The 53,425-nt window shown below is 62.0% G+C and carries 61 protein-coding genes, 1 tRNA gene and 1 pseudogene (2 of these 63 only partly in view); 25 read left to right on the top strand and 38 right to left on the bottom strand.

Going from position 1 to position 53,425, the window contains the following annotated elements; translation table 11 throughout:
- From NKI63_RS09200 to NKI63_RS09185, 4 genes are all read right to left on the bottom strand, one after another.
- On the bottom strand, positions 1-840 hold the 5' portion of the coding sequence (locus NKI63_RS09200; protein ID WP_352821158.1) for a dipeptidase. The gene continues 219 nt to the left of window position 1, outside the view; 840 of the gene's 1,059 nt are visible here — the first part of the coding sequence; it begins with the start codon at positions 838-840; its stop codon lies off the left edge, out of view.
- Positions 841-1,026: 186 nt separating this feature from the next.
- Positions 1,027-1,326 (bottom strand): GNAT family N-acetyltransferase, encoded by a 300-nt coding sequence (locus NKI63_RS09195; RefSeq protein WP_352687334.1) that lies wholly within the window; start codon positions 1,324-1,326, stop codon positions 1,027-1,029.
- Entirely contained in the window at positions 1,319-1,954 is a 636-nt protein-coding gene (locus NKI63_RS09190; protein ID WP_352505036.1) for an alpha/beta hydrolase, read from the bottom strand. Before NKI63_RS09190 ends, NKI63_RS09195 begins: the two co-directional genes overlap by 8 nt.
- 10 nt (positions 1,955-1,964) lie before the next feature.
- A complete protein-coding gene (locus NKI63_RS09185) occupies positions 1,965-2,897 on the bottom strand; it encodes a VOC family protein (RefSeq protein WP_352687332.1) in 933 nt (310 codons plus the stop codon).
- A 224-nt stretch (positions 2,898-3,121) separates the two neighbouring features.
- Here NKI63_RS09185 and NKI63_RS09180 point away from each other — a divergent pair, with 224 nt between their 5' ends.
- Positions 3,122-4,699: an alkaline phosphatase family protein gene (locus tag NKI63_RS09180; protein WP_352687330.1), complete on the top strand. Its 1,578-nt coding sequence runs from the start codon at positions 3,122-3,124 to the stop codon at positions 4,697-4,699.
- A gap of 50 nt (positions 4,700-4,749) precedes the next feature.
- Here NKI63_RS09180 and NKI63_RS09175 read toward each other — a convergent pair whose 3' ends face one another.
- Positions 4,750-6,108 carry a PRC-barrel domain-containing protein gene (locus NKI63_RS09175; protein ID WP_352704338.1) on the bottom strand — a complete coding sequence of 453 codons (1,359 nt, stop codon included), beginning with the start codon at positions 6,106-6,108 and terminating at the stop codon, positions 4,750-4,752.
- Between the two features lie 254 nt (positions 6,109-6,362).
- Here NKI63_RS09175 and NKI63_RS09170 point away from each other — a divergent pair, with 254 nt between their 5' ends.
- Positions 6,363-7,283, top strand: a complete 921-nt coding sequence (locus NKI63_RS09170; RefSeq protein WP_352704336.1) for a diacylglycerol/lipid kinase family protein — start codon at positions 6,363-6,365, stop codon at positions 7,281-7,283.
- A gap of 58 nt (positions 7,284-7,341) precedes the next feature.
- Here the strand turns inward: NKI63_RS09170 and NKI63_RS09165 are convergent, their stop codons facing one another.
- Entirely contained in the window at positions 7,342-7,515 is a 174-nt protein-coding gene (locus NKI63_RS09165; protein ID WP_352821152.1) for a hypothetical protein, read from the bottom strand.
- A gap of 143 nt (positions 7,516-7,658) precedes the next feature.
- Here NKI63_RS09165 and NKI63_RS09160 point away from each other — a divergent pair, with 143 nt between their 5' ends.
- Positions 7,659-9,185 (top strand): sensor histidine kinase, encoded by a 1,527-nt coding sequence (locus NKI63_RS09160; protein WP_352476208.1) that lies wholly within the window; start codon positions 7,659-7,661, stop codon positions 9,183-9,185.
- 56 nt (positions 9,186-9,241) lie between these two features.
- Here the strand turns inward: NKI63_RS09160 and NKI63_RS09155 are convergent, their stop codons facing one another.
- Positions 9,242-9,721, bottom strand: coding sequence for a hypothetical protein (locus NKI63_RS09155; RefSeq protein ID WP_352505031.1), 480 nt, complete (start codon positions 9,719-9,721; stop codon positions 9,242-9,244).
- A 10-nt stretch (positions 9,722-9,731) separates the two neighbouring features.
- The gene (locus NKI63_RS09150) at positions 9,732-10,058 is read right to left on the bottom strand and encodes an ElaB/YgaM/YqjD family protein (RefSeq protein WP_352505030.1); all 327 of its coding nucleotides are present in this window, start codon (positions 10,056-10,058) and stop codon (positions 9,732-9,734) included.
- A 283-nt stretch (positions 10,059-10,341) separates the two neighbouring features.
- Between NKI63_RS09150 and NKI63_RS09145 the strand changes: the two genes are divergently transcribed.
- The gene (locus NKI63_RS09145; protein WP_502896068.1) at positions 10,342-10,662 is read left to right on the top strand and encodes a response regulator; all 321 of its coding nucleotides are present in this window, start codon (positions 10,342-10,344) and stop codon (positions 10,660-10,662) included.
- Positions 10,663-10,691: 29 nt separating this feature from the next.
- Here the strand turns inward: NKI63_RS09145 and NKI63_RS09140 are convergent, their stop codons facing one another.
- Together NKI63_RS09140 and NKI63_RS09135 are read right to left on the bottom strand one after the other, a co-directional pair.
- The gene (locus NKI63_RS09140) at positions 10,692-11,243 is read right to left on the bottom strand and encodes a sigma-70 family RNA polymerase sigma factor (protein ID WP_023678544.1); all 552 of its coding nucleotides are present in this window, start codon (positions 11,241-11,243) and stop codon (positions 10,692-10,694) included.
- 3 nt (positions 11,244-11,246) lie between these two features.
- Positions 11,247-11,450 carry a NepR family anti-sigma factor gene (locus NKI63_RS09135; protein WP_023678543.1) on the bottom strand — a complete coding sequence of 68 codons (204 nt, stop codon included), beginning with the start codon at positions 11,448-11,450 and terminating at the stop codon, positions 11,247-11,249.
- 215 nt (positions 11,451-11,665) lie between these two features.
- Here NKI63_RS09135 and NKI63_RS09130 point away from each other — a divergent pair, with 215 nt between their 5' ends.
- From NKI63_RS09130 to NKI63_RS09105, 6 genes and pseudogenes are all read left to right on the top strand, one after another.
- Positions 11,666-12,460 (top strand): response regulator, encoded by a 795-nt coding sequence (locus NKI63_RS09130; RefSeq protein ID WP_352476204.1) that lies wholly within the window; start codon positions 11,666-11,668, stop codon positions 12,458-12,460.
- Positions 12,461-12,698: 238 nt separating this feature from the next.
- Positions 12,699-12,863 carry a DUF1328 domain-containing protein gene (locus NKI63_RS09125; RefSeq protein WP_023678541.1) on the top strand — a complete coding sequence of 55 codons (165 nt, stop codon included), beginning with the start codon at positions 12,699-12,701 and terminating at the stop codon, positions 12,861-12,863.
- A gap of 190 nt (positions 12,864-13,053) precedes the next feature.
- Entirely contained in the window at positions 13,054-14,079 is a 1,026-nt protein-coding gene (locus NKI63_RS09120) for a sensor histidine kinase (protein WP_352505028.1), read from the top strand.
- A gap of 130 nt (positions 14,080-14,209) precedes the next feature.
- Positions 14,210-14,380 carry a hypothetical protein gene (locus NKI63_RS09115; protein WP_352476202.1) on the top strand — a complete coding sequence of 57 codons (171 nt, stop codon included), beginning with the start codon at positions 14,210-14,212 and terminating at the stop codon, positions 14,378-14,380.
- Positions 14,381-14,435: 55 nt separating this feature from the next.
- Positions 14,436-14,642, top strand: a pseudogene (locus tag NKI63_RS09110) (hypothetical protein); the annotation flags it as partial.
- Positions 14,643-14,724: 82 nt separating this feature from the next.
- On the top strand, positions 14,725-14,970 hold the full coding sequence (locus tag NKI63_RS09105; protein ID WP_006328050.1) for a YMGG-like glycine zipper-containing protein: 246 nt from the start codon (positions 14,725-14,727) through the stop codon (positions 14,968-14,970).
- Between the two features lie 97 nt (positions 14,971-15,067).
- Here the strand turns inward: NKI63_RS09105 and NKI63_RS09100 are convergent, their stop codons facing one another.
- The 4 genes from NKI63_RS09100 to xylF all read right to left on the bottom strand — a co-directional run bounded on the left by NKI63_RS09100 (position 15,068) and on the right by xylF (position 20,185).
- A complete protein-coding gene (locus NKI63_RS09100) occupies positions 15,068-16,690 on the bottom strand; it encodes a CHASE domain-containing protein (RefSeq protein WP_352687319.1) in 1,623 nt (540 codons plus the stop codon).
- 129 nt (positions 16,691-16,819) lie between these two features.
- A complete protein-coding gene (locus NKI63_RS09095; protein ID WP_352704331.1) occupies positions 16,820-17,620 on the bottom strand; it encodes an ATP-binding cassette domain-containing protein in 801 nt (266 codons plus the stop codon).
- Between the two features lie 15 nt (positions 17,621-17,635).
- Positions 17,636-19,000 carry a sugar ABC transporter permease gene (locus NKI63_RS09090; RefSeq protein WP_352476199.1) on the bottom strand — a complete coding sequence of 455 codons (1,365 nt, stop codon included), beginning with the start codon at positions 18,998-19,000 and terminating at the stop codon, positions 17,636-17,638.
- Positions 19,001-19,144: 144 nt separating this feature from the next.
- Entirely contained in the window at positions 19,145-20,185 is a 1,041-nt protein-coding gene (gene xylF, locus NKI63_RS09085) for a D-xylose ABC transporter substrate-binding protein (RefSeq protein ID WP_352821146.1), read from the bottom strand.
- A 285-nt stretch (positions 20,186-20,470) separates the two neighbouring features.
- Between xylF and NKI63_RS09080 the strand changes: the two genes are divergently transcribed.
- Positions 20,471-21,715: an ROK family protein gene (locus tag NKI63_RS09080; RefSeq protein ID WP_352739577.1), complete on the top strand. Its 1,245-nt coding sequence runs from the start codon at positions 20,471-20,473 to the stop codon at positions 21,713-21,715.
- Positions 21,716-21,724: 9 nt separating this feature from the next.
- On the opposite strand, the gene phoB is transcribed toward NKI63_RS09080, so the two are convergent.
- From phoB to pstS, 6 genes are read right to left on the bottom strand one after another with little or no spacing between them, the layout of a single operon-like run.
- Positions 21,725-22,414, bottom strand: coding sequence for a phosphate regulon transcriptional regulator PhoB (phoB, locus tag NKI63_RS09075; RefSeq protein WP_031212149.1), 690 nt, complete (start codon positions 22,412-22,414; stop codon positions 21,725-21,727).
- A 16-nt stretch (positions 22,415-22,430) separates the two neighbouring features.
- Positions 22,431-23,138, bottom strand: coding sequence for a phosphate signaling complex protein PhoU (gene phoU, locus NKI63_RS09070; RefSeq protein ID WP_023678534.1), 708 nt, complete (start codon positions 23,136-23,138; stop codon positions 22,431-22,433).
- A gap of 32 nt (positions 23,139-23,170) precedes the next feature.
- Complete coding sequence (gene pstB / locus NKI63_RS09065; RefSeq protein ID WP_254816571.1) at positions 23,171-23,974, bottom strand: phosphate ABC transporter ATP-binding protein PstB; 804 nt, start codon at positions 23,972-23,974, stop codon at positions 23,171-23,173.
- Positions 23,971-24,822: a phosphate ABC transporter permease PstA gene (pstA, locus tag NKI63_RS09060; protein ID WP_023720929.1), complete on the bottom strand. Its 852-nt coding sequence runs from the start codon at positions 24,820-24,822 to the stop codon at positions 23,971-23,973. The genes pstB and pstA overlap by 4 nt, the downstream gene beginning before the upstream one ends.
- Positions 24,823-24,825: 3 nt before the next feature.
- Entirely contained in the window at positions 24,826-25,815 is a 990-nt protein-coding gene (gene pstC, locus NKI63_RS09055; RefSeq protein WP_254816570.1) for a phosphate ABC transporter permease subunit PstC, read from the bottom strand.
- Between the two features lie 59 nt (positions 25,816-25,874).
- The gene (pstS, locus tag NKI63_RS09050; RefSeq protein ID WP_352505022.1) at positions 25,875-26,933 is read right to left on the bottom strand and encodes a phosphate ABC transporter substrate-binding protein PstS; all 1,059 of its coding nucleotides are present in this window, start codon (positions 26,931-26,933) and stop codon (positions 25,875-25,877) included.
- 653 nt (positions 26,934-27,586) lie between these two features.
- Between pstS and NKI63_RS09045 the strand changes: the two genes are divergently transcribed.
- Positions 27,587-27,940, top strand: coding sequence for a hypothetical protein (locus NKI63_RS09045; protein ID WP_254816568.1), 354 nt, complete (start codon positions 27,587-27,589; stop codon positions 27,938-27,940).
- Between the two features lie 84 nt (positions 27,941-28,024).
- Here the strand turns inward: NKI63_RS09045 and NKI63_RS09040 are convergent, their stop codons facing one another.
- The gene (locus NKI63_RS09040; protein WP_352505021.1) at positions 28,025-28,996 is read right to left on the bottom strand and encodes a DUF2865 domain-containing protein; all 972 of its coding nucleotides are present in this window, start codon (positions 28,994-28,996) and stop codon (positions 28,025-28,027) included.
- 326 nt (positions 28,997-29,322) lie between these two features.
- Between NKI63_RS09040 and NKI63_RS09035 the strand changes: the two genes are divergently transcribed.
- The gene (locus tag NKI63_RS09035) at positions 29,323-29,538 is read left to right on the top strand and encodes a hypothetical protein (RefSeq protein ID WP_254816566.1); all 216 of its coding nucleotides are present in this window, start codon (positions 29,323-29,325) and stop codon (positions 29,536-29,538) included.
- Between the two features lie 34 nt (positions 29,539-29,572).
- Here the strand turns inward: NKI63_RS09035 and tolA are convergent, their stop codons facing one another.
- The 4 genes from tolA to NKI63_RS09015 form a co-directional block, all read right to left on the bottom strand.
- A complete protein-coding gene (tolA, locus tag NKI63_RS09030; RefSeq protein ID WP_254816565.1) occupies positions 29,573-29,977 on the bottom strand; it encodes a cell envelope integrity protein TolA in 405 nt (134 codons plus the stop codon).
- Between the two features lie 359 nt (positions 29,978-30,336).
- Complete coding sequence (locus tag NKI63_RS09025) at positions 30,337-31,200, bottom strand: glutathione S-transferase family protein (protein ID WP_352505020.1); 864 nt, start codon at positions 31,198-31,200, stop codon at positions 30,337-30,339.
- Positions 31,201-31,227: 27 nt separating this feature from the next.
- On the bottom strand, positions 31,228-31,809 hold the full coding sequence (locus NKI63_RS09020) for a VOC family protein (protein WP_352505019.1): 582 nt from the start codon (positions 31,807-31,809) through the stop codon (positions 31,228-31,230).
- Between the two features lie 405 nt (positions 31,810-32,214).
- Positions 32,215-32,655 (bottom strand): SRPBCC family protein, encoded by a 441-nt coding sequence (locus NKI63_RS09015; RefSeq protein WP_254816562.1) that lies wholly within the window; start codon positions 32,653-32,655, stop codon positions 32,215-32,217.
- Positions 32,656-32,764: 109 nt separating this feature from the next.
- Here NKI63_RS09015 and NKI63_RS09010 point away from each other — a divergent pair, with 109 nt between their 5' ends.
- Positions 32,765-33,832: an adenylate/guanylate cyclase domain-containing protein gene (locus NKI63_RS09010; RefSeq protein ID WP_352751190.1), complete on the top strand. Its 1,068-nt coding sequence runs from the start codon at positions 32,765-32,767 to the stop codon at positions 33,830-33,832.
- A gap of 512 nt (positions 33,833-34,344) precedes the next feature.
- Here the strand turns inward: NKI63_RS09010 and NKI63_RS09005 are convergent.
- The 3 genes from NKI63_RS09005 to NKI63_RS08995 all read right to left on the bottom strand — a co-directional run bounded on the left by NKI63_RS09005 (position 34,345) and on the right by NKI63_RS08995 (position 35,297).
- A tRNA-Glu gene (locus NKI63_RS09005) sits at positions 34,345-34,419 on the bottom strand.
- Between the two features lie 90 nt (positions 34,420-34,509).
- The gene (locus NKI63_RS09000) at positions 34,510-34,917 is read right to left on the bottom strand and encodes a VOC family protein (protein WP_352505017.1); all 408 of its coding nucleotides are present in this window, start codon (positions 34,915-34,917) and stop codon (positions 34,510-34,512) included.
- Positions 34,914-35,297: a fimbrial protein gene (locus NKI63_RS08995; RefSeq protein ID WP_352505016.1), complete on the bottom strand. Its 384-nt coding sequence runs from the start codon at positions 35,295-35,297 to the stop codon at positions 34,914-34,916. The genes NKI63_RS09000 and NKI63_RS08995 overlap by 4 nt, the downstream gene beginning before the upstream one ends.
- A gap of 26 nt (positions 35,298-35,323) precedes the next feature.
- On the opposite strand from NKI63_RS08995, the gene NKI63_RS08990 reads away from it, so the two are divergent.
- The 3 genes from NKI63_RS08990 to NKI63_RS08980 all read left to right on the top strand — a co-directional run bounded on the left by NKI63_RS08990 (position 35,324) and on the right by NKI63_RS08980 (position 38,333).
- On the top strand, positions 35,324-36,364 hold the full coding sequence (locus NKI63_RS08990) for an RluA family pseudouridine synthase (RefSeq protein ID WP_352505015.1): 1,041 nt from the start codon (positions 35,324-35,326) through the stop codon (positions 36,362-36,364).
- Between the two features lie 187 nt (positions 36,365-36,551).
- A complete protein-coding gene (gene rpoH, locus NKI63_RS08985) occupies positions 36,552-37,463 on the top strand; it encodes an RNA polymerase sigma factor RpoH (protein WP_023678514.1) in 912 nt (303 codons plus the stop codon).
- Positions 37,464-37,817: 354 nt separating this feature from the next.
- Positions 37,818-38,333 carry a hypothetical protein gene (locus NKI63_RS08980; protein WP_352687298.1) on the top strand — a complete coding sequence of 172 codons (516 nt, stop codon included), beginning with the start codon at positions 37,818-37,820 and terminating at the stop codon, positions 38,331-38,333.
- 190 nt (positions 38,334-38,523) lie between these two features.
- Here NKI63_RS08980 and NKI63_RS08975 read toward each other — a convergent pair whose 3' ends face one another.
- The 4 genes from NKI63_RS08975 to NKI63_RS08960 form a co-directional block, all read right to left on the bottom strand.
- Positions 38,524-39,396, bottom strand: a complete 873-nt coding sequence (locus NKI63_RS08975) for an MBL fold metallo-hydrolase (protein WP_352505013.1) — start codon at positions 39,394-39,396, stop codon at positions 38,524-38,526.
- Positions 39,397-39,547: 151 nt separating this feature from the next.
- Positions 39,548-40,207: a peroxiredoxin gene (locus NKI63_RS08970; protein ID WP_352476179.1), complete on the bottom strand. Its 660-nt coding sequence runs from the start codon at positions 40,205-40,207 to the stop codon at positions 39,548-39,550.
- A gap of 287 nt (positions 40,208-40,494) precedes the next feature.
- Entirely contained in the window at positions 40,495-40,860 is a 366-nt protein-coding gene (locus NKI63_RS08965) for a cell division protein ZapA (RefSeq protein WP_254816554.1), read from the bottom strand.
- A 4-nt stretch (positions 40,861-40,864) separates the two neighbouring features.
- The gene (locus NKI63_RS08960; RefSeq protein ID WP_006200774.1) at positions 40,865-41,137 is read right to left on the bottom strand and encodes a DUF4164 domain-containing protein; all 273 of its coding nucleotides are present in this window, start codon (positions 41,135-41,137) and stop codon (positions 40,865-40,867) included.
- A 260-nt stretch (positions 41,138-41,397) separates the two neighbouring features.
- Between NKI63_RS08960 and tkt the strand changes: the two genes are divergently transcribed.
- The 3 genes from tkt to NKI63_RS08945 all read left to right on the top strand — a co-directional run bounded on the left by tkt (position 41,398) and on the right by NKI63_RS08945 (position 46,665).
- On the top strand, positions 41,398-43,389 hold the full coding sequence (gene tkt / locus NKI63_RS08955; RefSeq protein WP_352801769.1) for a transketolase: 1,992 nt from the start codon (positions 41,398-41,400) through the stop codon (positions 43,387-43,389).
- Positions 43,390-43,546: 157 nt separating this feature from the next.
- Positions 43,547-44,557, top strand: a complete 1,011-nt coding sequence (gene gap, locus NKI63_RS08950; RefSeq protein WP_023678507.1) for a type I glyceraldehyde-3-phosphate dehydrogenase — start codon at positions 43,547-43,549, stop codon at positions 44,555-44,557.
- 218 nt (positions 44,558-44,775) lie between these two features.
- The gene (locus NKI63_RS08945) at positions 44,776-46,665 is read left to right on the top strand and encodes a potassium/proton antiporter (RefSeq protein ID WP_352739590.1); all 1,890 of its coding nucleotides are present in this window, start codon (positions 44,776-44,778) and stop codon (positions 46,663-46,665) included.
- 173 nt (positions 46,666-46,838) lie between these two features.
- On the opposite strand, the gene NKI63_RS08940 is transcribed toward NKI63_RS08945, so the two are convergent.
- Entirely contained in the window at positions 46,839-47,756 is a 918-nt protein-coding gene (locus NKI63_RS08940; RefSeq protein ID WP_352821135.1) for a polyprenyl synthetase family protein, read from the bottom strand.
- 79 nt (positions 47,757-47,835) lie between these two features.
- Between NKI63_RS08940 and NKI63_RS08935 the strand changes: the two genes are divergently transcribed.
- The 3 genes from NKI63_RS08935 to NKI63_RS08925 all read left to right on the top strand — a co-directional run bounded on the left by NKI63_RS08935 (position 47,836) and on the right by NKI63_RS08925 (position 49,515).
- Positions 47,836-48,594, top strand: coding sequence for a biosynthetic peptidoglycan transglycosylase (locus tag NKI63_RS08935; RefSeq protein WP_352821269.1), 759 nt, complete (start codon positions 47,836-47,838; stop codon positions 48,592-48,594).
- 137 nt (positions 48,595-48,731) lie between these two features.
- On the top strand, positions 48,732-48,914 hold the full coding sequence (rpmF, locus tag NKI63_RS08930) for a 50S ribosomal protein L32 (RefSeq protein ID WP_006203806.1): 183 nt from the start codon (positions 48,732-48,734) through the stop codon (positions 48,912-48,914).
- Positions 48,915-49,113: 199 nt separating this feature from the next.
- Complete coding sequence (locus NKI63_RS08925; protein WP_023720966.1) at positions 49,114-49,515, top strand: hypothetical protein; 402 nt, start codon at positions 49,114-49,116, stop codon at positions 49,513-49,515.
- A 10-nt stretch (positions 49,516-49,525) separates the two neighbouring features.
- Here NKI63_RS08925 and NKI63_RS08920 read toward each other — a convergent pair whose 3' ends face one another.
- The 3 genes from NKI63_RS08920 to NKI63_RS08910 all read right to left on the bottom strand — a co-directional run bounded on the left by NKI63_RS08920 (position 49,526) and on the right by NKI63_RS08910 (position 50,886).
- Positions 49,526-49,957, bottom strand: coding sequence for a GlcG/HbpS family heme-binding protein (locus tag NKI63_RS08920; RefSeq protein WP_352821132.1), 432 nt, complete (start codon positions 49,955-49,957; stop codon positions 49,526-49,528).
- 97 nt (positions 49,958-50,054) lie between these two features.
- The gene (locus tag NKI63_RS08915; RefSeq protein WP_023678501.1) at positions 50,055-50,285 is read right to left on the bottom strand and encodes a hypothetical protein; all 231 of its coding nucleotides are present in this window, start codon (positions 50,283-50,285) and stop codon (positions 50,055-50,057) included.
- Positions 50,286-50,361: 76 nt separating this feature from the next.
- Complete coding sequence (locus tag NKI63_RS08910) at positions 50,362-50,886, bottom strand: winged helix-turn-helix transcriptional regulator (RefSeq protein ID WP_352821129.1); 525 nt, start codon at positions 50,884-50,886, stop codon at positions 50,362-50,364.
- A 95-nt stretch (positions 50,887-50,981) separates the two neighbouring features.
- On the opposite strand from NKI63_RS08910, the gene NKI63_RS08905 reads away from it, so the two are divergent.
- Entirely contained in the window at positions 50,982-51,833 is an 852-nt protein-coding gene (locus NKI63_RS08905) for an alpha/beta fold hydrolase (RefSeq protein WP_352821126.1), read from the top strand.
- A gap of 49 nt (positions 51,834-51,882) precedes the next feature.
- The gene (locus NKI63_RS08900; protein ID WP_352505005.1) at positions 51,883-52,539 is read left to right on the top strand and encodes a glutathione S-transferase family protein; all 657 of its coding nucleotides are present in this window, start codon (positions 51,883-51,885) and stop codon (positions 52,537-52,539) included.
- A gap of 142 nt (positions 52,540-52,681) precedes the next feature.
- Here NKI63_RS08900 and NKI63_RS08895 read toward each other — a convergent pair whose 3' ends face one another.
- Positions 52,682-52,969 carry an ArsR/SmtB family transcription factor gene (locus NKI63_RS08895; RefSeq protein WP_023678497.1) on the bottom strand — a complete coding sequence of 96 codons (288 nt, stop codon included), beginning with the start codon at positions 52,967-52,969 and terminating at the stop codon, positions 52,682-52,684.
- Positions 52,970-53,000: 31 nt separating this feature from the next.
- Positions 53,001-53,425: the end of an MFS transporter gene (locus tag NKI63_RS08890; protein ID WP_023678496.1), read on the bottom strand. The gene runs 823 nt beyond the window's last position; only the last 425 of its 1,248 coding nucleotides appear in the window; its start codon lies beyond the right edge, outside the window; it ends in the stop codon at positions 53,001-53,003.

Here is a 53,425-nt window from a genome sequence, read left to right as displayed (position 1 = left end):
GATGTCGAGGCTGGTGTCGGCGTTCATCCTGCCGTCCTCACGCAGGAACCCGGTGGCGAAGTTCAGCCCGACCATGCCGCCGGAGTCGCGGATCGCGCCGAGCTGCCATTCGGTGAGGTTGCGCGAATGGCCGCAGATCGCGTGCACGTTTGAATGGGTCGCGACCAGCGGTGCGTCACTGATCTCGACGACGTCGCGGAAACCTTTTTCGTTGAGATGCGAAAGATCGGTCATGATCTTCAGCTGGTTGCACGCTTTCACCAGCGCCTTACCGGCATCGGTCAGCCCCGGCCCTGTATCGGGCGACGAGGGGAAGCGGAACGGCACGCCGTGGCCGAAGGCATTGGGACGGCTCCAGACGATGCCGAGCGAGCGCAGGCCGGCTGCGTGGAGAACGTCGAGCAGGGTGAGCTCAGGGTCGATCGCCTCGACCCCTTCGATATGAAACACCGCCGCAATCGAGCCTTGCGCCATCGCCTTTCTCACATCGCCGGCGCTGCGGCAGACGGTAAGCGCCGAAGCCCGCTCCAGCCTGAACAGGATCGAGGCCATCGCTACGGTGGAGTTGAGCGCATCGGCGCGCGGAACCTCGGGCGGCAAGGGCTCGCTGTCGCTCGGCGCCAGCGGCACCGCACCGCGTTTGGATTTCTCGGCAGGCGGCGGGAAGATCGCGAACATGCCGCCGGCAAATCCGCCTTTCTTCGCGCGCGGCAGGTCGATATGGCCACCCGGCGTCCCCTCGACGAACAGCTTTTCGACGTCCGCATCCTTCGACTGGTAGAGCCTGAGCAGCGTGTCGTTGTGGCCGTCGAAGACGGGAACGAGATCGGATTCGGTCATGGGGGGCCATTCGGTTGAAGTGGTCGGGCCGCAGAAGGCGAGCCGGTTGTTGCCAATACTTAGGTAAGACGGGCGCTCTGCGCAAATCCCGCATGTTTGCCTTGTGTTTGTACGCCGCCAATGGTCGAAGGGGCACGCGGTAAAGCCGCGCACCCTTTCTCCTGTCATTCATCGAGGGGCTGTCTCTTACCGCTTCAGCACGTCCGCCCATTCCGGATGGCGGCGGAACTGAGCATTGGCGAACGGGCAAAGCGGGATGATCGTCTTGCCCGCCGCACGCGCATCCTCGACGGCACGGGTGACCAGGCGAAGTCCCGCGCCCTGCCCGCGAAATGCATCCGGCACTTCTGTATGGTCGATGATGATCTGGTGCTCGCCGATCTTGGTGAAGGTCATCTCCGCCTCGGCGCCGTCCGGCCCACGCAGGAAGTAGCGGCCCTTCGAGCCGCGGTCCTCCAGTTCAATTTCCGGCAATAGGTCAGACATGGCTTGCGGTCCTTTCATCCGACGCCACGGCGAACAGCTGCCGCGCCGCCTCGATCTCGCCCGGCCGCACCTCATGGCCGCCGTCATGCCACTCGACTGTGACATCGGCGCCATCGGCGCGCAAATAGGCTTCGAGCCGCGCCGTCAAATTAGGCGGACAGATCGGGTCTCGCCTGCCGGCGGTGACCAGGATGCGGCTGCCGCCAAGGCTGCCCTTGACCTCCGGCTCGAACGGGATCAGCGGATGCATCAGCACCGTTGCGTCGAACAGCGACGGCTCGGCAAACAGCACCGAGGCCAGGATGTTGGCGCCGTTGGAATAACCCAGGCCTAGCACCGACGATGGCTTTGCCGCCTCGACATGCGCCTTGACGAAGCCGGCCATCTTGTCCGTCGCTCGCGTGAGGTCGCCCATGTCGTAAACGCCCTCGCCGGTACGACGAAAAAAGCGTGCGGCGCCTTGTTCCGAGACATCGCCCCGCGGGGCAACGATCGTTGCTTGCGGCGCAAGATCGCGCCCAAGCGACAGAAGCTGATCCTCGTCGCCGCCAGTGCCATGGAAGACGAAGAGCAACGGTCCGCCCGGCGAACCGGGCAGCACCTTGTGAATATACGAATCCTTGCTCATAACCTTGCCCTCAGTCTTCCAGTTTCTGCAGATGCTGCTCGAGATAGGGCCGCAAATGCTGGTGTTGCGACGGCAGTTTCAGCGCCTCGCCGAGATGGGCGGTATCCTCGTCGCGGTCGAAGCCCGGCTCGTTGGTGGCGACTTCGAACAGCACGCCGCCCGGTGTGCGGAAGTAGATCGCCCAGAAATAATCGCGGTCGATCACTGGCGTCACCTGATAACCTGTATCGAGCAGCGCCTTGCGCACTTCGAGCTGCTTGGCGCGGTTCTCGACGGCGAAAGCGACATGGTGGACCGAGCCGGCGCCGAGATTGGCGAAGCCGGCCCCTGGCAGCGATTCGATATCGACCACATCGGCGCCGTTGCCGTTCTTCACCGCCAGCCGCCTGACGTTGCCGGATTTGTCGACCTCCTCATAACCCATGAATTTCAGCAGCTCTTCGGTGGCGCCGCCATCTTTCAGCCTGAGCGACACCGAGTGGAAGCCGCGGATCGCCTCGTCGGTGGGGATGCCACCCTTGGCCCATGGCGCACGGCTGTCCGCTCTGTCCTCGACCAGCGCAAACCCGTCGCCGTCGGGACCGGCAAACGCAAGACGCTTCTCGCCGAACGTCTCCTCGCGTGACAGCCCGGTGACACCTTGCTCGGCAAACCGTTTCTCCCAATAGCCGAGCGTGCCCTCGGGCACCGAATAAGCGGTGGTGCCGACTCCGCCGACTCCATGGCGCCCTTTGCCGATGTTCGGGAACGGAAAGTAGGTCATCACCGAGCCGGGCGTGCCGACCTCGTCGCCGTAATAGAGGTGGTAGACGTCGGGTGCGTCGAAATTGACGGTTTTCTTGACCCGCCGCAGGCCGAGCGTCCCTGTGAAGAATTCATTGTTCTGACGCGCATCGCTGGCCATCGAGGTGACGTGATGCAGGCCTTTGACCTGGTCGAGCATATCTGTGGCTCCCTTCCTTGTGCCGGTGCGGCCCTTGCCGCTGTCCACGCAAATATGAGCATCCGCCTCCTGGCCGCAAAGGCGGCAAACACAGAATGGACTGTGCTGTTAAAGTGAACGACGAAGCAGGTCTTGTTCACCATTCGGCAAACTGGACCGGCTTGCATACTCGCCGAAATTGCGCTCCATGAGCGACGCATGTAGCCAGCATGAGGATACAGCGGTTGAGTGGAAAACGCCCCAACATTCTCCTGATCACCTGCGACCAGTGGCGCGGCGACTGCCTGTCAGCTGCTGGCCACAAGGTGGTAAGGACGCCCAATGCCGACGCGCTGGCTGCCGAGGGCGTTTTGTTCCGGAAGCACTATGGCGGCGCCGCACCTTGCTCGCCGGCGCGCGCCTGCCTCTACACCGGCCTCTATCAGATGAACAATCGTGTCTGCCGCAACGGCACACCGCTCGACGCCCGCCACGGCAACATAGCGCTCTGGGCGCGCGCCCTCGGCTATGATCCGACGCTGTTCGGTTATACCGACACGGCGCGCGACCCGCGCACGCTGGCGCCTGGCGATCCGCAGCTGAAGAGTTATGAAGGCGTGCTGCCGGGCTTTACCGTGCGCCAGCTTCTGCCCGAGCATCAGAGGCCCTGGCTGTCATGGCTCAAGGCGCGCGGCGTCGATGCCGGCGCCGGCTCCCCCGACATCCACCGCCCGGCGGGCGAAATCCTGGAAAACGACGGCGAGATCAGCAACGCCCCGCCAATCTATTCGAAGGACGAGACGCCGTCGGCCTTCCTGGCTGGCGAATTCATCCGCTGGCTCGGCGAGCAGGAGCACGATGCGCCGTGGTTCGCGCACCTTTCCTTCATCAGCCCCCATCCGCCCTTCATCGTGCCGGCGCCTTACAACACCATGTACGATCCGGCCGTCGGCCCAGCTTTTGACCGCGCTGAAAGCTGGCAGGCCGAAGCAGCAAGCCACCCCTATCTCGCCTATGAATTAGACCGGCAGGAACGGTCGAAATTCCGCCCCGGCTCGGAAGGTAAGGTGCGCGACTGGAGCGACGATAGTTTTCGCCGCATCCGGGCGCTCTATTACGGCATGATCTCGGAGGTCGACGCGCAGCTTGGCCGTGTCTGGCAAGCGGTCAAGGCGGCCGATGCATGGGACGACACCGTCATCGTGCTGACCTCAGACCACGCCGAGATGATGGGCGATCATTTCATGCTGGGCAAGGGCGGCTTCTTCGACGGCAGCTTCCATATTCCGCTGATCATTCGCGATCCGCGCCGCCGCAAGGCTGCCGGCAGCAGTGTCGACCGCTTCACCGAGGCGGTCGATTTGGCACCGACCTTGCTCGAGCTCACTGGGCTCGAGCTCACCGGCGGCGAAGTGCTGCCGCGGCTCGACGGCCGCTCGCTGGCGCCTTTCCTGGACGCAACGGAGCCGGACGATTGGCGCGATGCGGCGCATTGGGAGTTCGATTTCCGCTCGATCGCCGATGGTGATGCAGAACGCTATTTCGGTATCGGTCCGCGTCAGTGCAATCTCGCTGTCATCCGCACCCAAAAGTTCAAATATGTGAATTTCGGGGGCGGCCTGCCGCCCTTGCTCTTCGACCTGGAAAAAGATGCCGGCGAGCTGGCCAACGTCGCTGACGACCCAGCCTATCTGCCGGTGCGGTTGGAACTTGCCGAAAGGCTGCTTGCCTGGCGGGCCGAGCATCTCGACCAATCTCTGGCGCTCGCCGAATTGACGGACAATGGCGTTGCCGGCCATGTCGCCGGCTTTCCCTCGCCATAAACAAAGCCCGCGCCGTTGCCGGCGCGGGCTTCTATCGACCTGTGTGCTGCTTAGCGCATGATCATGCGCTGTTTGTCGCGGTTTTGCGCATAGCTGGCCTTGTCATAGGGGGCCTGCGCTTCGAGCTGCTCCTTGGTGAAGTTCGTGTAGAGATAGCGCTTGCCGTTCTTGTCGGTCATGAATTTCAGGTTGTCCATGCCGACCGCCACCTCCTTCTCGCCGACACCGAGGAACCCGCCGACATCGATAATGACTGCATCGACCTTTTTATCGGCGCCCAGCACGATATCGCCGATCTCGCCGACGTTGACATCGTTGGCGCCGTAAACGGTCGTTCCAACCAGATCCTCGGCCCGGATCTGGCCGATCGGCATTTCAGTCAACGTCGACTTGTCGATCGACCCGGTTTTGGTCTGGTCGGCCGTTGCGGGCGCTGGGGCGTTTTGAGCCGTCTTGCCGGCCTGGTCAGCGTTATTGGTCGTCGCAGTGTTGTTGGTCGACGCGGTGTTGCTGGCCATCACGGTAGGCGTGACGGTGGCAGGCGCATTGGCATCGTTCGAAGCAGTGGATGCCGGCGCCGGATCATAGGCCTTGCGGTTGAAGTCCGGCTGCGCCTGCAGCTCTTCCTTGGTGGTTTGCGCGACCAGCCAGCGATCGCCGTTCCTCTCGGCCCACTGCGCCTTGTCGAAATCATAGGCGACGTTCTTTTCGCCGATGCCGAGGAAGCCGCCGACGCCGATGATCAGCGATTGCGCTTTGGCTTCCTTGTTGATGACGATGTCGTTTACGTCACCGATGTTTTGGGCGTCGTCGCCGGTGCCGTTATAGACGGTCTCGCCGATGATATTGGTGGCGAGATTGCCTTCGGCGCGCTTCACTGGCTCAGCCGGCGCGGCAGGCGCTGGCGTTGTATTTTGCGCGCTGGTGGAAGCCGAAGGGGCGGCGGGTGCCGCATTATCGGCCGAAGCTGGCGGCGGAGGCGGATCGTAAGGCTTCCGGTCGAAATCCGGCTGAGCCGTCAACTCATCCTTCGTCGTCTGAGCTATCAGCCAGCGGTCGCCGTTCTTTTCTGCCCATTGCATCTTGCCGTAGTCGAAGGCGACATTCTTGGTTCCGATGCCCAGGAATCCGCCGACGCCGATGACGACGGATTTTACCTTGCCGCGCTCGTCGAAGACGATGTCGCTGACGTTGCCGATATTCTGGGCATCGGCGCCGGTGCCGTTATAGACGGATTCGCCGATGATGTTGGTAGCAAGGCTGCCCTCGGCCCGTTGCACCGGAGCGGCTGGAGCGGGGTTCTCTACTGCGGGTGGCTGCGCCGGCGCCGGGGTCGTCGCCGACTGCGCAAAGGCACCCGTCGCAATCAATGTTGCGACTGCTGTCGTGGTTAAAAGGGTGCGGATCATCTTAGTGTCTCCTCGTCGGTGATTTCGTGCACGCCCTGCCCGCCTGGCGTCACTGCGGGCGCAGCGTCTTCTGCATGTTCACAACGTTGTGACCACACTGTTGTTCCGAAAAAAGCCGTGGTGCACCCGGTACGATGTCAATGGTTCTCGGATTCACTGCGCTGGTCGAAAGGAACATTTTCTCGGCCGCGCCGTTCCACTCCCGGCTGGGACCCCGTCCCGGCCGGATAGGTGCTGGAAAAAATGGAACGGCCATGCGGTTTGCAGCGGTGCTGAACAAGGACGGCGGCACCCTGCGCACCATCGATCTTGAGGCCTTCGCCAGTCGGATGCGCAGCACGCTTGAGACTGCCGGCCACTCGATCGATATCGAAATCGTTGCCGGCAAGGATATCGTCGCCACACTGGACGGCGTAGCTTCCAGGCGCGGCATCGACGCCGTGCTGGCCGGCGGCGGCGACGGCACCATTTCGGCCGCGGCAGCCCGTTTGATGAATGGGGAGAAGGCACTGGCAATTCTGCCGGCTGGCACAATGAACCTTTTTGCGCGCGGCCTCGGCATTCCGCAGACCCTCGATGCGGCGCTGAAATCGTTTGCCGACGGCGAGGTGATGGCGATTGACATTGCAACAGCCAACGGCCGGCCTTTCGTGCATCAATTCTCGATCGGCATGCATGCCAGGATGGTGCAACTGCGCCAGAAGATGGAATTCGGCTCGCGGCTGGGGAAGATGCGTGCCTCGGTGCGAGCCGCTTGGGCAACGATCAACAACCCGCCGGCGATGAACGTAACGCTGACGATCGGCGAGGCCGAGATCAAAACCCGGATCACCGGTATCGGCATCACCAACAATCTGTTTGGCGAGGGCCACCTGCCCTATGCCGATGATCCGGCAGGCGGCGTGCTGGGCATCTATGTCACCGTAGCACGGCGGCGCGGCGAATTGATCAGGTTCCTCTTTGACGTCGCCCGTGGGAAATGGCGCGGCAACGAACATGTCGAAATCCATCAGGCAAACCGCGCCGTTTTGAAAATCCATTCGACGAACAGGAAAGTTCAGGCCGTCATGGACGGTGAACTGGTAAAGCTCGATCGCGAGACGACCGTCGAAATCCATCCGCGCGCGTTGAATGTTCTCGTCCCGGCGCGCGCCGCCGAGGCAAAGGTTGCCTGACGTGGGATGCCTGATGTGGGGTTGCGTGATGCGAGCTGGCACGAGCGATGGGGAGAACCTAGCCGCTGGGCGTGTTGCTCTGTTCGGTCTTCGGCGTCTCGATCATCCAGCCGTAGATTTCGGCGACGCCCCAGGCGATAAAAGCCATCAACAGCGCGGCGATCAGGATACGAAGGACATGCCGACCCTGCCGTCCTTGACGGGCTTTGTTTTCAGGAATGGTTTTTGGCATTGTCTGGCTCCATATTTGGCGCCGGCAGGCGTAACTGGCGGGGCGTTGGCTGGTAACGGTCCCCCGCAGCGAAAGTTCCGGCTCTGCAAGGCGGCAAACGGGCCGGTTGGCCTGATCAATCAGAGCCGGCCACTGGGGGCATAGTGGACGACAATAGCCAGAACACGCCGGGCCTGCCGGCCGATATTCGCCGTGTGGTGGGCGCCGCGGACCGTCTTGCCGTGCTGCACGGCCTCGACGCGCTGGACAGGGCTGCCGACCCTGATTTCGATCGTATCGGTGGTCTTGCCGCTTCGGCGATGCAAACGCCTGTCGCACTGATCACGCTGGTCGACGCCGAGCGGCAGTGGTTCAAGTCCTGTATCGGCCTCGACCAGACCGAAACCGCAACCGAGACATCGTTCTGTGCCTATGCCATCGCAGCCGGCAACGTGCCGATGGTGGTGGCCGACGCGGCGGCCGATCCGCGGTTCAAAGCCAATCCGCTGGTCACCGGCGAGCATCATATCCGCTTTTACGCAGGCGTGCCGATCATGATCGACGGCGCGCTGATCGGCACGCTGTGCGTGCTCGACCGGAAGCCGCACGCACATCCCTCCTCTGTCCAGCTCGACCAGTTGTCGGCGCTCGCTGGGCTCGCCGCCAGCCTGTTCACGCTGAAGGATGCAACCCGCAGCGCGGCGATCGCCAAGGCCGCATTGGTTCGAGAGGAAAAGCGGCGCGCTATCGCGCTCGATGCGGCTTCGCTTGCCAGCTGGGCATGGGATATCCGCAGCGACATGATCGACTGCGACGTCCTGCTGCCCGAATTGTTCAACCTGCCGAAGTCGAACAGACTGAGGGCGCGCGACATCCTGACCGCCATCGACCCGCGCGACGTTCACCAGACCGAAACACGCTTTCGCGACGCGCTGACCGGCAGCGATGACTATTTTGGCGAATACCGTGTCAGAGGCCTCGATCCGCCACGATGGATCGCAACGCGCGGCCGCGTCATAGAGCGCGACGGCGAGGGCAAGCCGACGCTGATCTTCGGCGTCAATTACGACATCACTGAACGCAAGCTAGGCGACGAACGCCAACGGCTGTTGCTGCGCGAGCTCAATCATCGCGTCAAGAACACGTTGGCAACTGTACAGGCGCTGGCCACGCAGACCGTTCGCCATGCCCGCCAGCCAAGCGAATTCCTCGGCGCCTTCAGTGCCAGGCTGCAGGCACTGGGCGTTGCGCACAGCCTGCTGTCGGACCGCGAGTGGCGGGGCATCGGCATCCGCGAGCTGGTGCAGATCGAGGTAAAGCCGTTCCAAGCCGCCGGACAATCGCGGATGGCGATCTCCGGCGCCGATGTCTTGCTCTCACCCGACCAGGCAGTCGGGCTCGGGCTGATCCTGCATGAACTGGCAAGCAACGCACTGCAATACGGGTCGCTCTCGGTTTCTTCCGGAAAGGTCGATCTCGATTGGAAGGTACAAGGCAGGAAGGGTGCACGGCGTCTGTTGCTGGCCTGGCGCGAAAGCGGCGGCCCGCGGGTTGCGCCGCCCGAACGCCATGGCTTCGGCTCGATCCTGATCCGCCGCAGCCTGGCCAAGGTCATTTCCAGCGAGGTGACCCATGAATTCCGGCCGGATGGCGTGGTCGCGGAAATATCGATTCCGCTCGAAGATTTGTAACGCCGGCATTTTGCGACCGGCGCCAGAACCGTTTGCCCTGAACTATCCCCTCCGAACTATTCGGGTTTGCCGGTATCCGGATTATCCGAGCCGCGCTTCACATTCTCGCGGTAGATGGCGTAGGCAGCGAGTGCTATCGCCGGGCCGAGAATGGCGCCCAACCCGCCCTTCGCCAGGCCACCTTTGCCCTTGAGCAGCGCCGGCAGCACGGCGAGTGCCGCAGTGATGCCGATAGCCTTCATGTCGGCGTTGCGTCGCTTCGCCCGGCGCCTGGCGCGCGAGCCGGCCGACATCCGGTAGACGAGCAGGATGAGACCGGCGATTGCCAGAAAGCCGATCCCGAAGCTCAGGCAAGCTGCCATCGGCCCATAGCGGGCCGCCGCCCAGATATAGGCCGCCCCGACGAGGAACCCGAGGCCGCACAGCGCCGCGAGCGCTGCGACCGAATAGACAATCGCAGCGACGCGCACGCGTTGCACCGCCGCAATGGTTTCGCCCGAGGCAAGGCCCGAGATCAGCGATGCAAGCATTCCCATGCGTGCAGAACTAGCGGCGCGCGAGAAGCGCGAAGAGGAATCCGACGCCTGCGGCGATCGCCAGCGAAGTCACCGGTTTTTCGCGCATATGCGCTATCATCTGCGCCTCGATGTCCCTGGCGTTGGCGCGCAAGCTATCGAAAGCTGCCTCGCCCTGGGTTCGCAACTGCTCGACGCCTTCGGCGGCGGCTCGCCGCGCTGCCCCGTAGCCATGTTCGCCAGTTTTGGCCAACAGCTTGGTAAGTTGATCGATGTCGGCCTTCAATTGTGCGATGTCGGCCTCAATATCGGAATTCGTGCGGGCTTCGTTCCCGGCCTTACCTGCGGCAGTCGCCATTGCTTCACTCTCCATGATTTTGCTCGGTCGAAACGCCCGACAGACCCCAAGGTTCCGGCGCGAACCTCTTCTAACCCTATCTCCGGCAGCGCGCGTTGCAAATGCCTTGCATGGGCCGAGGCCGACGCATCCGCGCCGGCACGTCTTTTTTAAATGACAGCATGCCAAATAACGATCATGACTTCCCTCGTTTCACGATACGCATTTAAGGAGATATTGCTGCGTGCGCGCATCACTTGACGGTTTGCGGATTCTTATCCTGGAAGATGAGTTCCTGATTGCCATGGATATCGAGCAGCTTTGCCGCGACTACGGCGCGCTCAATGTGGTCATCGCCCGTGATCTGACTGAGATCGAACAGCAAGACGTTGCCGCGCAGTTCGATGTCGCCATCGTCGACCTCATGCTGAGCGGCGTTTCGACGCTCCAATTTGCTTCGCGGCTGCGTGAAGCGGGCATCCCGTTCGTCTTCGCCTCGGGCTATTCGGATACCGATGAGATCAAGAAATCCTTTCCCGGCGTCAGGCTGGTCACCAAGCCCTATTCGGGAGACGATCTCCTCGAGGCAGTGGCGGCGGCCTGCAGGCGAACGCCTCTCCGCTGAGGCGCGGAGCGGTTCGAACACGCCGCGCCTCACGCAGCCGTCGACCCGGTTACCTGAGCCGAAATTGCGTCCGGGCCATACTCGTCTTCACCGGAGATCTTCAGGATTTCCTGCAGCCGTGTGCGGGCGCGGCTGACGCGGCTCTTGATCGTTCCGACGGCGCAGCCGCAGATCTCGGCCGCTTCCTCGTAGGAGAAGCCGGACGCGCCGATGAGGATAATGGCTTCGCGCTGGTCTTCTGGCAGCAATTCGAGCGCGCCGCGAAAGTCCTCGAGGTCAAGCTGGCCGTGCTGGGCCGGGTGAACGGCAAGCCTGGCCGTCATGACGCCATCGCTGTCCTGCACCTCGCGGCCGCGCTTGCGCATCTGCGAATAGAATTCGTTGCGCAAGATCGTGAACAGCCATGCCTTCAGATTGGTGCCGGGCTGGAAGCTTTCATGCTTGTCCCAGGCCTTGACCAATGTTTCCTGCACCAGGTCGTCGGCCTTGTCGGCGTTTTGCGTCAGCGACACGGCAAAAGCCCGCAGGCTCGGGATCGAGCCGAGCAAGTCGGTCTTGAAGCCCTGGGAGACGGCCGCCATGCCTCAGTCCTTCTTTTGTACAGGTTCGGCCTTTTCCAACTGGCTGAGCAGTTGGGCGAAGCGATCCGGCACATTGTCGGAGACCAGCTCGTCGTAGTATTGTTTGAGTTTGCGGCCGATTTCCGAGTTCGGCCCAAGCGGGTCGCGGGAAGCAGCCCGGCGCCCGTTGCCAACGCCACCCATGGTAGCTTTCGTCATGTTCTTCATTCGCCCTTTTGTCCCAGCCTTAAGCCGCCCTTCAACACATAACGCAAGGCAAGCGGCAGCCTCGTCTGGTTGCCCAACCCGCCCTTAAACGCCAGCCCATATACTTAGTTCCGCATGATCGGAACTTTTTCGCAGAACCTGCGTTTTCACCCTTGGGCCCTGCGAACCGTTTTTAGCTGTAACATGCATCACGTCATATGAGGGAGACGTCCAATATGAGCCTATCAGCAACCATCGCTCCGCACCTGCCGTTCCTGCGTCGCTTCTCGCGCGCTGTATCCGGATCGCAGGAGAGCGGCGACGCGCTGGTCGCCGCAATGCTCGAGGCCATCATTGCCGATGTCGACATCTTTCCGAACGCATCGAACGACCGCATCGCGCTCTACAAGGTCTTTGCCAAGCTCTTCACCTCAGTGGCCATTCGCGTTCCGCAGGAGCATGCCCAGTCGGCATGGGAACAGCGTGCCGCGGCCAATCTGAATGCAATTGCGCCTCGTCCCCGCCAAGCCTTTCTGCTGGTCGCGGTTGAAGGCTTCAGCGAAGACGAGGCGGCGGAGATTCTCGACGTCGACGAACAGGAATTCTCCGAACTTCTCGCGCAGGCGAGCAACGAGATCTCCCGCCAGGTGGCAACCGATGTGCTGATCATCGAGGATGAGCCGCTGATCGCCATGGATATCGAGGAAATGGTCGAAAGCCTCGGCCACCGCGTCGTCGGAACGGCGCGCACCCACGCCGAGGCGGTGGCGATGTTCGGCAAGACGCGGCCAAAGATGGTGCTTGCCGATATTCAGCTTGCCGACGGCAGTTCGGGCATCGCGGCCGTCAATGAGATCCTGTCGTCCACCTCGGTGCCGGTGATCTTCATCACCGCCTTTCCCGAGCGCCTGCTCACCGGCGAGCGGCCGGAACCGGCTTTCCTCGTCACCAAGCCGTTCAACCCGGATATGGTCAAGGCTCTTATCAGCCAGGCCCTGTTCTTTGACCGGCACGCGAAAGCCGCGGCATGAACAGCGGGCGGCCGAGTTGCCGCCGCCAGGGTGTGGGATAGCCACTCTTCTTGGACCCGAGGGGGCGTGACGCCGGCTTAACATACGCAGCCAACTGCTGCCGAACCTGACGAGGACCTTTTCGCACACATCGCAGCAATTCGGGCCGTAACGATTTTCAGCATCGTCTTTTTCGGGAAATGGTGGAACAAACGGAGGCGAATCACGTTTTCACCGCAGCATTGGAAGGAGATGGATCATGCTTTACTGGGCGCTCGTATTTCTAGTCGTGGCGATCATCGCCGGTGCGCTTGGTTTCGGCGGCATCGCTGGCACTTCGGCCGGCATAGCGCAGATATTGTTCTTCATCTTTCTCGCCTTCCTGATCATATCGCTAATTGCCGGCCTGATCAGACGGGCGTGAATGCCAGCGGCCATTCAAGCGAACACTGGAAGCCGCACCCCTCAAACGGTTTCCAGCCACCGCCGGGCAGTGTCCTCCAACGGGATGCCGCTCGGCGGACCGCTTTTAGGGCTTGATCCGCAGCTCCTCCTTTTGGAACCCATTTTTCCGTGAGCCGTTCAGCCTGACGTGGGTTGAGCAAAATTGACCGATGCGTTCCAGAGTCGGAAAAATGAAAGACCGCGGCCGGAGTGATGAGATCATCGCTTTGCATCCCGGAATGCAGCTTGGCCGGGTCCTTCTCCATGCACTGCACAATACCGGGATTTCCGTTCTATACCAGGATCGCGAGATGAAAACTGTGTGGGCGCGCAACATGCGCGCACCATGGAATTCCGATGCCTCCGACAACAACGGCATCTTGCCACCGGCGCAGGCAGAGCGTATCGGCGCCGCCAAGCACGACGTCATCGTCTCCGGCAATCCTCAACATCTCGAACTCAGCGTGCCGGCCGATGATGGCGCCCGCTGGTTTCAGGTGTGGATCGACGCCGACCGCAGCGACACCGGCGCGGTGCAGGGCGTCGTGACCACCATGGTCGAAACAACCGAGCAGAAACGCCGGGAGCAGACGCTGAAGGCGCTGCTGCGTGAAGTCAGTCATCGCTCCAAGAACCTTTTGGCCATCATCCAGAGCATCGCCACCCAGACAGGCCGTTATTCCGGCAGCATTGATGATTTCCTGACGCGTTTCCGTGGCCGATTGCAGTCGCTGGCCTCCTCGCAGGACCTAGTCACGTCATCCAACTGGCGGGGCGCAGCGCTGCGCGAGCTGGTTTCCGGTCAGGTCGGCAGGTACGGCGCGGACCCTTTACACAGCCTGCGTTTCCGCGGCGCAAATCCATATCTCAACCCCAATGCCGCCTTGCACATCGGCTTGGCCATGCATGAGCTCGCCGTCAATTCGGTCAGCTATGGCGCGCTGTCGCGCAGCGACGGTTTCGTCGAGGTGACGGCCGATCTGACGGCAGCTTCCGCTGGCGAGCCTGCGCTGTCGCTGACATGGGCAGAAGCGATCGGAGCCAACGACAATCAGCGCAGCGAGAAGCGTTTTGGCAGCGTCGCGCTTGAACGCGTCGTACCCACATCGTTGAATGGAACGGCGACACTTGAGATCACCGGGAACCGCCTCGAATACCGCCTTCTTGTTCCTCACGGCAATTTCGAGACGGATTGAACGAACGGCGGCCGCCGCGAGAAGGGTTCTGCGCATCGCCAACTTTAACCGACTGTTCACCATAAAGTCCGATCCTGTCCGACGTGTCGATCCATCGATTGAGTTTGGCACAAAATGAAAGGAATGGGCCTTGACGGCTGCCGACTTGAACAGACTGGAACAGGCCGCTCGTGTCTCGATGGGCGGTTTTCAGGATCCCGAAGCGTCCGCAGCGCCCGCGCCTCGTGCTTCGCCCCTCCGCTTCGCCGCCGTCGCGCTTATGGCCGCGATCGTCCTGACCGCAGCGTCCCAGTTGATCTGATCGAGTTCGCCTCTGCTTGATCGCTTTGAAACCACTGCCCGAGTACTGGCCGTGCCCATTCGCGGTCACCGACCTGCAAGGCCAGGCCCAACATCTCGTCGCCAAATGCCTTGCCGTCGATCCGGCGCTCGAGGACGACTATGACAGGATCGTCTGGAACGTGCGTCCCGACGGCACGCTCGATGCGTCCTTGGAGATTTCCGGGTTCGTGGTAGCATCGAACGGCGCACGCCCCGAAAAAGACTATCTTAATCAACAATGAAATCGTGCGGGCAAAGGCCGTACTTTCATGCTAAATGGCGGCTGGAGCTTATTAAAGTGAGGACAAAAGTGAGGATGACTTCATGCGGAAGATGATTATTGCCATGGTCGCCGTGGTTGCGGTCAGCGGCTGCACCACCACGGAAGAGAACGTGGGTATCGGCACTGTGGGCGGCGCGCTCATTGGTGGCGCTGTCGGCGGCGGCAAGGGCGCTTTGATCGGCGCTGGCGCTGGTGCGATTGGCGGTCTGCTGGTTCGCCGTCTGCAAAATGGCTACTGCCAATACAGAGATCGTCACGGCCGGATTTACACAGCTCGCTGCAACTAGTTTCGAGCTCCAGGCGAATAGCAAACGCGGAGGCAGGCCACCTGTCTTCGCGTTTGCCCTTTGAAGCGCTGTTGCGACGCGGCCCGCGAGAGGCGTTTCAGGCCGGCAGCGGAACCCTGATTTCCACGTTCAAACCATCTTCGCGAAAATCGCGCCTGATTGTGCCACGCAATTCGCGTGTGATGTTGAGATCGATCAGTCTGGTGCCAAAACCGCTCTTTGCCGGTGTCGCGAGCTTCTTCTGACCGGCCTCGCGCCAGTTGAGGGCCAATGTCCGGGCGCCGCTACGGCCTTCGAGCGACCAGTCGACCTTCAGCGCACCGACTGAATTGCCGGCTTCGCCATGCTTCAGCGCGTTAGTCGCCAGTTCGTGAAAGACGAGGCCGAGTGCCTGCGTCGTCTTTTCATCGAGAAGAACCTGCGGTCCCGACAGCAGCCCTTCAGGAAGCTCACTGCCGAACACCTGGCCTAGCTCGATGCGCAGCAGGTCGCCGAGATCGGCTTTCTGCCAGCGTGAGCGCGTCAGCATGTCCTGGGAAGCCGCCATCGCCTGCAGCCGAGCCGAGAAAGAAGCCGAGAATTCCTGGACGTCGGTAGTGTGCGATGCTGTCTGGCGCGCGATTGCCAGCACCCGCGTGATCGAGTTCTTGATGCGATGCTTCATCTCCTGCAGCATCAGGTCTTTTTCCAGCAGGCTCTTTTCGGTCGTTTCGTGAAGCAGCGAGATCGCCTCATAGGCCCGCTCCTGATAGCGGGCCACCAGCGCGATGGCGCCCGCAAGCAGCAGTCCGAACAATCCGAGCATCACCGGGATGGCGCGCGAGGAAGGTTGCGAGAAAGCACTTGTCGGCCTGAACAGGACGACCCACGGCCGGCCGGCGACGGTGATCTTGCGGGTGACCAGCAGCCTGTCGCCGAGGCTCGAAACAGGCGGCGTTTCCGATTGGAACAGCAGGTTGTCGCTGTCCACCGTGCCGTCATAGATCTCGGTGTTAACCGGCAGCAATGGTGCCCGACTGAGCGCAGCCTGGAACAGGTCACGGGCGCGGAAGGCCGCATAAAGGAGGCCGGCAGTCGAGGATCTCGTCGCGTTCACGGCGTCCGGCGCGGTTTCGACATTGAGCCGGACGAAGACGAGGAACCCGGTAAAGGTCTGCGCGGCACCCGTATCCTTGCCGAGCTGCACGAGCCCGCTGGCGTGCTGCTGGTCGTCGGCCATCGCCTTTTCGATCGCCTCGCGCCGCGCCGGCCCGGTGAACATGTCGTAGCCGATGCTGGATTTGTTGGACGGATCCAGCGGTTCGAACAGCACGATGGGCGTACGCCACGGTAAGTTCGTGTCGGGGTAGATCGGGTGGCTTGCGCCGTGATCGTGCAGGATGTCGCGCTCGACCGCCGCCTCGTTGCCAGTTTTCGCCAGGCGGAGGAAACCGATGCCGCGCAGACCGGCGAAATTATTGTCGATGTCGAGCGCGTTGAAGAAAGCCTTGAACTCGCCTTGCGAGATACCGCCATTGCGCGCGTCGAACAGCGCTCGCGTTGCGCGCAGCAGCGACAGGTCCAGGTCGATGCGGCTTTCGATCCGGTTAAGCGCGTCGTCCGCCGTCGCCTCGAATTTAATGCGGGCCGCCTCCTGGGTGGCAAAATAGGCAAAGCCCGCCATCGTCAGGCTGATCAGCGCGACGGCGATAAAAGCGACGGTCGGAAACAGCTTCTTCAATTGCAGATACGTCCCGTGGACGGTTCGGCATCTTTATGGGCAAGTCCCGACGCCAACACAATGCCCAGGCCAAAGCATGGTGACGACTGGCACATTTTGGCGGCTTGTGATTAGCCGGCTAATTCTCGTTCATGCGGCGATCTTCAGCGCGCCCGGCCCCGGAATGGCGCCGGGTGGGCACTTGCCGAGGATGATCATGCCGAGCACTTCGTCCTGGGTGACATCGGTTGTGCGCGCCGTGCCGACAACCCGACCGTTCTTCATGACGCAGACACGGTCGGCAAGCTCGAACACGTCGTGAATATCATGGCTGATCAGGAAGATGCCGATGCCGTCGGCCTTGAGCTGCTTGACCAGTTCGCCGACCTGCGCCGTCTCTTGCGGCCCGAGTGCCGCCGTCGGCTCGTCCATGATCAGGATGCGAGCATTGAACAGGATGGCGCGGGCGATCGCCACCGACTGCCGCTGGCCGCCCGAAAGCTTTACCACCGGCTCCTTGAAGCGTTGGAAACGCGGATTGAGCCTGCCCATCACCTTGCGCGCCTCGGCCTCCATGGCGACGTCGTCGAGCGTACCCCAGCCGGTCATCAGCTCGCGGCCGAGAAACAGGTTGGCGGCCGCATCGACATTGTCGGCCAGCGCAAGCGTCTGATAGATCGTCTCGATGCCGTACTTCTTGGCGTCGCGGGGGTTGGAGATCGAAGCCTCCTCGCCGTTGACGAAAATCTGGCCCGCATCGCGCTTATAGGCGCCGGACAGGATTTTTATCAACGTCGATTTGCCGGCACCGTTGTGGCCGAGCAAAGCCATCACCTCGCCCGGGAAAAGATCGACCGAGGCATCGTCGACGGCGCGAATGCCGCCGAAGGCGATCGAGATGCTGCGCATGTCGATCAGCGGCGTGCCCGTGGGAGCGGTCTTGTCGGCCATGATCGTTCCTCCTCCCTAAACGCGTTTGCGATAGACGGTATCGAGCCAGACCGCGAGCACCAGCACGGCGCCGACGACGATGCTCTGCAGCGGTGAATCGATGCCGAGCAGCACCATGCCGGATTGCAGCGACTGCATCAAAAGTGCGCCGAGCATGGCGCCGAGCACCGTGCCGGAGCCGCCTGCAAGTGACGTGCCGCCGATGACCGCGGCGGCGATGACCAGCAGTTCGTCTAGCGTGCCCAGCGCATTGGTCGACGAGTTCTGCCTGGCTGACGAGATCGCCGCGGCGATCGTCGCCAGCACGCCCATGATCATGAACACCTTCATGGTCACCCACCGCGTGTTGATACCGGCAAGGTTGGCGGCTTCCGGATTGCCGCCGATAGCGAAGACATAGCGGCCAAAACGGGTACGCTTGGTGATGAAGGTCATGATCAGCCCGACCGCCACAGCCATCAGCACGGGTATGGCGATGCCATGGGCGATGAACAGCCCGCCTTCGGGAACCGTTATATTGTTGGCCGCCGCGTATCTGTTCACGATGCCGACCGGCCAAGGATAGGAATTGGCGAGCCATATGGCCCCCATGATCACAGCGCAGGTGAGGACACCGAGGAACGTCTCGGCCCAGATCGGGCGCAACGGAAAGCGGAACCGCTTGCGCTGCACCCGCCCGTTGAGCAGCATGAACACAACCGCCAGGCACGCGATAATTCCGACGATCCAGCTCCATCGCGCGCCGATCGAACCCGCCGGCCCACCGCCCATCAGCTGGAACGTGGCATCAAGCGGCGCAATCGTCTGACCGCTGGCGACCCACCATGCGGCACCCCGCCAGACCAGAAGGCCGCCCAGCGTCACGATGAAGGCCGGCACCTCGAGATAAGCGATGATATATCCCTGGAACGCTCCGATAAGAAGACCGAGCGCCAGGCCAATGGCCAGCGCCAGGATCCAGATCCAGGGGTTGCCGAGTTGCAGACCGATCATTCGCACCAAGAAATGCACCTGCGCAAAGCCCATGACCACGCCGATCAGGCCTTCGGCGGAACCGACCGACAGGTCGATATTGCGCATGACGATAACCAGCACCATTCCGGCGGCCATTATGGCCACGGCGGAAGTCTGCACCGAGAGGTTCCAGAGATTGCGTGGCGTCAGGAAGGTCCGGCTGTCGAAGTCGAACGGATTGACGCCGAGCCGTACGCTGGAAACGACATGCAGCCCGATCCAGATGACCAACAGCGCGCCGACCATGCCGAGCATGCGGGTGTCGATCTCGGTTGCCTTGAGAAACCGGGCAACGATGCCGAGCTCGGATTCCCGCGCCCGGTCCGCCGTGCTGTCGACCGGCGTGTTGGAAGTCGTGTCGGTCATCATGTTTCTCCCGCCGGGTTGCCGTCTGCCGCGGATGCCGGAAGCAGCCTAGAAATTATCCGCCGGAAGCGGAAAAACAATTCTTTTTGAAAAAAACGCCGCGGCATTACAGCCGCGGCGTTCTCTACGCTTGGAAACGACGGATCAGTTGCAGACCGCAACAGTGCCAGCCGCCACGCCGGCGCAGACCTCTTCTTTCTTGATCCAGCCGGCGTCGATGACGACGTTGAGGTTATCCTTGGTGATGGCGACCGGAGTCAGGAACAGCGACTTGACCGTGTTGCCGCCGGGCGTGGTGAAATCCTTCACGCCGGCAATGTCGGTCATCTGCTTGCCGTCGGCAAGCTGCGAGGCGATCTCGGCGGCGTTCTTGCCGAGCTCGCGCGCGTCCTTCCACACCGACACGGTCTGTGTGCCAAGCGCGATGCGGTTCAGCGCGGCGTGGTCGCCGTCCTGGCCCGAGACCGGAACCGATCCGGCCAACCCTTGTGCTGTCAGCGCGGCGACGACGCCACCGGCGGTGCCGTCATTGGCCGCGACCACGGCATCGACCTTGTTGTCGTTGGCGGTCAGGAACTGTTCCATATTCTTCTGAGCGTTGGCCGGCAGCCAGCCGTCCGTATAGGCCTCGCCGACATTCTTGATCTTGCCGCTGTCGATGGCCTCCTTCAGCACCTCCATCGAACCGGCAAACAGGAAATCGGCATTCGGATCGGAACCCGAACCCTTGATGAAGACGTAGTTGCCTTCCGGCTTCACCTTGAAGACTTCGCGGGCCTGCATGCGGCCGACTTCCTTGTTGTCGAAGGTCAGATAGAACACGTCCTTGTTCTCGATCAGCCGGTCATAGCCGACGACGGGGATGCCTTCGTCCAGTGCCTTCTGCACGGCCGGCCCGATGGCCGAGGCATCCTGTGCCAGGATGATCAGCGCATTGGCACCCTGCGAGATCAGGCTCTCGACGTCGGTGAGCTGCTTGCCGGGGTTGGACTGTGCGTCGGCGGAAATATACTTGTCGCCGGCGGCCTCGATGGCCGCCTTCATTGCGGCCTCGTCGGTCTTCCAGCGCTCTTCCTGGAAGTTCGACCAGGAAACGCCGATGACCTTGTCTTTCGCCTGCGCCACCGACGCCAGCGCCAGCGTGATGGCGACACCCGCCAGAATGGCGGTCGTGAATTTCTTCATCATATCCTCCCTGCGCCGCGTACGGCGTGACCAATTGGCTCAAAGACCAGCTTAGAAGCTCTAATTTTTTCGAGCCTCGAAAAAATACTGGCCCGATCTCCGGCTGCTGTCAACATCGATTGTGATGGATTTTGATGACTCTGCGAGTTTTTTCGAGCGTCGGAATAAACGATGACAGCGCCACCTGCATCTGACACTATTTGCCGCATCTGACACTATTTGTCGGACATTACCGACGGCTTCCGGTTCATGAGCGGCCGCGGCAACCGGGAGGAAAGCAAAACGATGTCGGTCGGAATCCGCCACGACGATTTGCGCCGGCGCAACCGGGCGATGGTGATCTCGGCGGTGCGCCGGGCTGGCCAGCCATCGCGTACGGAGATCGCAGCCACCACCGGCCTCAGTCATTCGACCATATCGGCGATCTCCTCCGACCTGATACGGGAAGGCATCCTCGCCGAGAGCAAGGCAAGTGAGCCCGTTTCGTTGAAACGGGGTCGTCCGCAGGTCGGCCTCGCCCTCAACCCGGAAGCGGCGGCGGTGCTGACCGTGGTGTTGTCACTGAATTTCCTGTCGGCCGCCATTATCGACTATGCGGGACAGGTGGTCGCCGAGGAACAGCGCCGGCTGGACACGCTGACCATGCCGCGCGACGAGCTGATCCGCGAATGCATGGCCATCGTCCGGCGCCGGCTTGAGGACCCAGACCTTGACGTCCGCAGTGTCGCCCGCATCGCCCTGGCGATTCAGGGCATTACCGACTCCCCTGCACGCGCCATGCTGTGGTCGCCGATCACGCCGCAGACCGACATCGCCTTTGCCGACATGCTGGAGGACGAATTCGGCATCCCGGCCACGGTGGAGAACGACTGCAATATGATGGCGGTGGCTTTGCGCTGGCGCAATCCGGATCGCTATCGCGACGACTTCATCGCCATCCTGCTTTCGCATGGCATCGGTATGGGGCTTGTGCTGAAGGGCGAACTGTTCACCGGGACGCATTCCTCGGGCGGCGAATTTGGCCACATGATCCATCGTCCGGGCGGCGCGCTCTGCCGTTGCGGGCGGCGCGGCTGCATCGAAGCCTATGCCGGCAACTATGCCATCTGGCGCAACGCCAGGCAGATGAGCGAAGACAGCGAACCTATCGCCGACGTCAGCGACGCCGACATGCGCGCGCTGGCCGCCCGCGCGCGCGAGAAGGATGGGCCGGAACGCGAGGCCTACCGCAAGGCCGGCGAAGCGCTGGGTTTCGGTCTCGGCTCGCTGTTCGCGCTGATCGATCCGGCACCGGTCGCGATGGTCGGCGCCAGTGCCGCTGCCTTCGATCTGATCGAGCCGGCCTTGCGCAAGGCAATCGCCCAGACCGCCGGCGGCCAGCACTCGGGCTCGATCTCCTTCGATACCGAGCCGAACGAATTGCCGCTGATCCGCGAAGGCTGCGCGATGCGGGCGTTAAGCTTCGTCGACCAGGAGATTTTCGCGCCGGGCGCGCAAATGAGGCCCGGCGTCAGAAAGAACGTCGCCTGACCAGGCGGGTCAATCTTCCCTGATCGCATAGCCGGCACCGCGGATGGTGCGGATGACATCCGGCATGCGGCCGTTATTGACGGCTTTGCGCAGCCGCCCGACATGGACGTCGACGGTGCGTTCGTCGATATAGATCGTCTCGCCCCAGACATTATCGAGCAACTGGCTACGCGAGAAGACGCGGCCCGGATGCCGCATCATGAACTCGAGCAGCCGGAATTCGGTCGGCCCGAGCCGGATCTCGCTCTTCTTGCGATAGACCCTGTGCGATTCGCGATCGAGCACTATGTCGCCGACCTTCAGCACGCTGGACAGCACTTCCGGCTTGGCGCGCCGCAGCAGCGCCTTGACCCTGGCCATGAATTCCGGCGTCGAAAACGGTTTGACGAGATAGTCGTCGGCGCCGGTCGAAAGACCGCGCACCCGATCGCTCTCCTCGCCGCGCGCGGTCAGCATGATGATCGGCAGCCGCTCGGTTTCGGGGCGCACGCGCAACCGGCGGCAGAGCTCGATGCCGGAAACCGCCGGTATCATCCAGTCGAGCACCAGAAGGTCGGGCACATTCTCCTGCAAACGGATCTCGGCTTCGTCGCCGCGTGTCACCACCTCGACCTGGTAGCCTTCGGATTCGAGATTGTAGCGGAGCAGCACGCCCAACGGCTCCTCGTCCTCCACCACCATTATGCGTGGTGCGATCATCGGCTGGGCACCCCCATCATGTCACCGGCGCGGACATTGTCGTTTCGTCCTGCTTCGGACGATTGACCGGCAATTGTTCGCCGGTCAGCACATAATACGCATTTTCGGCGATGTTGGTGACATGGTCGCCGATCCGCTCGAGATTCTTGGCGCAGAACAGCAGATGCGTGCAAGCAGTGATGTTGCGCGGATCTTCCATCATGTAGGTTAACAGCTCGCGGAACACGGACGTGTATTTGACGTCGATACGCTCGTCGGCGGCGCGCAGCTTGGCCAAGGCGGCCGCATCGCCTGCAGCATACTCCTCGATGACGCCCTGCACCTGGATGAGCACTAGCTGCGCCATCGCATCGATGGAATGCGATAGGTCGCGCGGCGTGGCGCTGAGGCCGACCGCGCTCACACGCTTGGCGATATTCTTGGCAAGGTCGCCGATGCGTTCGAGGTCGCCGGCCATGCGGATCGCTCCGACGACATGGCGCAGATCGTGAGCCATTGGCTGGCGCTTGGCGATCAGGGTGATGGCGCGATCGTCCAGTTCGCGTTGACGCGCATCCATGATGGCGTCGTCGGAGACGACGCGTTGCGCCAGCACGTTATCGGAATTCAACAGGGCCTTGGTCGCCCCGCCGACCATCGAACCGGCGAGGTCGGCCATGTCGCGGATCAGCTTGCTGATCTGCTCGAGATCCTCGTCGAAAGAAGCGACTGTGTGTTCGCCCATGGTCCTGTCCTCATATGCATGATCGGAACGGCTCAGCCGAAGCGGCCAGTGATGTAGTCCTGCGTGCGCTTCTCGCGGGGCGACGTGAATATCTTCTCGGTCCGGTCGAACTCGACCAGTTCACCCAGATACATGAAGGCGGTCTGGCGCGACACGCGCGCCGCTTGCTGCATGTTGTGGGTGACGATGACGATCGTGTAGTCGGCTTGCAGCTCGTCGATCAGTTCCTCGATCTTGGCCGTCGACAGCGGGTCGAGGGCCGAAGCCGGTTCGTCGAGCAGAATGACTTCCGGCTTCACTGCCACGGTGCGGGCAATGCAGAGCCGCTGCTGCTGGCCGCCGGACAGGCTCAAGCCGCTGGCGTTTAGCTTGTCCTTGACCTCGCTCCACAGCGCGGCCCGCTTCAACGCTTGCTCGACGCGGCCGTCCATCTCGGACTTGCCGAGATTCTCGTAGAGCCTGACGCCGAAGGCTATGTTCTCGTAGATCGACATCGGGAACGGCGTCGGCTTCTGGAATACCATGCCGATCTTTGTCCTGAGGAGGTTGAGATCCTGCGACCGGTCGAGAATGTTCTTGCCGTCGAGCAGCACCTGGCCCTCGGCGGTCTGTTTCGGGTAGAGCTCGTAGATGCGGTTGAAGACGCGCAGCAGCGTCGATTTCCCGCAACCCGAAGGGCCGATGAAGGCCGTGACGCTGCGCTCGGGCAGCGACAGGCTGATGTCCTTCAGCGCCTTGCTCTGGCCGTAGTAGAAGTTGAGGTTCTTGACCTCGATCTTCGTCTTCTCGGTGACCGTTTCGGTCATCGTCATGTCCGGGGACAACATCTGTGTCATCTGTCCTCTCTGCGTCCGGTAAGGCTGCGGGCGAGGATGCTCAAGCCCAGAACCGTCAGGGTGATTATGAGTGCGCCGGTCCACGCCAGTTGCTGCCATTCCTCGTAAGGGCTGAGAGCGAACTGGAAGATGGTCACCGGCAGGCTGGCCATCGGCGCGTTGATATTGCTGCTCCAGAACTGGTTGTTGAGCGCGGTGAAGAGCAGCGGCGCCGTCTCGCCGGAAATGCGTGCTATCGCCAGCAATATGCCGGTGACGATGCCGGACAATGCGGCGCGGTAGGCGACCGAACGGATCACCACCCAGCGCGGCGCGCCGATCGCGGCACCGGCTTCACGCAACGCGTTCGGCACCAGGTTGAGCATGTCTTCAGTGGTGCGCACGACCACCGGAATGACCAGGATGGCAAGCGCCACGGCGCCGGCAATGGCCGAGAAATGTCCCATTGGCCGCACCATCAATTCATAGACGAACAAGCCGATGATGATCGACGGCGCCGACAACAGGATGTCGTTGATGAAGCGGACGACGGTGGTGATGCGCGAAAAGCGTCCATACTCGGCCATGTAGGTTCCCGCCAGCACGCCGATCGGCGTGCCGACGACAACGGCGATGATCGTCATCAGCAGGCTGCCCGCGATGGCATTGAGCAGGCCGCCGGCCTCGCCCGGTGGTGGCGTCATCTCGGTGAAGACCGCGAACGAAAGCCCGGCTGTGCCCTTATAGACCAACGCACCGAGGATGAGCGCCAGCCAGGCAAGCCCGATGCCGGCGGCGACGACGCAAAGCGCCATCATCACCGAATTCCTGGCTTTGCGGCGGCTGTGGAGCGATGAGGATGTCGACATCGGTCAGGCTCCCGTACGGGCGTCGATCCGCATCAGCATATAGCGGGCGGCGGCAAGGATCAGGAAGGTGATGACGAACAGGATCAGGCCGAGCGCGACCAGCGAGGAGGTGTAGAGGTCGCCGTCGGCCTCGGTAAATTCATTGGCGATGGTCGCCGAAATCGTCGTGCCCGGTGCGAACAGGGAGGCACTGATGCGATGCGCGTTGCCGATGACGAAAGTCACCGCCATGGTTTCGCCGAGTGCCCGGCCGAGGCCAAGCATGACGCCGCCCATGATGCCGATGCGGGTATAGGGAATGACCACGCGCCGGGTCACTTCCCAGGTCGTGCAACCGATGCCGTAGGCCGATTCCTTCAGCACCGCCGGCACCGTATCGAAGACATCCTTGGTGATCGAGGTGATGAAGGGCAACACCATTATGGCGAGGATCAGCGCCGAGGTCAGAAGGCCGATGCCGTAAGGAGGGCCGGCGAAAAGGCTGGATAGTCCCGGCACGCCGTGGAAGATGTTGATGATGAAGGGCTGTATCGTCGTCTGCAGGAATGGCGCGAACACGAACAGGCCCCAGATACCATAGATGATCGAGGGAATGCCGGCCAATAGCTCGACCGCTATGCCGATCGGGCGCCTGAGCGGGCGCGGGCAGAGCTCGGTGAGAAAGATCGCAATGCCGATGCCGATCGGAACCGCGATCAGGATGGCGATGGCCGCCGTTACCAGGGTGCCGTAGATCGGCGCCAGTGCGCCAAATTTTTCCGTGACCGGATTCCAGCTCTCAGTCGTCAGGAAAGAAAAGCCGAAGGACGACAGCGCCTGCCATGAGCCGGCAAACAGCGAGATCGCGACACCGCCGAGGATGACCAGCACAAGGATTGCGGAAGCGCGGGTGAGTCCGCGAAATATGGCATCTGTGAGCGCGAAGCGCCGCACCGTAGCGTCCCTGGCCCGGGCTGCTGCAGATGATGGCATGGCATCGGAAGCGATGGTCATTGGGTCCTCGCGATTAAAGGCAACAGGGAGGGCGCCGTCGACGCCCTCCCTGGAGGAGATTACATAGCCGAGTAGAGCGGCTTGCCATCGTCGCCGACGACTTCCTTGGCCCACATGGCCTTGACGCTCTCAACCACCTTGTCGGGCATCGGAACGTAGTCCAGCTCGCCGGCCATCTCGTCGCCCTTGTCATACGCCCAGGCGAAGAATTTGAGCGCTTCGCCGGTGGTCGCGGCGTCGTCCGGCTTCTTATACAGGAGGATCCACGTCGCCGCCGTCATCGGCCAGGACTCGGCGCCCGGCTCATTGGCGAGGATCACCCCATAGCCCGGCTGCGAGCTCCAGTCGGCATTGGCCGCTGCCGCCGAGAACGCGGCTGCGGTGGGCTCGACCTTCTTGCCGTCCTTGTTGATCATGTCGGTGTGGGTGAGCTTGTTCTGCTTGGCGTAGGCGTATTCGACATAACCGATCGCGCCGCCGGTCTGGGAGACGTTGTTGGCAACGCCCTCATTGCCTTTGGCGCCGATGCCGACCGGCCATTCCACGGCCTTGTCGACGCCAACCTTTTCTTTCCAGTCCGCGCTGACGTCGCCGAGGTAATAGGTGAAGTTGAACGTCGTGCCCGAACCATCGGAACGGTGAACGACCGCGATCGCTTGCGAAGGCAGCTTGACGTCGGGATTGAGCTTCTTGATCGCCTCGTCATCCCAGCTCGTGATCTTGCCGAGGAAGATGTCGGCCAGCGTCGGGCCGTCGAGAACCAACTCGCCCGGCTTGATGCCTTCGAGATTGACGACCGGAACGATGCCGCCCATCACCATCGGGAACTGAGCCAGTCCGGACGCTTCAAGCTCGTCGCCCTTGAGCGGCGCATCCGAAGCGCCGAAGGTAACGGTCTTGGCCTTGATCTGCTTGATACCGCCGCCGGAACCGATCGACTGGTAGTTGAGGCCAACGCCGGTGTCTTTCTTGTAGGTGTCGGCCCACTTCGCATAGATCGGGTAGGGGAAGGTGGCGCCGGCGCCGGAGATGTCCGCGGCGAGCGCGGCGGACAGAGTGAGGGTGGTCGTCGCCGCCATTGCAATCGCAACGGCCGCCGAGCGGATGAAATGTCTCATGTGGCCTGCTCCTGTTCGGAATATGGTCTCTCGGCGCCATTCCTCCGGCGCCCGCTGAGGCCAATAGCCCCCGATTATTACAGTCGCATGACAGTTTCATGTCGCTCCGGTAACGTCGTCCAGCCGGGTTAAGAAGGAGCGGCCGCGGGCTTTGTCGGCATGGGCCGCGGTTTGCCGCTGGAATCAGCAGCTTGCGTGATTTCCGGCCGGCATCGTCGGCTCGGCGATCGCAGCCACCGGCTTTAAAAGAAAAAAACCGGACGGGAGCGCGTTGCATGCAGCCAGAACGTGTCATGGCCGCGCCATCGCCGAAACAGGTCCGTTGGGGTAAATCTGACCCTGTTTCTTGCCGGCGGTCGCTGCTCCCGCCCGTAACTGGAGGAGCGGAACTTCGAACATCCCATTGTCGCCACTGAGCGCGGCTTTGGTATGGTGCGATCGCACCATGGCCTTACGCTGGAAGCGTTGACGAATCGCAAGTTTCTAACTCGCGCTGGATCCCCATTCGCGCCCGACTCGGCGCTCGATCTTCGAGCAAGGCCTTCGACGGGAAGCGCGACGACTTCTACTTCACGGTATCTACTCCCTTCGCCCTATTCCGCCGGTTGTCGGTTAGGCCGAAGCGGCGTTATAAGCTTGCAGGGGTATTGCTGATGTCTCGACGGATTCTGCCTGTCTTCCTGTGCCTGGCGCTGCCTCTGGGAAGCGGCTGCGCTCGCAGCTATGACGGCACCGTGATCATTCCCAAGCCGCTCGATGTTCGCCGGTTCTGGGACCGGCCTTCGCCGCAGGCGCAAGCCGAACAGTCGCAACTGGAGACCGACGTCTTTCCAGTGGCGCCGCAAACGACGAAAAGGCCGGCGATGCGCAGGAATGCAGCTTCCGTTGCAGCGCCACGGAGGAGGGCCACCAACAACCCACCCGTGCTGTCGCCGGAGCCGACGAAGGCGCTAACTTGCAGGAACGTCAGCGAGCCCGGCAAACGTGCCCGCATGGTCTGCGAATAACCAGCCGACGTCGGTCGACGGCCCTACGCCTCGAAGCGGCTATCCGGTCAAAAGTTCGCCGTCTCGGAACATCGCCCGCCTAGGTCAGTTCGCCGGGAAAAAGGCCGGCCCGACCACTCTCACCGGCCGCGCGCCGATCGCCCTTTCGATCGACTGATGCTGGGCAGCGCCTTGCACCTCGGCAACCGGCGTTTTTGCCTCTGCAGGAACGGCACCGGCGGTTTCGATCCCGGATTCAGGAATTTCCGCGACGATGCCAAAATCCGGCTTTGCCGTCGGCAAAGGAATGATGGCGTTGGTCATGTTGGCCGGTGTCACGGTTCGTGCCCTGAGTTCGGCGACGCGCCGATAATAGCGCTTGACGTCGCAGGCCTTGAAGTTCGCGTCGTCGCGGTACCGGAACGCGGCAGGTAGCTCCACATAGGGTTTTCCCGACTGGAGCGCGACCATCTCTTCAGTCTCGCGAGTGGCGTCGCTCAGCGTGTAGAGGTCGACGCCGGCATCGTCGCAGATATAGCGGCACTGATCGACCGTTTCCTTCAGATCGTCGCTCTTGGCGAACTGCGATCTTGGCGCGGGGAAGAAATATCCGTCCGACAAGCGAACGCAAAACAGCATCCGATTGCCGCCCATTGTTGCGCCTGCGAATTGGGGTTTGGCTGCTGTGCGCTGCTGCGCCGGCTGTTTCTTGGCAGCGGGGGCGGCGCAGCCCAGCGCGACAAACCTGGCCTTCAATCCGGACGTGTCCCTGCCCGAATTCGACAGTCTGACGATCTGGCGTTGCACCTCCGCCTTGCCGGCGACCAGGTCGGCGCAGGGGTTGAAGAAGAAGCCGGCCGTTTTCGCCGTGCATCGGCGTTGTCTCTCCAGCTTTTGAAGCGCGGCGAGTTGCCGGCGCAGTCGGGCAAGCTCGGGGCTGGTCCCGCCGCTGCGCCCCGCCGAAAGCAATTGGCTCCTGATAGCACGGCAGCTATCCGCGTAGGAGAAGGATGTGCCGAGCGCAATGGCTATTGCCGACACCAGCATCAGAATCGTGAGGAGCCAGAAGCGTGTCATTGGAACGACCATTGTCCTTGTTGCACCGAGAACAGGATTTCTTTGTCGACTATGGATAAGTGCTGGCTAAATCATTTATACCTAATTGAAGTAGACCACAACACCATCGGAGACTTCAGTTCTAGTGTAGTAAATCCACTCGCGTGAATTCAATATTACATTTTTATTTCAAGATTGAGACGAACCGGCAGCAACGACGCCCGCCACGGCGAAATTTGAAGCGCGCGGCTGGTTCCGCACCGCGATCAATCCGGCGTTGCCGGCCGGCCGTTGCTGAAACCTTAGCCCCAGGTTCGGCGTTGAGCGGCCAAAGGAGGAGACCGAAGATGTCGATCCACTTCACTGTCGCGGGGCTGACCAGGAATCTGTTCCATTCACTTGGGCTGGACCATGAACGCGCACCAAGGCCACTCGATCACGAGCAGAGGCTTTTGCTGGAGTGCTATCTCGCCGGCCAGATTCCGGAATCGGCCTGGAGCGACTATGTCTTCGAGATGCCGGAACTGGCGCGACATGTCGAGGCCAGACGAAGCCGCCACTAGATCCCGAAAAGTGGAATCCGGTTTTTGGAAAAGATCAAGGCGAAGCCTTCACTCGCGGTGCAGCCTGTTCTTGTTTGGGCGAGTTGAATTGCAGAGTGAACACCTTGCCCGGGATGCCTTGAGCCAGCGCCGGTGAAAAGCTCAACGGCAGGCAATGGTCCACGGCCGCGACCGCCGCGTCGACAAAAGCTTGGCGCGCCTTCTCCTCGCCGGCGACGCGGATGGCGGTCGGCTTGGGCCGGCCGATCAGCGTGCCATCGCGCCTGAAGCTGAAGCTCAGGGTGACGGTGGAATTCCCGGCATTCGCCGGAGGGGTCCAGCACGCCTGGATGGCAGCCCCGACCTCGGGCATGGTGTTGAGCGTCGCTGCATTCGATTGACCGGTTGCGCCCACCAGCATGGCGCCTGCAATCACGATCATTCCAGCAATGCTTTTCATGGCAGGGCCTCTGTCCTTGAACCGCCCTCGAGGACGGGACGAACTTCGATGGTAGGGCCGACAGCGGCGATGACAAGATGGCGGCGACGCGTTTCATCAGCCATGCAGGCGTCGTGAAACGCCGTCTGGCGCAACTTCGGCAGGGGCTGAAATAAGCAAAAGGCCGGCGCGCAGCCGACCTTTGCTTCCCATCCGCGCCAGTACATCCGTGGTCGCGGGCTGGAAGTGGATTCAGTAGAAAGGGTTTAGGTTAACGAAACCTTAAGCTCCCCACATCGTGCAAACAGGGGAGATTAAAAAAATCCCCAATTCATTACCGGCTCCTGCAGACGTGCGGACGACCGCTATTGGCATGTGCCTCAGGCGTTGGCCTGCGATCTCACATAGGCGATATAGCCGCGCACGTCGCCGGCCGGCTCGGCATAGGCCTTGCCGAGCTTCTTCTCGATTGCCGCCATATAGTCTTTTGCCCATTGGGGCAACGCGTAGTCGATGACGGCGAGGAACTCGAGCGTCGCCGCCAGACGGATGTCGGCGATCGACGGGTCCTTGCCGCCAATGAACGGCTTGCCGTTCCTGAAGAAGGAGTGAAACACCTCCAGCGGCTCGGCTATCGCTTTTATAGCGGCCTTCTGGGCTTCCGACTTCTTGTCGGGATGAGCGTCGCTGTGGCCGACCTCGCCGGCATATTGCGGGAAATTCAGTGCAGGATAGGTGGCGCGCGCCACATAGGGGTAGAGCGTGCCGATCAGGTAGAACATGGCGCTGTCGATCATTGCCCGCTTGGCCGGCGCCTTGGGATATAGTTTCTCCAGGCCGTGCTTGTTGGCGAGGTACTGCATAATGGCGCAGCTTTCCCACAAGACACCTCTCGGCAGGCCCTTGTCCTCGATCATCGGCGTCAAATGGGCCGGGTTTCGCGCCATGTATTCGGGCGAGCGCGTGAGGCCCCATACGTCGGTCTCGGAATGGTCGAGCCCGGCGGCGCGTGCAAACACCCGAACGCTCATATTGTTGACGCTCGGCTTCAGCATGCTGAGCGTGAGCGCCGGCTTTTTCGCCGGTTTCGCCTTGGTCTTCGCGGCCTTTTTGGCGGAGACCTTCGTCGCCGGCTTTGCCACTTTCGCCGCTGACTTGGCGGCGGCTTCGGCCGCCGGCTTCGCTCCTGGCCTGGCTGCCTTGGCCGCGGGCTTCTTTGCACTCTTGGTTGCTGTCTTTGCCATTAAATCCTCCCTTTGTTCGGCGTGCCGTCAGTACGGATTTTTCGGTGCGCGATCCTCCGACAAGGTCGTGCGCGAACGCTCGACAAGCGCCTGGATCGCATCGGCAAGGTGCACCTCGGCGATGTTGTAGTCGCCACGCGCGACACGCAGCTTGTGCGCCTCCATCAGCACGTCGGCATGGCTGAAGCCGGCCGGCGGCTCGAAGCGGTAGGAGGCGAGCTCGATCAGCAGACCGAGCGGATCCTCGAAATAGATCGAGTCCATGAAGCCGCGATCCTTGACGCCGCTGTGCTTGATGCCGCGCTCGTCGAGCCGGGCGACCGCCTGCAGGAAGGTGACGCGCGACACCGCAAACGCGATGTGATGCACGCAGCCCGTATCGGTCGGCGTGCGCCGTTTCTCCGGCGTGCGGCTGTCATCGGTGAAGACGGTGATCAGCCGGCCATCGCCCGGATCGAAATAGAGATGGCTTTCGGTGGCTTTGTCGAGGTTGGGCTGCTCGAAGATGAAAGGCATGCCGAGCACGCCCTCCCAGAAATCGATCGAGGTCTGACGCCCGGCGCCGACCAGCGTGATGTGATGAACGCCTTGTGACTGCAGCTTCTGCATCTGACTCCTCCCGGCCACGCCGTCTTGCCGCCGAACGGAAGTTCGGATGCCCAGTCGCGCTTGGATCAGCGCCCGGCATGTGACCGCGCCCGGCCTCGCTCGCCTGCGCTCCGCATTCCGCATCCTGCAGGAGTGCGGCCGGAGCTTTGATGAACGGATGCTAGTTCAATCCGAGGCGTTGCGCCAGAAGCGCTGAGTTTCAAGAACTCCACGCAGGCGCAAGAGCGCGGACGCCTTCGCCGAGCTCGCCGAAACGATCCGTCGCCGGCAGCTGTAATGGTGCGGCAGCCCGCAGGTCGCTGGGTTCCCGAGCAGCCGGTTTGGCGACGGCCGGTCAAAGGGGCCTCGTTGACGCATGCCGCGCCTGGTTCGGATTACCGGCATCCGTGGCCCCTTAGACGAAAATCACATATTCTCCATCGGCACATCGGGATCGACATGTCCCCCATCGGCAGTGATCTTCAGCCTTGAGAGGTAGTGCTCCCATCCCCTTCGGTGGCTGTCACGCTCCTTTGCGTTCGGCAGTCCGCTATGCGTGAAGCGGATCAGTGTCCCCGCATCCCTCGCGATCAGGTCGATCTCGACATGGCTGGAGCCGGGCGGCACGGTCTCGTTGTCTTCCCAGCCAAAACTGTAGGCAAGACGGTGGACCGGGATCACCTCGGTGAACTCACCGCGCGCCATATGGCGACCACCGACATTGACGAGGAACAGACCGCCCGGCGATGCATCCAAATTCGCTTCGGTCCCGATCCATCGCACGATCTGGTCCGGATCCGTCAAAAGCGCGAACACGGTCGCTTGTGGCGCCGCGACCTCAATCTCTGTGTAAACCGATTCCGCCATCGCTCACTCCAGGTCACATCCGCATCGAATGCCGTGCAAGCGAATATGGGGAGTTGCAAGAAGATGTTCGAGGCGTAAGCATAAGCCGGTGCCGAGTGACCTTCTACCGATGCTTCTCGCAAACTCGCTTTCATTCCTTCTGGACGACGCCGCGCATATTGACGACGGTGGGCGACTTCTATTGCAGCTCTCAACGCATTTGATGGAAGACGGCCTGCCGATCGTCGCCGGCGCGCTGGCGCAGGATGCTCCCGACCCGATCATTTCACGCCGCATCTGGCTCTGGCGAGCGCCTGGGGGTGAAGTGGTCGAGGCTTTGGGGATAGGCGCCGACCGCCAGAATGCCGATCCCCGGCTCGTGCTGCGGGAGTGGCTTGGCACGACGCGGGCGATCGTGTTCGACGAGCGAGCGGGCGGTGTCGCACCGACTTTGGTGTGGGCGTTCGATCATACTCCGGATGATGCGCAGTCAGAGCTGCTGCGGCAAATCTCCCGGTTTGCCGCGGCTCCGATGACCGCACTCGCAGAACGGTCCGCGAAACGCGCATTGCTCGAAGCATATTTGGGAAAGCGCAGTGCAGCACATGTACTCAACGGTCATTCTCGTCGAGTAAAGGGAGAGACGATACGGGCTGCGCTTCTGTGCGCGGACCTTCGAGGTTTCACTGATCTATCCGAGGTTTATGATGCAGACGAGATCGTATTGGTACTTGATGCCTGGTTCGATTGCGTCGCCGGCGCGGTGCACGCATTTGGTGGTGAGGTTCTCAAGTTTATAGGTGATGGCGTCCTCGCGATTTTCCCGATTGGCGAGCGCGATGCAAATGCCGCATGTGACGCTGCGGTCCGAGCCGTGAAGGCTACGCGCGCCGGGATAGATCATCTCAACCAAACTCGGCGCCGCAATGGCGGCCCTGAGCTCGGATATGGCATTGGCCTGCATGTCGGCGAGATACTCTGGGGGAATATCGGCACTGCCGGCAGGTTGGACTTCACCGCGATCGGCAAGGCTGTAAATCTTGTCAGCCGCATCGAAGGGTTGTGCAAGCCGTTGGGACGGACGGTGCTCGCGTCGACAGTGTTCGAAGCAGAAACTACCGAGCCGATGATCGCCATGGGCAGTCATCCGCTCGGAGGAATAGCAGGCGCGCAAACACTTTTCGGCTTGCCGGAATAGATCGAATGGTTGAGCGCGCCGTGGATGTGTCGTTCGCAGCACATCTTGGTATCGTGCGAAACCATGAGAGAAGTTCGAACGGCAAAGAAACTACGATACTGCAACTGGAGTATGGCGCGTTTAGAGCCCAGCCATGCGCGTCGCGCGCAGCTTCGCTGGCCGGTGCTAAGGGCCGAGTATTCCCGGCATCCACCCTTCAAGGGAGAGGCGCCTTCGCCGAGCTCGCCAAAACGATCCGCCGCCGGCCGCTGTAGCTCAGGTCGGCTCCAGGCAGTGCCGACCAGCGTGATGGACGCCTGGCGATTGTAGTTTCTATATCTGGCTCCTCCCCGCGTGGCATCGACTGCCCTGTTCAGCGCGACGTTCTGCGCGCCGCTAATTCTGTGCCGCAAGACCCATGATGCAATACTAATGCAATCGGCTCCGCTGCGTCAGAAGCGGCAATGAGCCAAATCCGCCGCGACCTAAGGCGATGGATCGGATTGATGGTTTGCCGAGAGCTTGGAGAGACTTGGTACGCCCAAGGGGAATCGAACCCCTGTTCCCGCCGTGAGAGGGCGGTGTCCTGACCGCTAGACGATGGGCGCGTTCAAGAACCGGCGATATAGGCTGACGGCTGGGAAAAAGCAACTAGGCTCAGGGCCACTGCTCGCACAGACGAAAAATCCGCTGCAAGCCTATCGTTTTGGCTCGATCAGGTCCCAGAGATTTCCATAAAGGTCGGCGAAGACCGCGACCGTGCCATAAGCCTCATGGCGTGGCGCTTCGCGGAACTCGACGCCTTTTTCGAGCATCAGCGTATGGTCGCGGGCAAAATCGTCGGTTTCGAGGAACAAAAAGACCCGCCCGCCGGTCTGGTTACCGACGGCGTGCCTTTGCGCATCGCCGGATGCTTCGGCGAGAAGCAGCCGCGCGCCCTGCCCTTTGCCCGGCGTGATCGTGACCCAGCGTTTGCCGCCGCCGAGATCGATATCTTCGGTGAGCACAAAACCCAGCCGGTCGACATACCAGGAAATCGCCTCGTCATAATTTGCGACGACAAGCGCGACCGTGGCAATGCTGCGGTGTTCGGCAAAACCGGTCATTTGTTCCTGATCGAAAAACGGCCGACGATGCGGCGCTCGGTAATGTCATAGACGAAGATGGCGCGGCTGCCGTCGGGCAGCTCGGCGTCGATCGAAAGGTGATTGCCGGAGAGCGATTGGCTGACCACCCTGGCGCCGACCGGCAGCACGATGTCGCCGTTGACCGGCTCGCCTGCCGGCACCTGGAAGTCACTGGTCAACGGCGGGGCGGCAGGCGGCGCGTTGCGCGCTTTGTAGACAAGTGCTGCTATCACCACCATAAGGGCGAGGAACAGCAGGCCGAGATTGATGGCGACGAAGCGAACGAGCTTCGTCCGCACCTTTTCGACCTCGGGGTCGAGTGGCTTTTCCTCGTCTTCGTCGGCAAGCGGCCGGGCCATGGCAGCAGATTCCGGAACTGTTTTCGATGAGCGCTCATAACGAAGAGGTCAGACAATTAATAGGGGCCGGACCGATCGTGCTGGAGGCGGGCGCCGATGCCGCCGGCCAGCGGCTCGACCAATGGCTGGCGGCCAGGCTCGGCCCCGACATGTCGCGCAGCCGGGTGCAGATGCTGATAAAGCAAGGCGCGGTCAGGATCGGCGGAAGGCAGGTCGAAGAGACGAAGCGCAAGATGGCACAAGGTGACAGCGTGTCGGTCGACATGCCGGAGCCTGAACCGGCGGCGCCGCAAGGCGAAGATATTGCGCTGGACGTCCTCTACGAGGACAACGCGCTAATCGTCATCAACAAGCCGGCCGGGCTGGTCGTACATCCCGGCGCCGGCAACTGGACCGGTACGCTGGTCAACGCGCTGATCCATCATTGCGGCGACAGCCTGTCCGGCATCGGCGGCGTGAGACGGCCGGGCATCGTCCACCGCCTCGACAAGGAGACCAGCGGCGTCATGGTCGTCGCCAAGACCGACCGCGCCCACAAGGCGTTGTCGGAGGCCTTTGCCGACCACGGCCTGACCGGCGATCTCGAGCGCGCCTATCTGGCGTTGGTCTGGGGCATACCGGCAAGGCCGACCGGGACGGTCGACGCGCCGCTCGGCCGCGCCGCCGACCGGGTACGCCGTGCCGTGGTGCCGCAAGGCCGCGACGATGCGCGCCATGCCATAACGCATTTCACCGTCGTCGAGCGCTTTGGCGAGCAGCAGCAGGAATTCGCCACGGCGAGCCTAGTCGAATGCCGGCTGGAAACCGGTCGCACTCACCAGATACGCGTCCACATGGCCCATATCGGCCATCCGGTGATTGGCGACCCCGAATACGGCCAGGCTTTCCGCACCAAGGCCAATCGGTTGCCCGAGCCGCTAAAGAGCAAGGTAAAGGCGTTTCCGCGACAAGCTTTGCACGCCCGCCTCCTTGCATTTCGCCATCCCGATACCCATCTAACGATGAGGTTCGAAGCACCGATACCGTGGGACATGGAGGAACTCGTCGACGGCTTCCGCAAGCTCTGAACCAACCACCTGAAAACCTGACCGGCGTTGTTCACTTCAGCGTGACACACTGTTTCGTGTTGAACAAATGCCTGTCTTTCTGGTTTTGTTCCTATATATGTCGGTTGGCGCGAATGTGCCTTTGGCATTCGTGCCACATGCCCGCCGCGTTTCGGGGGCATCACTCCAATAGAGAGGGGGCGCTATCATGGCCCAGTCATTACCCAGTATCGTTTCCGGCGAAGGCGGTCTCAGCCGCTACCTGGAAGAAATCCGCCGCTTTCCGATGCTTCAGCCGCAGGAAGAGTACATGCTCGCCAAGCGCTACGCCGAGCATGAGGACACCACGGCTGCGCACAAGCTCGTCACCAGCCACCTTCGGCTCGTCGCCAAGATCGCCATGGGCTATCGCGGCTACGGCCTGCCGATCGGCGAAGTGATCTCGGAAGGCAATGTCGGCCTGATGCAGGCCGTCAAGAAATTCGAACCGGAGCGCGGCTTCCGTCTCGCCACCTATGCGATGTGGTGGATCAAGGCCTCGATCCAGGAATACATCCTGCGCTCGTGGAGCCTGGTCAAGATGGGCACCACCGCCAACCAGAAGCGCCTGTTCTTCAACCTGCGCAAGGTGAAGGGCAAGATCCAGGCGCTCGATGAAGGCGATTTGAAGCCCGACCAGATCACCGAGATTGCCACCCGGCTGAACGTCTCGGAAGCGGAAGTCGTGTCGATGAACCGCCGTCTGTCGGGCGACGCCTCGCTCAATGCGCCCATCCGGGCCAGTGAAGGCGAGTCCGGCGAATGGCAGGACTGGCTGGTCGACGACCACGAAAGCCAGGAAGAGATGCTGATCGAGCAGGACGAGCTGGAAAACCGGCGCGGCATGCTGTCCGGCGCTCTTGCCGTGCTCAACGACCGCGAACGTCGCATCTTCGAGGCGCGCCGCCTCGCCGATGAGCCGTTGACGCTGGAAGAGCTGTCGGCCGAGTTCGATATCAGCCGCGAGCGGGTGCGGCAGATCGAGGTGCGTGCCTTCGAGAAGGTGCAGGACGCGGTCAAGGCCGCGGCCAAGCGCCAGACGCAGGCGTTGCGCACGATTGAGGCGCAGCCGGCGGCATAAGGCCTCCAAGAGAACCAAAAAAACGGCGGCGTCAGGTAACTGGCGCCGCCGTTTTTTCCAAAGCGGCGTCGCGTTCGACCGGCGGCGCCTTCGCGGATGTCCGATCCGCCGCCGTAACTGCCGTAGCCTCGCCATGGCGTCCGCAGACGATCGCATTGATAACGGCATTACCGCAATTTTCCCCAAGCCCTGAAAACCGTAACGCTGCAAGCTGTGGCGTCGATATTCCGGCGCCGACCGGCGCATTCCACAACCCGGCGCTCGCAGCAAGTGGCGCGATAACGGGCCGCTGATAACGGGCCGCTCGGGCTGCCTCAGCCAGTTGGAGCTCGTCTGTTGGAAACGAAAGGCAGTATGACGATGACGATTTCCCCGTTTCTGACCGCTCTTGGATCCGAAGGCCCCCCAGCCGATCGGGCGAAAGACATGGCCCTCTATGGGTGGCTAATTGGAAGCTGGGAAATGGACTCGGTCCACTACCTCGACGACGGCACAATCCAGAAATGGGATGGCGAATGCCATTTTGGCTGGGTGCTCGAAGGCCGCGCGATTCAGGACGTTTGGATCAGGCCCAGGCGCCCTGCGCCGTCCACGATGTACGGCACGACCCTGCGCATCTTCGACCCTGGGATCGATGGCTGGCACATCATATGGAACGACCCGCTCAACCGGGATCACTCGCGCCAGATCGGCCGAGCCGAGGGTAAGGACATTGTCCAGCTCGGCGATGACTCGCGCGGTCTGAAAACTCGTTGGCGTTTCACAGAGATCACTGCCAACAACTTCCATTGGATCGGCGAGGAAAGATCTTCCGAGGGCGACCCTTGGCAAAGCACGTATGAACATTTAGCCCGCCGAACAAAACCCTGACGCTGAGTAAACACCTAGCTGGCGTTCTGCGCCGCTCCTCATCCGGCTGCCGCCACCGTCTTCCCGCATGGACCTATCGGATTCAAACATCGCAAAAATCGAATCAGGATCAATAACTTGGATGACCGTCGCAGAACGATGAGGGCGGCGCCAAGTTTGGATGGCACTGTAGTGCCAGCGACCCATCTCCTCACAGGCAATCGAGCGGAAACTTCAGATAGCGCCGCCCGTTGGATTCCGGTTCCGGCAGGCGTCCACCGTTCATGTTCACCTGCAGCGCGTGCAGGATCAGCCGCGGCATCGGCAACGTCCTGTCGCGGGCTTGGCGGAGCGCGACGAAGTCGGCTTCCGTCTTGCCGCCGGCAACATGGATGTTGCCGGCTTTCTGCTCCGCGACCGTGCTTTCCCAGCGCGCTTCACGACCGCCCGGCTGGTAGTCGTGACCGACGAACAGACGTGTCTCGTCCGGCAGCGCCAGGATGTCCTCGATCGAACGCCAGAGCCGCTCGGCACTGCCGCCCGGAAAGTCTGTCCTGGCGGTGCCGCTGTCCGGCATGAACAACGTGTCGTGGATGAAGGCGGCGTCGCCAATGACGTAAGTGATCGAGGCCAGTGTGTGGCCCGGCGAGAACAGCACTCTCGCCGGAAGGCCGCCGACCGAAAAAGTTGCGCCATCGGCGAATAGCCTATCCCATTGCGAACCGTCGGCGGAGAATTCCGGCCAGTTGTAGATCACCTTCCACAATTTCTGGACGTCGATGATCCTTTCGCCGATTGCCGTCGGCGCTCCGGTTCTCCCCCTCAAATAATGGGCGGCGGAGAAATGATCGGCATGCGGATGCGTGTCGAGGATCCACTCGACCTCCAGCCCGCTTTCCCTGACGAAGTCGAGCAGGGCGTCGGCGTTCTTCGTTGCCGTTGCACCGGCCCTTTCGTCGAAGTCGAGCACCGGATCGATGATGGCGCATTTGCGGGTCGCCATGTCGGCGACCACATACTGGACGGACCCGCTCGGCTCGTCATAGAAGCCGGTGACCTGCGACCTGGCCGATAATGCGTCCAATCCCAGCCTCCTTCGCCCCTCACCACGGCAGGAAGGATTTTCTCTGCCACGGCAAATGAAAGGCATGGTTGTCCGTCAACCAAGCGCCGTCAAGCACCTCATGCTCATAGGGTCAGGAAAACCGAAAATTCTCCGTGCCGCCCCTGCCTGCTCAGGCGGAAGGCTGCTTGGTCTTCCTGAGATATGGCAGGATCGTCTCGTAGGCACCGAAGCGCTTGATGGCATCCTCATTGGAGACGGCAGCGGTGATGATGACGTCCTCGCCCTGCTTCCAGTTCGCCGGCGTCGCCACCTGGTGTTTGGCGGTCAGCTGCATGGAATCGATGGCGCGCAGGATTTCGTCGAAGTTGCGGCCCGTCGTCATCGGATAGGTGAGAACCAGCTTGATCTTCTTGTCGGGCCCGATGACGTAGACCGAACGCACCGTGGCATTGTCCGCCGGCGTGCGGCCTTCCGAGCTCTCGCCGGCACCCGCCGGCAGCATCTCATAAAGCTTGGCGACCTTGAGATCCTTGTCGCCGATCAGCGGGTAGTTCAGCGAATGGCCGGTCGCGGTCTTGATATCGTTCTGCCACTTTTCGTGGCTTTCGACGGGATCGACCGAGATGCCGATGATCTTGACGTTGCGCTTCCTGAACTCGCCTTCGAGCCCGGCCATCGTGCCGAGTTCGGTCGTGCAAACCGGCGTAAAGTTCTTCGGATGGCTGAACAATACCGCCCAGCCGTCGCCGATCCATTCATGGAAGCTGATCGGTCCTTGCGTGGTCTCTGCGGTGAAGTCCGGTGCGATGTCGTTGATGCGAAGGCTCATGGCGTGTCCCTACCTGTTTGGCTTGCCGCTGGCATTGAACGCCCCACCGGCGTTGCTTGCATTTCTAACACTGCGGCGTCATCCTTCAAGTGGCTGTTGACGCTAGGATAGTGGCCGGCCTCAAAAAAATTTTTGTCACTTAGGCGGGAAATACAGCAGTGATTTCCGCGCTGGCGAAAAAGCACCGGAGGTTGGTTGAACGCGCAGGCATTTCCGCCGATTGTTCGGCTCAGATGCTGCCCATTCCGCCGTTAAGTGGCGTCGGGTCGATGAGGCGACGCGACGCGCTACGCCTTGTTCACTGCCAGCGTCGTCGCCAGGTCTTCCATGCGCTGGGCCAGCGCGCCGAGCGCCCCGGTCAGCACGGAATCGTTCTTATCGGCCTTGGTCAGTGCATCGTCGCGCGTCTTGCGCAGCGTCAGCACTTCGCTTTCCATGCCCTTGACGCGCTTTTGCAGTTCCGAAAGCTCGTCCATGACCATGATGCCGGCCATCACAGTCAGCCGCTGGTCGCCGATCTCGCCAAAAGAATCCTTCAGATGCGAGACATAGCGGTCGAAGCGCTCGGCAAGATCTATCAGATGCTCTTCCTGGCCCTCGTCGCAGGCCATCCGATATTGCTTGCCGTCGATGGAAACCGTGACTTGTGCCATTAGCCTACCTGTCCAGTACCGCGCGGATGGTCTCCATGGCTGTCACCAGCCTTCGCGACACTTCTTTGTTGGCATCTTCCAGCCGTTCGGCGCGAGCTTCGGAATTGTCGAGCTCCTGCGCCAGCCGCGAGCGGTCGGCGTTCATCCGCTGCACTTCGGCCTCGGCTTCCGAATAGTCCCGCTCGTGCTCGAGCTTGGCCGCGACGGCGTTTTCCAGCCCTTCGATGGCCTTACCCAGCCTGGCAATGACTTCCTTGAGGGTCGTTTCCCCGGTCATGGCTTTCGTCCTGCGCCCTGCCCATCACCGAATCATCCACGTTCAGAACGCGTTATCCTTGAAACATTACGCGTCGTGTAAACCGCACGTCAATAAAGCTGTCGCGACTGTCCCCTGCTAACGCTAATGTAAGTCGCGCATGGCCATCACAAGACCGGCAAAAGCACACCGATTTGTTGACTAAAAGGCCGCGCCTGTTATGTGTCGCGCACCCTTTTCAAGGGCTTTCCCAAGGCCCAAACCCCCATTTTGGAGGAAGCATGACCTCGCGCGAACAACATGACCGGATGGCCAATGCGATCCGTTTTCTCGCCATGGACGCCGTCGAGAAGGCAAATTCCGGCCACCCCGGACTGCCCATGGGCTGCGCCGACATCGCCACGGTGCTGTTCACCCGCTTTCTCAAATACGATCCGAAAAACCCGCATTGGCCGGACCGCGACCGCTTTATCCTGTCGGCCGGCCACGGCTCGATGCTGCTTTACTCGCTGCTCTATCTGACCGGCTACGAAGACATCACCATCGACCAGATCAAGCAGTTCCGCCAATTGGGGTCGAGGACGGCGGGCCACCCGGAATACGGCCATGCCGCCGGCATCGAGACGACGACCGGCCCACTCGGCCAGGGCCTTGCCAATTCGGTCGGCTTCGCGCTCGGCGAGCGCATCATGAATGCCGCTTTCGGCAAAGATCTCGTCGACCACTACACCTATGTGCTGGCCGGCGACGGCTGCCTGATGGAAGGCGTATCCCAGGAAGCCATCGCGCTTGCCGGGCATCTGAAGCTGAACAAGCTGATCGTCTTCTGGGACAACAACAACATCTCGATCGATGGCCCGGTGTCGCTCGCCGATAACACCGATCAGGTCGCCCGCTTCCAGGCGTCCGGCTGGAATGCCAGCCATATCGACGGCCAGGACCCGGAAGCGATCGCCTATGCCATCGAAGCGGCCCGCCACTCCGACAAGCCGACGATGATCGCCTGCAAGACGACGATCGGCTTCGGCGCGCCGACCAAGGCCGGCACCAACAAGGCGCATGGCTCGCCGCTCGGCGCCGAGGAAATCGCTGGCGCCAGAAAATTCTTCGGCTGGGATTATCCGCCCTTCGAGGTTCCGGCCGATATCCTCGACGCATGGCGTACCGCCGGGCGGACCGGCGTCAAGGCGCGCACCGACTGGGAAAGCCGGCTTGCCAAGGCCGACGCCAAATTGCGCGCAGAGTTCGAACGCCGCATCAGTGGCACGCTGCCGGCCAACTTCGACGCCGTCATTGGCGACTACAAGAAGAAGCTCGCCGCCGACAAGCCGAAGGTCGCCACCCGTAAGTCATCGGAAATGGCGCTGGAGGTCATCAACGGCGCAGTGCCCGAAACCATCGGCGGCTCGGCCGATTTGACCGGCTCCAACAACACCAAGACCAGCCAGACCAAGAACATCACCGCCGACGATTATGGCCAGCGCTATGTCCACTACGGCATTCGTGAGCACGGCATGGCGGCAGCGCTCAACGGCCTGACATTGCATGGCGGCATTATCGCCTATGGCGGCACTTTCATGTGCTTTTCCGATTATGCCCGTCCGGCGATGCGGCTTGCTTCGCTGATGGGCATCCGCTCGATCTTCGTCATGACCCATGATTCGATCGGCCTTGGCGAAGACGGCCCGACCCATCAGCCGGTCGAGCATCTGGCAGCACTTCGCGCCATCCCGAACCACAATGTCTTCCGCCCGGCCGACGCGGTCGAAACCGCCGAATGCTGGCAGTTGGCCATTGAGTCGGAAAAGACGCCTTCGACATTGGCGCTGACCCGGCAGAACCTGCCGACGGTACGCAACGACTTCGTTGCGGAAAACCTCAGCAGCCGCGGCGCCTATGAACTTGCCGCCGCGAGCGGTGAAGCCGCGGTGACGATCTTCGCTTCGGGCTCCGAGGTCGAGATCGCGCTGGCCGCCCGCCAGGCGTTGGAAAAGCACGGCCATGCGACCCGCGTCGTCTCGGTGCCGTGCTTCGAATTGTTCGACAAGCAGAGCGCCGACTATCGCAGCAGGACGATCGGCAATGCGCCGCTCAAGATTGCCATCGAAGCCGGCATCCGTCAGGGCTGGGATCACTTCATCGGCACCGACGGCATCTTCATCGGCATGACCGGCTTCGGCGCTTCCGGCACTATCGAACAGCTCTACCCGCATTTCGGCATTACCGCCGAAGCAACGGTAAAGGCGGCGGAAGCCCGTCTGCACGGCAAATGAAGGTGAGCCCGCCCGGCAAGGGCTGGCATAGCGGTTTTGCCGGGCGGTGGAGCATTAATCGATTTAAATCCAATCCTCGGCGGCTGGATTCTTTGCCCGTCCGCCGTTATGAAGCTGCGGACTTGATCTTCGGCCTCCAACTCCCAGGGAGAGAACAATGACCGTCAGAGTTGCTATCAACGGATTCGGCCGCATCGGCCGAAACATTCTGCGCGCCATCCATGAATCCGGCCGCAAGGATATCGATGTCGTCGCGGTCAACGATCTCGGCCCGGTCGAGACCAACGCGCATCTGCTGCGCTTCGACAGCGTGCATGGCCGCTTTCCGCATGAGGTGACGGTTGACGGCGACCAGATCATCGTCGGCAAGGAAAAATTCAAGGTCACCGCGATCAAGGATCCGACGCAACTGCCCTGGAAGGAGCTCGGCATCGACATCGCGCTCGAATGCACCGGCATCTTCACCGCCCGCGACAAGGCCGTCGCCCATCTGACCGCCGGCGCCAAGCGCGTTCTCGTCTCCGCTCCGGCAGAGGGCGCCGACCTCACCGTCGTCTATGGCATCAACCACGACAAGCTGACCAAGGACCACATCGTCATCTCGAACGCCTCCTGCACCACCAACTGCCTGGCGCCGCTGGCGGCCGTGCTGAATGAGGCGGTCGGCATCGAAAAGGGCATGATGACGACGATCCATTCCTATACCGGCGACCAGCCGACGCTGGACACTATGCACAAGGACCTCTACCGCGCCCGTGCCGCCGCGCTGTCGCAGATTCCGACATCGACCGGTGCCGCCAAGGCCATCGGCTTGGTACTGCCCGAGCTCAAGGGCAAGCTCGACGGCATCTCCATCCGCGTGCCGACGCCGAACGTTTCGCTCGTCGATTTCAAGTTTATCGCCAAGCGGCCGACCACCGTCCAGGAGATCAATGACGCGGTGATCGCCGCTTCAAACGGCAAGCTGAAGGGCATCCTCGCCGTTACCCGTCACCCCAATGTTTCGATCGACTTCAACCACGATCCGCATTCTTCGATCGTGGCGCTCGACCAGACCAAGGTCATGGACGGCAACTTCGTTTCGGTGCTGTCGTGGTACGACAATGAGTGGGGCTTCTCGAACCGCATGGGCGATACCGCGGTCGCCTTCGGCAAGACCATCGCCTGATCGCAGAACCATCTTCTCGACCTGGAAGACGCCCGGCTCAGTCCGGGCGTTTTTCGTTGCAGCACGAACCGCCAACGCACGCTCTGCTGCTTGGGAATGCCAAAACGTTCGACGATCGGCAGCGTGGGGCAAAAAGCCACGCTGCTGCCTTGCAGCGGCCATGTCTTCGCCCCACTCTCCCGTGATGCCGGAGCATATCGACTAGGGGCGACCAACGAATGGAGCATGGTATCTATCTGGTGACGCTTGTTGGAGCAGCACTTGTCGTTGCCGCCGCGTTTTCGAGCTTGATCGCCTTCCGTTTCGGCGCCCCTCTCCTGCTGCTATTTCTCTGCATCGGCCTCGCTACCGGAACCGATGGTCTCGGCATCCACTTCGACAACGCCCGAGTTGCTTATTTTGCCGGCTCATTGGCGCTGGCGGTCATCCTTTTCGATTCCGGCTTCGGTACGCCGCTCAACGCCTTACGGCAGGCGGCCGGGCCGGCGCTGTCGCTGGCGACATTCGGCGTCCTTTTGACCACCGGCCTGTTCGGCGCCGCCGCCTATTATCTGCTCGACCTGACCTGGCTGGAATCCTTCCTGCTCGGTGCCGCCGTCGCCTCGACCGACGCTGCGGCGGTGTTCTTCCTGCTACGCGCCGGCGAGATCAATTTGCGCGAGCGCGTGCGGTCCACGCTCGAGGTGGAATCCGGCACCAATGACCCGATCGCCATCTTCCTGACCATCACGCTGGTCGAGGTCATCGCCGCCAACATCCACCCCGAGGCAAAGGTGCTGGTTACCGATCTTGCCGTCGGTTTCCTGGTCAACATGGGCCTCGGTGCGGTCATCGGCATTCTCGGCGGCATGGCCATTGTGCGTCTTGTCGATCGCCTCAATCTCGATCACGGCCTGTTGCCGATCTTCGTGCTGACGCTGTCGCTGATGGTGTTTGCTGCCGCCGGCGCCGTCGGCGGGTCCGGCTTCCTGGCGGTCTATCTCGCAGGCCTGATTGCCGGCAATTCCGATATTCGGGCCGTCACCATCCTCAAGCGCTTCCAGGACGGCATGTCGTGGCTGGCGCAGATCATCATGTTCCTGATCCTCGGCCTGTTCGCGACGCCTTCGCAATTTCCGGCGATCCTGATGCCGGCAGTGCTGCTCGGCCTGTTCCTGATATTTGTGGCACGGCCAATCGCGGTCTGGCTGTGCCTGGTGCCGTTCCGCCTGCCACGCCCGGAAGTCGCCTTTGTCTCATGGGTTGGCTTGCGTGGCGCCGTGTCGATACTGCTTGCCATCACGCCGCTGCTCGGCGGCCTGGACAACGGCCGCCTCATCTTCAACACCGCCTTCATCATCGTGCTGGTCTCGCTGATCATCCAGGGATGGACCGTCGGGCCGCTGGCGCGCCGCCTCGGCCTTATCGTGCCGGCCCGCCTGGGACCGCTCGACAAGGTCGAATTGGAACTGCCGGGCTCCGCCCATCATGAGCTTCTCGCCTACCGCGTGGCACCCGGCAGCCCGGTGGCGCGTGGCGAACGCATTCCGCGCTGGGCGCGGCCATCGCTTGTGTTGCGCGACGGACGCTCGATGCGCTTCCAGGATATGGGCCGCCTGGCGGCCGGCGACCATGTCTACATCTTCGTACCGGACCGCTATCCGCGCCTGCTCGACAAGCTGTTCGCCAGCCGTGCCGTGGTCGATCCCGAGGATGCGGACTTCTTCGGCGCCTTCGCTGTCGATCCGTCACGCTCCGCCGAGGAACTGGAGACCGCCTATGCGCCGGGCCTGACCGAGGCGGAACGCAAGCTCAGCATCGGCGACCTGGTCACTACGCGGCTCGGCGGCCACGCCGAATACGCCGACCGCGTGCTGCTCGGTCCGATCGAGTTGATCGTTCGCGACGTCGACGACAAGGGCAGGATCACCGGCCTTGGCCTGTCCTTCGAGCCGACCGCGCCGGTGGCGCGCGTTCCGGTGTTCCTCAGCGCCGGCGAAATCCGCGACCGCATCGCCGCCTTCATCCGCAACCGGCGCAAGCCGGCCGAAGCGCAGGCGGTCGAGGCGGCGGCCGAGCTGGAACCGGTTCCGCAGCCCGTGGCGGAAAAGACAACTGGCGAAGGCTGACCGCTGTCGACGCTAGCCGCGGAACCCTGCCGCCGAGGGTTGAAGAATGGCCCGGCAACTGGCGTGGCGAGCCATATGGTCCGACATCGCCGGAGTCCCGATCGGCTGCTCCAAGGCATCTGCCCGAACAGTCGGCAATTCTCCGTGACTGTACGGCGCCATGGGGAGCGCTTTTAATTGTTGCGGGCCGCTACGAACTGCGCCGCTTGTTTCAGAAGCGCGGCTTGTTCGCCATAGGGCTCGAGCAGCGCATGAGCCTGGTCGACGAGGCCCTGGAGCTGATCCCGCGCCCAGCCCGGTCCGTGCAGCGCGACCAGCGTCGCCTTGCCGGCCGCGGCATCTTTGCCCGTGGCCTTGCCCATCTGATGCGCGTCGGCGGTCAGGTCGAGCAGATCGTCGGCAAGTTGAAAGGCAAGCCCAATCGCCGAACCAAATTCGGCCAGCCTTTCGCGGTCGCCCGACGGCGCGCCGGCAAGGATGGCGCCCGCTTCGCAGGCAAAGCGGATCAGCGCACCGGTTTTCATCGCCTGAAGCCGGATGATGCCGGCCTCGTCCGGCCGGCTTTGTTCGGCCTCGAGATCGAGCATCTGGCCGCCGACCATGCTTCCCGCCCCGGCGGCACGGGCCAGTGCCAGCACCAGCGCTGCCCTGCGCTCGGCCGGCAGCATTGTCGCCTCGTCGGCAAGGATGTCGAAGGTAAGTGTCAGCAAGGCGTCGCCGGCAAGAATGGCGGTCGCCTCATCGAAAGCCCTGTGCACGGTCGGCTGGCCGCGGCGCAAATCGTCGTCGTCCATGGCCGGCAGATCGTCATGGATGAGCGAATAGCAGTGCACGCATTCGAGCGCCGCCGCCACGCGCAGCGCCGCCTCGCCATCGGCTGAAAACAGTGCAGCACTTTCCATAACCAGGAAGGGACGCAGTCGTTTGCCGCCGTTCAGCACGCCATGTCGCATTGCCGCCATCAGGCGTTCGGGCCGCGCGACCTCGCCCGAAAGCGTGCGTCCGTCGAGCAACCGTCTCAGCAGCGCCTCGAGCGGAACTGCCCGGGCAATAAGTGCGGCTTCGAACGCCATTTGGTCGTCTTTCGTCATGGTCGGGAGCGGTAGCCGACACTCAGACGTTGCGCAAGAAGCCAAGCGCCATTATGCCGGGGGCAGGGAGTAGCGCGGACTGGGTGGCTTGGCGGAACCGATCGTCGATCACGAAACCGAAGGGTTGGACATGGCAAGACCGAGACGCGGCAGCCGCATCGGTCTTCAACGCTGGGTCCGGCGCGGCATCGCCGTCGCTGTCGTGCTGGCGCTGGTGCCGCTGGTGCTGACCTTCCTGTACCTGCCGTCATTCGTGCATCCGGTGTCGACATTGATGCTGAAGGACCTGGCGACGTTTTCCGGCTACGATCGGCGCTGGGTTTCCATCGACGAGGTCGCGCCGGTGCTGGCATATTCGGTCATCATGTCGGAGGACGGGCAGTTCTGTTTCCATCGCGGCGTCGATCTGGGCGAGTTGCGCGGCGTTGTCGACGATGCGCTCGCCGGCGAGATGACACGTGGCGCCTCGACCATCACCATGCAGACGGTAAAGAACCTTTATCTATGGTCGCGGCCGTTGGGCTCGGTCCGTAAGGTCGTCGAACTGCCGCTGGCCGTCTATTTCGATGCGGTGCTGTCGAAACGGCGGATCATGGAGATCTACCTCAACATCGCCGAATGGGGACCGGGCGTCTACGGCATCGAGGCCGCCGCCCAGCATCATTTCGGCGTCTCGGCAAAACAGCTGTCGCGTCGGCAGGCAGCGCTGCTTGCCGTCACCTTGCCGAACCCGATCGTGCGCAATCCAGCGAAGCCCGGGCCGGGACTGAGGCGGCTTGCCGCGTTGATCGAGCGGCGCGCGGGCCGCGCCGGCGCCTATGTCGGTTGCCTGCGATAGTGTCAAAAAAAAAACACGGCGACGCTGGCCAAAACGCCATCGGGCGTGTATAGGCAGCCGACTTTCTCAGATTCCGGCCCCTGATGTGGCCCTTTCACGAGGGCCGCCGGGGCGTTACCATGTAGTGGAGCATATCCATGGCCGTTCCGAAACGAAAAACCTCTCCGTCGAAGCGCGGCATGCGCCGTTCCGCCGACGCACTGAAGGCCCCGACCTATGTCGAGGACAAGAACTCCGGCGAGATGCGCCGTCCGCACCATATCGACCTAAAGACCGGCATGTATCGCGGTCGCCAGGTTCTGGAGCCGAAGGAAAGCTGAGAGAGCTTTCGACGGTTTACAGGTTGCGAAACGACCGGCCATTGGCCGGTCTTTTTGCGTTTGCGACAACTGATCGTATCAGCCGGGCCTGACATTGTTGTTTCACGCCGTCTTTGTCCGTGTTTATCGGTCGCACGAAAATTCTTGACGGCGAACGCCGGGCGCACTCTACAAAGATCAGTCCAACCGGAGCCGCCACATGTTCGGTGCCATCCCGCTGCTGATCGTGCCTTTCATCCTCTACAATCTCGGGCTTCTAGGAATATTCGGCAGCGGCGACGATCCGTGGGCGACCGAAATGTTTTCGGTCCGGATGATGTCGGGTGGCGTGTTCTCGATGACCCTGGGCGATCTCATCGTGCTGATCGCACTGATCTTCTTGTTCGTCGAAGTGGTGAAGTCGACGCGTACGACAAATGCCTCGATCATGGACCACCTTTTGTCGACCTTCGTCTTTGTGGCCTATCTGGTCGAGTTCCTGCTGGTGAAGGGCGCCGCCCATTCTGTTTTCTTCACACTGATGGTCATAGCGCTGATCGACGTACTGGCCGGCTTTTCGGTGTCGATGCGGTCGGCCAGCCGCGACATCAATATGAATTAAGGATCCCGGCTCAGCCCGGGTCGGCGCTAAAGCCAGCCGCCTCGATGCCGGCGATGGCTGCCGTTTCGTCATTGTCGGACGTGTCGCCGGAAATGCCGACGGCGCCGATGATTGTGCCGGCCTCGTTGCGGATCAGCACGCCGCCGACGACCGGCAGGACACGCCCGCCCGACACGTCGGAGACGCCGGCGATCAGATGCGGGCGCTCCCTGGCGAAGGCTTCCACCCGGCGCGAGCCCATGCCGATAGCGAGCGCGCCATAGGCCTTGCCGGCCGACATTTGCGGACGCAGGAACGACGCGCCGTCCTGACGCTGGAACGCGACCAGATGGGCGCCGGCATCGAGCACCGAGACGCCAAGCGGCCTGAGCTTGAGCTCGGCACCCTTGGCAAAGGCGGCGGCGATGATTTCAAGGGCTTTGTCGAGCGTCAGTGCGGTCATGGCCGTCTCCTAAACGCCAGTTATCAACCGGCAGAACAGATCGCGGTGAAACTGTTTCGCGTACGAAAGGAAGCAGTGGGATCCAGGGAGCGCCGGCTTATTTCTTCTTGGCGCGAGGCTTCTTCACCGGCGCCGGAGGCGCATTGGCCAGGTCTTCCGCTTCCTTGGCGAGGCGCAACGCCCGCAGCTTGTTGGTTTTGGCTTGGCGGGCGTCGCTCTCGGCGACATATTCCGCCATCGCCTTCTGGCGCACCGTGGCTGCCTCTTCCTGTTTCTTGAAACGCAAATCGGCCCGCGCACGGGCAGTATCCTTAGAGTTCTCGACCAAGAGCGTTATCCAATCCCGTAAATTATCTTCAGTCCCTTGATAGCAGAGCCAGCCCGCAATTGGGAAAATAAGTTGGTCATGGCGCCGGATCGCAGCCGACGCGCTCCGCGTTGCGGGCGACCGCCGCTTCGTATCCGGCCTGCAAGATCGCGCGGACAGTGGGTCCAGTTGGCGCGGGAGATGTGCCCAGATGCTCGTAGCGCAACTCGTTCATGAACTGCTCCCACATCGGCGTGCCGCCTTTTTCCAGAAGCTCGGCACGGATCGAGAGCTCGTCGCTGACCGGCAGCCAGACGCGGCCCCAGGCGCCGAGATGGGCCAGGATCGGCACCAGCGTAATCGCCATTTCGGTCAGGCTATAGATCGCCTTTTGCTTGTGGGAGGGATCGCCCGTCTTGGTCAGCATGCCGAGCTCCATCAGCCGCTTCAGCCGGTCGGCGAGGATGTTGGAGGCGATGCCCTCCATCGAGCCGTTGAGCAGTTCGCGAAAGTGGCGTCTGCCGCCGAAGATGATGTCGCGAAGGATGATCAGGCTCCACCGGTCGCCGAACACTTCGAGCGACAGGTTGATGGGGCATCCGGACCGACGATCGATGTTCATGCGAATCTCCAAAACCGGTTGCATTATTGTATCGGTTTTAATATCGTGCAACTGATTGCAATTTGCAATCGGATCGGAAGTCCACGGAGGAAACCATGAAAAGCGCCGGACACCCCGAAATCGTATCGCAGACCTTCGGCGACCCGGCCCATCCGGCGGTGTTGTTGATCATGGGCGCGATGGCTTCCATGCTTTGGTGGCCCGAAGCGTTTTGCCGGAAGCTGGCCGGCGAGGGTCGCTTCGTGATCCGCTATGACAATCGCGATACCGGCCGTTCGACCAAATACGCGCCGGGCGAGCCACCTTATACATTCGACGACATGGCGGACGATGCTATCCGCGTCCTTGACGACCATGGAATCCGAAAGGCGCATATGGTCGGCATGTCGATGGGCGGCATGATCGCGCAGCTCGTGGCGTTGAAATACCCGTCGCGTGTCACTTTGCTGACGGTGATCAGCAGCTCGCCCTTGGGCATCGATACGTCGCATCTGCCCGGAACCACCGAGGCCTATAGGAGACATTCGGCCGAAGGCGCGAAGGTCGACTGGGCGGACCGGGGCCAAGTGGTCGATTTCATCGTTAAGGACGCACATGCGCTCACCGGTGCGGCGCACTCTTTCGACGAGCAGCGAACACGGGCTTTCGTCGAACAGGATTATGACCGGTCCGGCGGTTTTCTAAGTGTAACCAATCATTTCATGCTCAAAAGTGGCGAAGATGGGAGCGGCGAGGACTGGACGGGTCGGCTGCGCGACATGAAAATCCCACTCCTTGTTATCCACGGCACCGACGATCCCATCTTTCCAGTCGAGCATGGCGCCGCTCTTGCCGACGCGGTCGCCGGTGCAAGGCTGCTCCGGATCGAGGGCGGCGGCCACGAGCTGCATCCCGACAACTGGGCCGCGATCATCGATGCCATCGTCGCCCACAGCCAGGCTAGATAGTTATCCGACCCCGACACCGCGAGACAGACCACCCAAGGAACGAAAAACAATGTCCCTGATTATGCACCTTCATCCACTGGCCTCCTTCTGCTGGAAACCGCTGATCGCGCTCTATGAGAACGGCACGCCATTCACATCCGTCGTTGTCGATCTCGGCAATGAACAGTCGCGCGCCGCGTTTCTGAAATTGTGGCCGCTCGGCAAGATGCCGGTGCTGCGCGATGAAGCGCTGGACCGGACCGTGCCGGAATCGACGATCGTCATCGAATATCTCAACGCGTATTATCCTGGGCCGGTCGAACTGATCCCCGCCGATCTCGATCTCGCTCGCCAGACCCGGCTCGCCGACCGCTTCTATGACTTCTATGTCCAGGAACCGATGCAGAAGATCGTTGGTGACCGGCTGCGGCCGGAGGGCAAGACCGATCCGTTCGGCGTCGAGCAGGCCCGCGCCCAGCTGCGCAGCTCCTACGCCATCATTGAACAGGACATGCAGTCGACGACATGGGCGGTGGGTGCGAGCTTCACCATGGCCGACTGCGCTGCCGCCCCCGCGCTGTTCTACGCCAACAAGGTCGAGCCGTTCGGAGACGAATATCCTGCGGTCAGGCGCTATCACGACCGGTTGCTGCAACGCCCCTCGGTTGCCCGTGTGATCGAGGAAGCGCAGCCGTATTTCAAGCTCTTCCCCTACAACAATGGCTAGAGTAGTTCATCGTTCACGGAAACGCCGAACCGCTCTGTCTCTTTGTTTTTGCGCAATTCCGCACGGAAAACCGTTTCACACTTTTCCTGGAATTGCTCTAGGCCCGATGCTGCATAGTTGCTCGACGCGCTGACGATGCCTCTCAGCTTCCGGGTGAACCGAGCTGCTCCGCATCCCAGAACTGGTCAAGCCAGATGTTGAGCTTCAGGAAGCCGGCATTGCTGACCGTATAGACGCGCCTGGTGCCTTCCGGCTTGGCGTTGACCAACCCCGCATCAAGCAGCACCTTCAGGTGCTGCGAAACGGCCGGGCGGGACACCGGCAAGCCGGATGCCAATTCGTTGACGGTCTTCGGTCCGCGCCGGAGCTCTTCCAAGAGATGGCGCCGGTTGGGATCGGCAATCGCCATGAAGGCGTCGGAAAGCATCATGCCTTATTTGTGGGGCAAAGCGCCTCGAATCTCAACTGTCGGCTTCAGCTTTTCTACGCGGGTCGAGCCGCAACGCTTCCGGCGTCACCGAGCGATCGGCGGGCTGGGTCTTGAAGGCATCGCGGCCTTCGATCGGCACCGGCGCGCGACGGCTGATGCGCAGCAGCGTATAGCCAGCCAGGCTGAGATGCGCGAGCGCAGTGGCCAGGAACAGCCCCTCAGGGCGCATCCAGCCCATCAGGCCGGCGGCCACCAGCGGACCGATCATCGTGCCGAAGCCATAAAGCAGCAGCAGGCCGCCCGACACTTTGACGAAGTCCTCCGATCGCGCATGGTCATTGGCATGCGCCACCGCGATCGAATAGAGCGTGTAGGCGAAGGCGCCGTAGGCGGCGGTGCAGACGATGACGAAGACGCCGGAGCGCGGTTCGAACAGGAAGATGGCGATGGCAAACA

This window comes from Mesorhizobium sp. M0410 (assembly GCF_040321435.1).
In the GTDB taxonomy this organism is placed as follows: Bacteria; Pseudomonadota; Alphaproteobacteria; order Rhizobiales; family Rhizobiaceae; genus Mesorhizobium.
Note: the sequence above shows the minus strand (reverse complement) of the source record. Positions and strands in the feature narration are given on the sequence as shown.

Coding starts and splice junctions, on each gene's coding strand:
- NKI63_RS09195 (WP_352687334.1), bottom strand. CDS start 1,326: ATGTCTGACCTATTGCCGGAAATTGAACTGGAGGACCGCGGCTCGAAG.
- NKI63_RS09190 (WP_352505036.1), bottom strand. CDS start 1,954: ATGAGCAAGGATTCGTATATTCACAAGGTGCTGCCCGGTTCGCCGGGC.
- NKI63_RS09185 (WP_352687332.1), bottom strand. CDS start 2,897: ATGCTCGACCAGGTCAAAGGCCTGCATCACGTCACCTCGATGGCCAGC.
- NKI63_RS09175 (WP_352704338.1), bottom strand. CDS start 6,108: ATGATCCGCACCCTTTTAACCACGACAGCAGTCGCAACATTGATTGCG.
- NKI63_RS09170 (WP_352704336.1), top strand. CDS start 6,363: ATGCGGTTTGCAGCGGTGCTGAACAAGGACGGCGGCACCCTGCGCACC.
- NKI63_RS09165 (WP_352821152.1), bottom strand. CDS start 7,515: ATGCCAAAAACCATTCCTGAAAACAAAGCCCGTCAAGGACGGCAGGGT.
- NKI63_RS09155 (WP_352505031.1), bottom strand. CDS start 9,721: ATGGGAATGCTTGCATCGCTGATCTCGGGCCTTGCCTCGGGCGAAACC.
- NKI63_RS09150 (WP_352505030.1), bottom strand. CDS start 10,058: ATGGCGACTGCCGCAGGTAAGGCCGGGAACGAAGCCCGCACGAATTCC.
- NKI63_RS09145 (WP_502896068.1), top strand. CDS start 10,342: ATGGATATCGAGCAGCTTTGCCGCGACTACGGCGCGCTCAATGTGGTC.
- NKI63_RS09140 (WP_023678544.1), bottom strand. CDS start 11,243: ATGGCGGCCGTCTCCCAGGGCTTCAAGACCGACTTGCTCGGCTCGATC.
- NKI63_RS09135 (WP_023678543.1), bottom strand. CDS start 11,450: ATGAAGAACATGACGAAAGCTACCATGGGTGGCGTTGGCAACGGGCGC.
- NKI63_RS09130 (WP_352476204.1), top strand. CDS start 11,666: ATGAGCCTATCAGCAACCATCGCTCCGCACCTGCCGTTCCTGCGTCGC.
- NKI63_RS09125 (WP_023678541.1), top strand. CDS start 12,699: ATGCTTTACTGGGCGCTCGTATTTCTAGTCGTGGCGATCATCGCCGGT.
- NKI63_RS09120 (WP_352505028.1), top strand. CDS start 13,054: ATGCGTTCCAGAGTCGGAAAAATGAAAGACCGCGGCCGGAGTGATGAG.
- NKI63_RS09105 (WP_006328050.1), top strand. CDS start 14,725: ATGCGGAAGATGATTATTGCCATGGTCGCCGTGGTTGCGGTCAGCGGC.
- NKI63_RS09095 (WP_352704331.1), bottom strand. CDS start 17,620: ATGGCCGACAAGACCGCTCCCACGGGCACGCCGCTGATCGACATGCGC.
- NKI63_RS09090 (WP_352476199.1), bottom strand. CDS start 19,000: ATGACCGACACGACTTCCAACACGCCGGTCGACAGCACGGCGGACCGG.
- xylF (WP_352821146.1), bottom strand. CDS start 20,185: ATGAAGAAATTCACGACCGCCATTCTGGCGGGTGTCGCCATCACGCTG.
- NKI63_RS09080 (WP_352739577.1), top strand. CDS start 20,471: ATGTCGGTCGGAATCCGCCACGACGATTTGCGCCGGCGCAACCGGGCG.
- phoB (WP_031212149.1), bottom strand. CDS start 22,414: ATGATCGCACCACGCATAATGGTGGTGGAGGACGAGGAGCCGTTGGGC.
- phoU (WP_023678534.1), bottom strand. CDS start 23,138: ATGGGCGAACACACAGTCGCTTCTTTCGACGAGGATCTCGAGCAGATC.
- pstB (WP_254816571.1), bottom strand. CDS start 23,974: ATGACACAGATGTTGTCCCCGGACATGACGATGACCGAAACGGTCACC.
- pstA (WP_023720929.1), bottom strand. CDS start 24,822: ATGTCGACATCCTCATCGCTCCACAGCCGCCGCAAAGCCAGGAATTCG.
- pstC (WP_254816570.1), bottom strand. CDS start 25,815: ATGACCATCGCTTCCGATGCCATGCCATCATCTGCAGCAGCCCGGGCC.
- pstS (WP_352505022.1), bottom strand. CDS start 26,933: ATGAGACATTTCATCCGCTCGGCGGCCGTTGCGATTGCAATGGCGGCG.
- NKI63_RS09045 (WP_254816568.1), top strand. CDS start 27,587: ATGTCTCGACGGATTCTGCCTGTCTTCCTGTGCCTGGCGCTGCCTCTG.
- NKI63_RS09040 (WP_352505021.1), bottom strand. CDS start 28,996: ATGACACGCTTCTGGCTCCTCACGATTCTGATGCTGGTGTCGGCAATA.
- NKI63_RS09035 (WP_254816566.1), top strand. CDS start 29,323: ATGTCGATCCACTTCACTGTCGCGGGGCTGACCAGGAATCTGTTCCAT.
- tolA (WP_254816565.1), bottom strand. CDS start 29,977: ATGAAAAGCATTGCTGGAATGATCGTGATTGCAGGCGCCATGCTGGTG.
- NKI63_RS09025 (WP_352505020.1), bottom strand. CDS start 31,200: ATGGCAAAGACAGCAACCAAGAGTGCAAAGAAGCCCGCGGCCAAGGCA.
- NKI63_RS09020 (WP_352505019.1), bottom strand. CDS start 31,809: ATGCAGAAGCTGCAGTCACAAGGCGTTCATCACATCACGCTGGTCGGC.
- NKI63_RS09015 (WP_254816562.1), bottom strand. CDS start 32,655: ATGGCGGAATCGGTTTACACAGAGATTGAGGTCGCGGCGCCACAAGCG.
- NKI63_RS09010 (WP_352751190.1), top strand. CDS start 32,765: ATGCTTCTCGCAAACTCGCTTTCATTCCTTCTGGACGACGCCGCGCAT.
- NKI63_RS09000 (WP_352505017.1), bottom strand. CDS start 34,917: ATGACCGGTTTTGCCGAACACCGCAGCATTGCCACGGTCGCGCTTGTC.
- NKI63_RS08995 (WP_352505016.1), bottom strand. CDS start 35,297: ATGGCCCGGCCGCTTGCCGACGAAGACGAGGAAAAGCCACTCGACCCC.
- NKI63_RS08990 (WP_352505015.1), top strand. CDS start 35,324: ATGAGCGCTCATAACGAAGAGGTCAGACAATTAATAGGGGCCGGACCG.
- rpoH (WP_023678514.1), top strand. CDS start 36,552: ATGGCCCAGTCATTACCCAGTATCGTTTCCGGCGAAGGCGGTCTCAGC.
- NKI63_RS08980 (WP_352687298.1), top strand. CDS start 37,818: ATGACGATGACGATTTCCCCGTTTCTGACCGCTCTTGGATCCGAAGGC.
- NKI63_RS08970 (WP_352476179.1), bottom strand. CDS start 40,207: ATGAGCCTTCGCATCAACGACATCGCACCGGACTTCACCGCAGAGACC.
- NKI63_RS08965 (WP_254816554.1), bottom strand. CDS start 40,860: ATGGCACAAGTCACGGTTTCCATCGACGGCAAGCAATATCGGATGGCC.
- NKI63_RS08960 (WP_006200774.1), bottom strand. CDS start 41,137: ATGACCGGGGAAACGACCCTCAAGGAAGTCATTGCCAGGCTGGGTAAG.
- tkt (WP_352801769.1), top strand. CDS start 41,398: ATGACCTCGCGCGAACAACATGACCGGATGGCCAATGCGATCCGTTTT.
- gap (WP_023678507.1), top strand. CDS start 43,547: ATGACCGTCAGAGTTGCTATCAACGGATTCGGCCGCATCGGCCGAAAC.
- NKI63_RS08945 (WP_352739590.1), top strand. CDS start 44,776: ATGGAGCATGGTATCTATCTGGTGACGCTTGTTGGAGCAGCACTTGTC.
- NKI63_RS08940 (WP_352821135.1), bottom strand. CDS start 47,756: ATGACGAAAGACGACCAAATGGCGTTCGAAGCCGCACTTATTGCCCGG.
- rpmF (WP_006203806.1), top strand. CDS start 48,732: ATGGCCGTTCCGAAACGAAAAACCTCTCCGTCGAAGCGCGGCATGCGC.
- NKI63_RS08925 (WP_023720966.1), top strand. CDS start 49,114: ATGTTCGGTGCCATCCCGCTGCTGATCGTGCCTTTCATCCTCTACAAT.
- NKI63_RS08920 (WP_352821132.1), bottom strand. CDS start 49,957: ATGACCGCACTGACGCTCGACAAAGCCCTTGAAATCATCGCCGCCGCC.
- NKI63_RS08910 (WP_352821129.1), bottom strand. CDS start 50,886: ATGAACATCGATCGTCGGTCCGGATGCCCCATCAACCTGTCGCTCGAA.
- NKI63_RS08905 (WP_352821126.1), top strand. CDS start 50,982: ATGAAAAGCGCCGGACACCCCGAAATCGTATCGCAGACCTTCGGCGAC.
- NKI63_RS08900 (WP_352505005.1), top strand. CDS start 51,883: ATGTCCCTGATTATGCACCTTCATCCACTGGCCTCCTTCTGCTGGAAA.
- NKI63_RS08895 (WP_023678497.1), bottom strand. CDS start 52,969: ATGATGCTTTCCGACGCCTTCATGGCGATTGCCGATCCCAACCGGCGC.